Below are 53,894 nucleotides of genomic sequence, written 5' to 3'. Positions count from 1 at the left end.
ATGTGCAGGCGCGTGAGCTGGTCGAGCTCCCACTCGGGGCGGTGGTCGTGCCACGCCTTCTCGCGCTCGAGCTGCGCCTTCTCGGCGTCCCGCTGGCTGGACACGGAGACGTACTCGCCCACGCCCATCGACAGCGCGCCCGCGGCGATGCCGGCGAGAGCGGTGGTGAGGATGACCGTGGCGTCGTTCGTCGCGGCCACGACGCCGACCAGCAGGGCGGCGATCGAGACGATGCCGTCGTTGGCGCCGAGCACCCCCGCGCGCAGCGCGTTGAGCCGTCCGGAGACGGCTTCCTCGTCGGGGAACGATGCGGTGTGGTGGGGCGTCGCGGTCACCCGTCAAGGGTAGGAACCTCCTGGCATCGTCGCCAGGGAGTGAAACCTTGCCTAACTTTTCCGCGCATCGGTCGCGCAGCGCTCAGAGGCGGACCTCGCGCACCTCGACGGGCAGCCGGAGCACGCGGCTGAAGCGTTCGGCCCACACGATCGCGTCGCCCATGTTCGGCGCGTCGATGAGCCAGAAGCCGCCCGACTGCACCGGACCCGGGAGGTACGTGCCCTCCGAGGTCTCGCCGCCGTCGGGGCCGGAGACCACCACGCGAGCCTCCGTCGACGGAGAGAACCCGGCGGACGTCACCAGGATGCCCCGTTCGCGGAGCTCCTCCTCGAACCGCTCCATCTCGGCGATGATCTGGGGGAGGTCGTCGGGGAACTCGCCGGACTCCTGCTCGTAGTACATCGCCAGGTGGTAGCGGGGCATGGGGGCTCCTCTCTGCGCCATCCCCCTCGGCGGCACGGTGCCTGCTGCTCCCGCCAGTCTCACATCGCTCGCGCCGTGGCGCGAGCCGGGAGGGCCTACAGGGTGCCGCGCGGGCCCATCACCGCGGTCCCGACGCGCACCATGGTCGCGCCTTCAGCGATCGCCCACTCGAGGTCCTGGGACATCCCCATGGACAGCTCCCACGCCGTGCCCAGACCCATGCTGCCGCGCTCCGAGCGGATGAGCGCCTGGTCGCGGATCTCGCGCAGGCGCGCATAACCCTCGCGCACCGCGGCCTCGTCCGGGGAGTTCAGCCCGATGGTCATGAAGCCTGTCACCGTGAGCGCGGGGAGCGCCTGCACCGCGGAGGCGATCGCGAGGGCCTCGTCAGGATGGACGCCGGCCTTCGACTCCTCGCCCGACACGTTGACCTGGATCATCACCTCGAGCTCCCGCTCGGCCTCGACGCACAGCCGTGAGAGACGCTCGGCGAGGCGCGCGTGGTCGACGGTCTGGACGCAGTCGGCGTACCGGACCGCGACGGCGGCCTTGTTGCGCTGCAGCTGACCGATGACATGCACACGGGCGCCGGCGGCGCGCAGGGCGTCGCCCTTGGCCTCGAGGTCCTGCATGCGCGACTCGCCCACCAGGGTGCCGCCCGCCCGCACCACGGCCGTCGCGGCATCGGCGTCCCACGTCTTGGTGGCGACCAGGACGCGGACGCCGGATCCTGCGCGGCCCCACGTGGCCTCGGCGATGTGGACGCGCGCCTTGACCTCCTCGAGGGCGGCGGCGTGGTCCCAACCGTCGGGGGCGGGGGAGAGGTCCATCAGGAGTCCTTCGCGATCGGGGCCGCGACGGCATGCGTCACGGCGATGAGGTCGGCAGGTGCGAGCGCGATGTCGAGCCCGCGTCGCCCACCTGAGACGTACACGGTGTCCCACAGCTCGACGGTCTCGTCGACCGCGGTGGGAAGCGCCTTGCGCTGGCCGATGGGCGAGATGCCGCCCACGACGTAGCCCGTGGCGCGCTCGGCCTCTGCGGGCGGGGCCATCTCCGCCTTCTTGCCTCCGAGCGCGTGCGCGAGCGCCTTGAGGTCGAGCATCCCGCTCACCGGCACGATGCCCACGGACAGCCGCCCGTCGACGTACGCGCAGAGGGTCTTGAAGACCTGGTCCGCGTCGACGCCGAGCGCGGCGGCGGCCTCGAGGCCGTAGCTGAGGTCGGTCGCGGGATCGTGCTCGTACGCGTGGAGCGTGTGCGCCACGCCCGCCTCGAGCAAGGCATGGACGGCGGGCGTCGAGCCTCCGGCGGCGTGCTTGCGGGACATGGGTCCATTGTGGACGATGCGGTGGCTGGCGTCCGTGAGGCCGCCGCCCGGGTACCGTGTCCGGGTGAACGACACCCTGACCGAAGTGCACATGTGGACCGATGGCGCGTGCAAGGGCAACCCCGGTCTCGGGGGTTGGGGCGTGTGGATGAAGGCCGGCGGCCACGAGCGCGAGCTCTTCGGCGGTGAGAAGGTCACCACCAACAACCGCATGGAGCTCACCGCCGTCATCGAGGGTCTCAAGGCGCTCAACCGTCCGTGCAAGGTCACGCTCCACGTCGACTCGCAGTACGTGAAGAACGGCGCCCAGTCCTGGATGAAGGGCTGGAAGCGCAACGGCTGGAAGACCTCGGACAAGAAGCCCGTGAAGAACGTGGAGCTGTGGCAGGCGCTCGACGAGCAGCTGGGCCGGCACGAGATCACGTGGGTGTGGGTCAAGGGCCACGCCGGCGACCCTGGTAACGAGAAGGCGGACGAGCTCGCGAACAAGGGCGCCGCGGCCTCGCGCTGATCAGTCGTCGGTGCGCAGACGCACCTCGTGGAGCGTGGCGACCTTCGGATAGGCGGCCGCCTCGCGTCGGCCGTGCGGGAGCTCCCACAGATCGAGCATGAGCTGGAGCGGGTAGCCGAGCACCTGGTCCGTCCGGTAGACGGTCGCGCCGTCGAGCGTGATCTCGGTCCCCTCCGCGTCCCAGGCCGCGCCGTAGGTGTGCGGCTCGGTGGCGTCGACGGCGGCCTCCACGTCGCGCAGGTCCGTGATCAGGCGAGGATCATGATGCGCCTTGATCCCCATGCGCACGGTGGACGATGAGGGGGACACCCGGTCGCCGAAGACCTCCGCGATGCAGATCTCGCCCGAGTCCTCCGGGCCCGTGGACTCGTGGCCCACCAGCCAGATCCCGAGCATGCACGTGGGATCCGCGTTCGCGGACGCGACCACCTCGACCGCCCCGGCGCGCGGCGGGGCCCAGAGCCGCCGCATCGTCCGCTCCGTCACCACGCGAAGGTCGCGTCCGATGCGGTGCTGGCCGACCGCGGTGCCGAGCGGTCCGGCGAACTCGCCGGTCTGCAGGTGCGAGACGCGGAAGTCCCCGTCCTCGGGTCGCCAGGCGTGCTGATCATGCTCGATGAGGAGCTCGAGGCCGGCCGCGGTGAAGCGGTAGCGCGCTCCTGAGCGCTCAGGAGTGGTCCAGTGCGGAGGGCCCCGCGATCGATGAGGGCGCGCAGCGAGGCAGGCCCCGGCCCGGCTGCACCCCCCGTGGCCGGACCGGGGTCGACCGTGCCGCGGTGGACGTCAGGCGTCCGCCGCGGCACGCAGCCGCGCGATGGCGTCGACGATGCGCTCGCGGAGCGCCGCGCCGCGTTCCGAGAAGTCCCGCTGACGCTCGACGTACTCCCGCTTGCCCTCGGCGGTCTCGACCGCGATGGCAGGCAGCCCGTACGAGGACACGTCGTACGGCGAGGCCTGCATGTCGACCTGGCGAACCTCGAGGGCGAGCGCGAAGGCCTCGAGCTGGAGGCTCGACGGGATGGCGGGCGCGAGCTTGGCCGCCCACTTGTACAGGTCCATGGTCGCGTGGAGGCACCCGGGCTGCTCCAGGTCGACCTGCGTCTCGCGCGTGGGCTGCATCCGGTTGAGCGGCACCGCCGCCGGGGTGAAGAACCTGAACGCATCGAAGTGGCTGCACGCGATGGGGTGGGACTCGACCACCTCATCGGTCCCGTCCTGACCCAGGCGCAGGGGCAGGGGGTGCCGGATGCCCTCGCCCGCGCGGTAGGCCATCGCCCACTCGTGGAGGCCGAAGCAGCCGAGTCGCGCGGGCCGGGCCGCGGTGGCTCGCAGGAGGCGCTCGATGAGGTCGACCGCGGTGCCGCGTGCCTCCATGAAGGCCGCCGCGTCCAGCTCCGTGCGAGTGCCGTCGGTGCGGTAGAAGCGCCAGCCCGCGTGCTCGGGCGCGTCCTCGAGAGCGACGCCGGGGCCCGGATGCCAGCGGCGCAGGTGCGAGGGGCGGGTCGCGTAGTACTCGAACAGGAAGTCCTCGACGGCGTGCCGCTCGCCCCGGCCCTTGCGAGCGCGGTGGCCCGCGGTGAGGGCGTCGGCTGACGCGGCATGCGCGGTCGCCAGCGCCTCCCACCGTGCTCGTGGCAGCGCCGAGGCCGACGCGTGCGGGAGCACGGGGGAACTGAGGACGGCCATGGCCCCTATTGTCGCGCGGATCCGCGCTTGCCCGGCTGGCGCAGCTTCGCGTAGGTGCTGGAGCTCTTCCCGTCGCCGCCGGGGCGGGACTGGACCTGGTAGGACGGGTGGGCCTGCACCAGGTCCTTGAGCTTGCTGTAGCCCCACGTGCGCGAGTCGAAGTCCGAGGCGAGGCGCGAGAGGTTGCTGCCCACGGCGCCCAGGTTCGCCCAGCCGTCATCCCCGGCGGCCGCGTCGACGGCCTCGGCCAGCAGGCGGTCCAGGGTGTCGTCACGCTTGAGGGCGGGCTTCGACGATGCGGCGGCGGGCGCGGCCGGCGGCTCGAGGTTCTCGACGTAGATGAAGGTGTCGCAGGCGGCGACGAAGGGCTTCGGCGTCTTCCGCTCGCCGAAGCCGTACACCGTGAGCCCCTGCTCGCGGATCCGTGCCGCGAGCCGGGTGAAGTCGCTGTCGCTCGACACGAGGCAGAAGCCGTCGAGGTTGCCCGCGTGCAGCAGATCCATCGCGTCGATGATGAGAGCGCTGTCCGTGGCGTTCTTGCCGGACGTGTAGCTGAACTGCTGGATGGGCTGCACCGAGTGCTCGAGCAGCTCCTTCTTCCACGAGCCCAGCTGGGAGGAGGTCCAGTCGCCGTACGCACGGCGGACCCCCGCGGTGCCGTACTTCGCGATCTCCGCGAGCAGGCGCTCGAGGTGCTGAGCGCGCGCGTTGTCGGCATCGATGAGGACGGCCAGGCGCGCGCCATCTGTCGGTCGTGACACGGTTCCCCCTGGGGCGTTCGGATGGTGGTCGGCTCCCACGGTCTCGCATCGCCGGCCGGATCGGCGCGACCGCGCGCGGCGGGTCGCACGGCACGACACGTCCGGAGGTCGGCGTCGGGCTGACCGGAAGGCGCGGCCACGGCCGCCATGATGGGCGCATGGCCATCCCGACGCTGCAGACGACCGACCATCGGGGAGTCCCGGTGCTGTGGTCGGACATCCGCTCCACGTTCACCGGCACGCTCGCCTTCGCGGTCGGGCGCCGCGATGAGGCGCCCCGCACGGCAGGCGTCACGCACCTGGTCGAGCACCTCGTGATGAGCAGGGTCGGACGCGTGGGCGTGACGCACAACGCCTCGACCGAGGAGGACCGCGTCACGTTCTACGCGGAGGGTGCCGAGGCGGCCGTGGCGGACTTCCTCGCGCGTGTCGCGGCCGCCATCAGGGATCTCGACGCCATCGACGACGAGGTGGTCGCGGAGCAGCGTCGCATCATCGCCGCGGAGCTCGGCGAGGGCGACGAGATGACGGGCACCGGCCCGCTCCTCGACCGCTTCGGCGCCTCGACCCTGGGTCTGCTCGACCTGGGGATGCCGGCGCATCGCTCCCTCGACCGCGCGCAGGCGCTCGAGTGGGCGGCCACGTGGCTGCACGCCGGCAACGCGGTGCTGACGTTCACGGGACCCGTCCCGGACGGGCTCGACGTCGAGCTGCCGCCCGCGCGCCCCTTGCCTGAGCGCCTCGCGATCCAGCCGCTCGAGCATCGGCGCCAGGGGTGGCTCGGCGGAGGCGCCGCGCCGCTCGCGCTCTCCTTCACCCTCGACGCCTCCGAGCGGGGCGCGGTCTACGTGGCGGGGGCCGCGATCCAGCGTGCGCTGCTCGACCGGCTGCGCACCGACCGGCACCTCGTGTACAGCGTCGACGCGTTCGTGGCGCGGACCGATGCGACGGCACGCTGGGCCGTGGTCGTGCTCGATCCGCGTCGCGAGGACATCCTCACCACCGCCGACGCCGCCGTGGAGATCCTGCGCGCGCTCGCGGTCGAGGGCCCCTCGGCCGAGCTCATGGCCGCGATCCTCGAGGAGGACGCGAACATCACCGCGCACAGCGGCGCGCAGAGCGCCCACCTCGACGACGCAGCCATGAACCTCCTGCGTCACGGCGTCGAGCCGTTCGCGATCGACGCCGTCGACATGACCGCCGTCCCGCTCGACCGGGTGCGCGAGGTGATCGCCGGCGCGGTCGAGACCCTGCTGGTGTCGCTCGGCGAGATCGACGACGAGATCACGCCCGAGCAGCTCTCGGAGCGGCTAGGGCTGCCGTGGGCGCGCGAGCCCGAGGGCCACTACGAGGCGATGACCACGGTGGCGCGAGCGAAGGCGTTCATGCCGGACAGCGTCGAGATCCTCTCGCCCCGCTGGTTCTCGGGCATGCGCGGCATGCAGCTGGTCCTCGATCCGGAGCGCATCCTCATGCTCGCGCCGGAGCTCGGCATCATCGAGCTGCGCTGGGACTCGATCGCGCTCGCCGGGGTGTGCATCGACTGCGGGCACTGGGACCTCACGGGGGCGACGGGTGCCGGATTCGTGATCGAGCCCGGCCGGTGGCGCGGCGGCGCCAAGGCGGTCGACGCGCTCCGGGAGCGCGTGCCCGCGGGAGCGGTCTACGAGGTCAGGGACGTGCATCCGGGCGGCACGTCGGCGTCCTGACGGATCACGCCTGCTCCTCCCACCACCGCAGCACGCGCATCGCGCGCAGCGTGTTCCACCGGCTCGGGCGCCCATCGCCGTCCTCCATCACGAACGGCACCGCGCCGCGATGCGTGTTCTCGAGCGGCCACTGGCCGGCCGCCGACTGGCGCGACCGCACCAGCGCGATCGCGTCCGCGAGCCGCGGGTCGCGAGGGGCGTCCGCGGTGCGCAGATGGTCGAGCGCGCGCAGCACGTCGTAGTGCCAGTACGGGGGGAAGGAGAAGCGCTGGTAGGCGGCGTCGACGACGGTGCCGGAGCGGCGCCCGCGCATGAGCGACCGCACCAGCAGGTACTCGCGGGCGTCGTCCACCGCCTCGAGCGCGGCGGGGTCGAGGCCGTGGGCACGATGCTGCGCCTCCAGGGCCTCGAGCGCGAGGAGGGTCGAATGGAAGCTCGAGCGCGTCGACAGCGACGGCGGATCGCAGTTCCAGCCGCCGTCCGCGCGATGGTCGGCGACCAGACGTGCGGACGCGCCCGACATGTCATGCCCGAAGTAGGCGCCGACCAGGATGGTCGTGGCGAGCGTGCAGGCCTCGTCCTCGCCGTCGAGGAACGCGGCGTCGTTGTCCTCCCACCTGACCGCGGCGAAGGCACGCTCGGCCGCCTCGCGGAGAGCGTGGGCGTCGGGGTCCGCGCCGAGGAGCGTGAGGAGCACCAGGACATGCGCGGTCGAGGTCCACGGCTGACCGTCGTCGGGATCGCGATCGCCGGCGGGGAACCACGCTCCACCGGCCCATGAGCCGTCGGTCTCCTGCAGCGCGAGGAGGCGTGCTCCCCAACCCTCGTACGCCACCCGCGCGCGCTCGGCCGCGACCTCCTCGGGATCCGCACCCAGGAGGTCGCGCATCGTCTGCCAGCGGATGGCCGGGTCTCCCGCCATGAGCCAGTCGAGGACGCTCACCGTGATCCTGCCTGCGCAGGGAGGTCGCGGGTGGCGGCGTCGCCTGCGGCGTTCGAGACGCGCGTGAGCCCGCGCTCGAGCGGACCCTGGCCCTGCCAGCGTCGCCAGGCCCACGCCGCCGCGAGCAGCACGGCCTCGAGGACGATGAGCGCGACGTTCGAGGGCTCGTAGACCATCTCGCTGCCGACGGCCGCGATGATGAGCAGGTGCAGCACGTAGCCGGAGAGCGCCATCGAGCCGAGCGCCTCGACCGGGCTGAGCACGGCCCGCATGCGCGGCGCGAGCCAGCAGGCCCCTCCGATCACGGCGAGCGCGATCGCGGAGTTGGCGGTCATCTCGAGCGGCGTGTAGGTGTGCGCGCCGAGGCCCGTCACCGGACCGTCGCCCACGACGATGCGGATCGCGACGGCCGCGCCGACGCCGGCCGCGCCGGCACCGATGAGCAGCGCCTGCACCCGGGCCTCGCGCAGCGCCAGGCGCCCCACCGCGAGCCCCAGCAACGCGTAGCCGATCCACGACAGGGCGGGGTAGTGGTAGCTCCACAGGCGGCCCACCACCGGGGCGTCGTACCACCAGCCTTCGGGTTGGACCGCGGCGACCAGCACCCGTCCCACCGCGAAGGCCGTCGCGGCCCCGGCGAGCAGCACCCACGAGGGTGCACGCAGCAGCGGGACGGCCATGAGCATGATGAGGCCCAGGTTCACCAGGACGATGTCGACGCCGGTGCTCATCTGCGACACCAGCAGGCCGAGCGCCACGAGGACGCCGGCGCGTGCCGCGATCCGGGCGCGGGTGCGCCGGACGGCCCGTGCATCGGCCGTGCCGCCGGCGCCGGCGAGCATGAGGGACATCGTCACGCCGGCGAGCACCGCGAACAGCGCGGAGGGCCGTCCATGCGCGATCACCAGCCACGCCCAGCCGTCGGTGTCGGCGCCGCGCGTGCCGTCGTCGCCCACATGCGCCGCCACCATGCCGAGCACGGCGATGCCGCGCGCGACGTCGAGCCCGACGATGCGCCCCACGGCCTGTCCCATGCGGCCCATCGTAGGCAAGGGCGGGGCCGGCACCCCCGCAGGCGCGACATCCGTGAACGACTACGCTGGAGCCCATGCGTATCGCCCGTTTCACCACCGGATCAGAGCCCCAGTACGCGATCGTCGACGGGGAGGCGGGCAACGAGGAGCTCGTGGTCCTCACCGGCGACCCGATGTACACCCCCGGCTCCGTCACCGGCGAGCGGATCAAGCTCACCGACGACGTCCGCCTGCTCGCCCCCGTCATCCCGCGCTCGAAGATCGTGTGCCTGGGCCGCAACTATGCGGACCACGCGAAGGAGCTGGGCAACGAGGTCGACGACCTCCCGCTGCTGTTCCTCAAGCCCAACACGGCGGTGGTGGGTCCCGACGACCCGATCGTGCTGCCGCACTACGCGGAGGACGTCCAGCTCGAGGCCGAGCTCGCGATAGTGATCTCGCGCGTGTGCAAGGACGTGAGCCCCGAGAACGCCGAGCAGTACATCTACGGCTTCACATGCGCCAACGACGTGACGGCGCGCGACGTGCAGCGCCAGGAGAAGCAGTGGTTCCGCGGCAAGGCCTTCGACACGTCGCTGCCGCTCGGCCCGTGGATCGAGACCGAGCTCGCGCACGACGACGTCCACGTGTACGGCCGCATCAACGGCGAGACCGTGCAGGAGGGCCACTCGGCCGACATGATCACGGACGTCGCGACCGTGGTGTCGCTCGTGTCCGAGGTCACCACGCTGCTGCCCGGCGACGTGATCCTCACCGGCACCCCCGCGGGCGTGACCACCCTCCACCACGGCGACGTGGTCGAGGTCGAGGTCGAGGACCTCGGCGTCCTGCGCAACCCCGTCATCCGGCGCGGCTGAGCCCCGGCTCGCCCGCGCCCCCCACCCGTCGTCCGTTCGACGCCCCCGCCCCAGCATCGTCCCGTTCCAAGGAAGTACTCATGAGCAAGGTCCGCGTCCGCTTCTCCCCGTCGCCCACCGGGCTGCCCCATGTGGGCATGGTCCGCACGGCGCTGTTCAACTGGGCCTACGCCCGCCACACCGGCGGCGACATGGTCTTCCGCATCGAGGACACCGATGCCGAGCGCGACTCGCAGGAGAGCTACGAGATGCTCCTCGACGCGATGAGCTGGATGGGCATCGACTACGACGAGGGCCCGGACAAGCCCGGCCCCTACGGCCCGTACCGCCAGTCCGAGCGCCACGACCTGCACGCGCAGGTGGTGGAGAAGCTGGTCGAGGGCGGCTACGCCTACGAGTCCTTCTCGACCCCCGCCGAGATCGAGGAGCGTCACAAGGCCGCGGGCCGCTCGCCGCAGCTCGGCTACGACGGGTTCGACCGTGACCTCACCGAGGAGCAGAAGGCCGCCTACCGGGCCGAGGGCCGCGAGCCCGTGCTGCGCATGCGCATGCCCGACGAGGACATCGTGGTCGAGGACCTCATCCGCGGCACGGTGACCTTCCCGGCGGGCACCGTGCCGGACTACGTCATCGTGCGCGCGAACGGCATCCCGCTCTACACGCTGGTCAACCCGGTCGACGACGCGCTCATGAAGATCACGCACGTGCTGCGCGGCGAGGACCTGCTGTCCTCGACGCCGCGGCAGATCGTGCTGTGGCGCGCCATGGTGGACCTCGGCATCGCGGATGCGGTGCCGGCGTACGCGCACATGCCGATGGTGCTCGGCGAGGGCACCAAGAAGCTGTCCAAGCGCGACCCCGAGTCGAACCTCTTCCACCACCGCGACCGCGGCTTCCTGCCCGAGGGCCTGCTCAACTACCTCGCGCTGCTGGGCTGGAGCATCGGCCCCGACCGCGACGTGTTCACGGTCAAGGAGATGGTCGAGGCGTTCGACATCGCGGACGTCAACCCCAACCCGGCCCGCTTCGACCTCAAGAAGGCCGAGGCGATCAACGCCGAGCACATGCGCATGCTGCCCACCGGGGAGTTCGCGGTGCGCGTGCTGCCGTACCTCCACGCGGCCGGCTGCATCTCGTCGCCCGAGGTCTCGGGGCTGTCGCCGAACGAGGAGCAGATCCTCGCCGAGGCGATCCCCCTGGTCCAGACCCGCATGACCCTGCTGGGCGAGGCGCCTGGGATGCTCGGCTTCCTCTTCATCGACGATGCCGCGGTGGTGGTCGAGGACGCGGCGCGCGCGAAGCTTCCCGAGAACGCCGCCGAGATCCTCGACGCGTCCATCGAGGTGCTCGAGGGGCTCGAGGACTTCTCGCCCGAGGCGCAGCAGGAGGCGCTCAAGGAGAAGCTGGTCGAGGAGATGGGGATCAAGCCCCGCTTCGCGTTCGGCCCGCTGCGCGTCGCCGTGACCGGTCGCATGGTGTCGCCGCCGCTGTTCGAGTCGATGGAGATCCTGGGCAAGGACCACGCGCTCACGCGCCTGCGCAACCTGCGTTCGACGCTCTAGCCGCATCGTCCCGGCCCGCACCCGCGGGCCGGGACGCTCACCATGCCTGCGGCGTCGGTTCCGTCGCGCGCGGGACCACCACCTGTCATGTGAGGGAGGCACGTGTGATCCGCGGAGTCCTGTTCGACGTCGACGACACCTTGGTCGACACGCGCGGGGCGTTCCGTCACGCCCTCGCGTCAGTCGCGGCCGAGTACCTGGGCGACGTCGACCACGCGGAGCTCCTCCGCGTCTGGCGTGAGGACGCCGGCGGCTGGTACCGCGCCCACACCCGCGGCGAGGTGAGCTACCGCGAGCAGCGGCATCGTCGGGCGAACGCGCTCCATGAGATCTTCGGCGGGCCGATGCTCGACGAGGCGGGGTACGACGCCTGGAACGACGGGTTCGAACGCGCCTTCCGGGCAGGCTGGCTCGCGCACGGCGATGCCGCGGGCGCGCTGGACGCCCTGGACGAGGCCGGGATCCCGTTCGGCGCGCTCTCCAACGCCGCGCACGCCTATCAGACCGAGAAGTTGGCGGCGGCGGGGCTCGCGCGGGTGCCGATGCTGGTCGGCGTCGACACGCTCGGCTTCGGCAAGCCGGACCCGCGGGTCTACGCGCTCGCGTGCGAGCGCCTGGGGCTCGCGCCCGCGGAGATCGCCTATGTGGGCGACGAGTTCGATGTGGACGCCCAGGCGGCGGTCGCCGCGGGGCTCGCCGTGGGGGTGTGGATCGAGCGCCCGGGCGCGCATTCGCGCGACGTCGACGGACTGTGCGGCGAGGGCACGCCGCGTGACGGCCTGGTGCGCATCCGCACGCTCGCCGAGCTCGCAGGCGTGCTCGGCCTCTGACGCACGCGTGCCCCGACGAGGGGCTCGTCGGGGCACGCGGGATGCGGCGAGGAGGGCTTCAGCCGCGGGGAGCGATCGCCCCGGTCCAGGCGAGCTTCTCCTGCACGGCGAGCACCAGCTGCGTGAAGCCGATCGCCTCGAGCTCGCGGGCGCGCTTGAGGCCGCCCACCGCGAGGCCTCGCAGGCCCGCGGCCTCGACCAGCGCGATCAGGGAGTCGCGTGCGGACTCGTCGTCGCCCGCCACGAGCACCGTGGTGGGGGCGCCGTCGACGGTGCCGGCGGCGAGGGTCGCGGCGAAGTTGGTGTTGAAGGCCTTGAGCACGCGCGCGCCGGGCGCGGCCGCCGCGAGCTCGGCGGTCGCGGAGGAGTCCGCCGGGACCACGAGCGCGTCGAACGTCGCGAAGTCGAGGGGGTTGGTGGTCTCGACCACGATGCGGCCGTCGAGCTGGGGGCCGTACGTCGCGGCGAGCTCGGCGAGAGCGGGGTAGGGGACGGCGAGCACGACGATCTCGCCGGTGATCGCGTCGCCGACGGCGCCCGCGGTCGCGCCGACCTGCGCGGCCACGGCTGCGGCCTTGTCCTGGTCGCGGCCCAGCAGCTGCACGGCCGCGCCGGCCTTGGTCGCGAGGTGCGCGACGGCCGAGCCGATGCTCCCGGTGCCGATGACGGTGACGGTGGTGGTCATGGTGTGCTCCTTCCCGCCGATGCGGCGGATCGTTTGGTTGCCTCGTTAACCAACATAGCGGTACTTGGTTGCCGTGGCAAGTAACGCTAGGATGGCGGCATGACCACGCGCGTGCCCCGCATGAACGAAGCCGAGTCCCGAGCGTGGCTCGCGCTTGTCGGAACCTCGCAGCTGCTGCCCGCCGCGCTCGACGCGCAGCTCCAGGCGGACTCCGGCATCACGCACTTCGAGTTCATGGCGCTGAGCGCGCTCAACACCGCGCCGGAGCTGACGCTGCGGACCAGCGACCTCGCGGTGCGCACCTACGCCACGCTCCCCAGGCTGTCGAAGGTGGTGTCGCGCATGGAGGCGCGTGGGCTGGTCGAGCGCGTCCCGTGCCCCGGCGACGCGCGCGCCTCGAACATCCGCCTCACGCGCGACGGCCGCAAGGAGCTCCTGCTGGCGCTGCCCGGGCACCTCTCGCTGGTCCGGGCGGAGGTCCTCGGACGCCTGAGCGAGGGCCAGCTCGAGGCGCTCGCCGAGGCGCTCGAGCCGGTGCTCGAGGCTCTCGCGGACGACCCCCGCTTCCCTTGGGCTCGTGGCGCTTCGCGCCGGGCCGAGAGCGGCGCCGCCACGGCCTAGCGCGGCGGCGACGCATCACGATCCGGCGGCCTACCTGCCCGATCGCGTCGCGCAGGGCGTACCGTGAGCCCATGATGAGGCTCGTCGGGGTGGTGGTGCTCGATGAGATCGAGCGCGCTGACCCGTAGCGCCGCCGCCGCGTGCGTCGCCGCGGCGCTCGCGGGCTGCGGCGGCGACGCGGTCGACACGAACCCGCTGGGCTACCTCGCTCGCCAGGACGAGCCGGGCTACATCCCCGGCGCGCGGCTCGAGGTCAGCGGCACCATCGTCGCGCTCGAGAACGGCTGCCTCATGCTCGACCGCGATCGCGACGGCGCGGGCGTGCCGTGGATCGTGTGGCCGCCCGGGACCGTGCCGGGTGACGAGGGCGCGGATGTCCACGGCGTCGCATTCGGTCCGGGGGACGTGGTGACGGGGGCGGGGACCGTCGCCGTGCTCGCGGATCTCCCGGGCGGGAACGACGACGACACGTACTTCGGCGCGCAGGGCCACTACTGTGGTGCGGACTCGGCCGGGGTGATGGTCCTCGACTCGCTGCGACACGCGGCGGGATGAGGCGATTTGGGTTCTGCGCCGGAGTCGGGTAAAGTTGTTCTCCGTTCCGCTGGAACGCATTGGGCTATGGTGTAACTGGCAGCACGACGGTTTCTGGTTCCGTTAGTTGAGGTTCGAATCCTTGTAGCCCAGCCGGAGACAAGAAGGACCCCGCCATCAGGCGGGGTCCTTCTCTTTTGTCCCGGTCCCTTCGTCGGGGCGCCCGGGAGCGTAGGGTGAGGGCGTCCCGATCGATCCGAGAGGACCTGCCATGGGCGCGATCAACCGCGAGTGGCACGATGCGCACCGGATGCCCGAGCGCGCGACAGAGGCGCAGCGGGGAGCGTGGCATGCGGCCCACCAGCAGGCGTGCGGCTGCCGGCGGCCGAGCGAGAAGGAGCAGGCGCTCATCGACCGCTGGCGCGCCGATCACGAGGCCTGAGGCTCCGCATCGTCCACGCGTGGGTCAGCTCACGGTGAGCGTCACCGCCTGTCCGTCCCACCCCGCGATCACCTGATCGCCCTCGCGGACGCGTCCGTCCACGATCTCCTTCGCGAGCGCGTTGAGCAGCCGCGTCTGGATGAGCCGCTTGAGGGGGCGCGCCCCGAAGGCGGGGTCGAAGCCGTCCCGCGCGAGCGAGGTGCGCAGCGCATCGTCCACCGTGAGGGCGACGTCCTTCGCCTCGGCCAGGCGCGCGACGTTCCTCGCCAGCTCCGTCCCCACGATCCCGTCCATCGCGGTGGGGTCGATGCGGTCGAAGACCACCACGTCGTCGAGCCGGTTGAGGAACTCCGGCCGGAACGCGCGACGGAGCACGGTCTGGAGCGACGCCTCGAGCTCGGCGCGGTCCTCGCCGTCCCAGGCGAGCACCAGATCCGAGCCCAGGTTCGACGTCATCACGATGATCGTGTTGGTGAAGTTGACGGTGCGGCCGCGCCCGTCGGTGAGGCGGCCGTCGTCGAGCACCTGGAGCAGGACGTTCCACACGTCGGGGTGCGCCTTCTCGACCTCGTCGAACAGGACGATGCTGTACGGCCTCCGGCGCACCGCCTCCGTGAGCTGGCCTCCCTGGTCGTAGCCCACGTAGCCCGGGGGAGATCCGATGAGGCGGCTCACCGCGTGGGACTCCATGTACTCCGACATGTCGATGCGGATCATGGCGCGCTCGTCGTCGAACAGCTGCTCCGCGAGGGCGCGTGCGAGCTCGGTCTTGCCCACGCCCGTGGGGCCGAGGAACAGGAACGAGCCGATGGGACGGTTCGCGTCGGAGATGCCCGCCCGGGCGCGACGGATGGCATCCGCGACGCTCGCGATGGCGCGGTGCTGGCCCACCACACGCTCGTGGAGCCGGTCCTCGAGATGGCCGAGCTTGCTCGACTCGTCGGTGAGCAGCTTCTCCACCGGCACGCCGGTCCACTTCGCGACCACGCCCGCGATGTCCTCGCCGGTGACCTCCTCGCGCAGCATGCGCTCCTCCGCCGGGATGGCATCGAGCTCGGCGCGGGCCGTCGCGATCTCCCGCTCCGCGGTCGGCATCTCGCCGTAGCGGATGCGGCCGGCGCGCTCGAGCTCGCCGTAGCGTTCGGCTCGATCGAGGTCGCCGCGAAGCGACTCCAGGCGCTCGGTCGCCTGCGACACGCGCACGATGAGGTCCTTCTCGCGCGCCCAGCGCATGTTGAGGCGGTCCGAGTCCTCGCGCAGGCGCGCGATCTCGGCGTCGATCTCCTCGCGCCGCTGCCTGGCGGCCTCGTGCTTGTCCTTGGCCACCTGCGTGCGCTCGATCTCGAGCTGCATGATCCGCCGCCGCGCGCGGTCGAGCTCGATGGGCATCGAGTCGAGCTGCATCTTCAGCGCGGACGTGGCCTCGTCGATGAGGTCGACGGCCTTGTCCGGCAGGAAGCGCTCCGTGATGTAGCGGTCGGAGAGCTTGGCGGACTGCACGATCGCCTCGTCGGTGATCTTCACGCCGTGGTGGACCTCGTACTTCTCCTGGAGCCCGCGGAGGATCGCGACGGTGTCCTCGATGCTCGGCTCGCCCACGTACACGGGCTGGAAGCGCCGCTCGAGCGCGCTGTCGGTCTCGACGTGCTCGCGGTACTCGTTGAGGGTGGTGGCGCCGATCATGCGCAGCCTGCCACGCGCGAGCATCGGCTTGAGGATGTTCCCGGCGTCCACCGAGCCCTCGGCGCGGCCCGCTCCCACGATGGTGTGGAGCTCGTCGACGAACAGGATGATCCTGCCCTCGGACTCCTCGACCTCCTTGAGGATGCCCTTGAGGCGCTCCTCGAACTGGCCGCGGAAGGCCGCGCCCGCGATGAGCGAGCTCATGGCGATCTCGACGACCCGGCGATCCTTGAGGGAGGAGGGGACGTCGCCGGCGACGATGCGCTGGGCGAGGCCCTCGACGATCGCGGTCTTGCCTACGCCGGGCTCGCCGATGAGGACGGCGTTGTTCTTGGTGCGGCGGGTGAGCACCTGCATGACGCGTCGGATCTCCTCGTCGCGGCCGATGACGGGGTCGAGCGCGCCCTGCTCCGCCAGGGCCGTGAAGTCCTGGCCGAACTGCGCGAGCGCGCTCTGCTGCTCCTGCGCGTCGGGGGCGTAGGGCTGTGCGGACATGTGAACCTCCTGCTGATGCGAGCCGTAGGGAAATAGTTGAGTCGCTTCCACTCAACTTTACATAACGACTGACGGGCGGGCAAGGGTGTGGGCGCCGGGGGAGGGCCCGGTGCCGGGATGCCGCGCCGGATCAGGCCTTGGCGAGGAGCTCCGCGCAGGCGAGGAGGTCGGCTTGCGTCCCGTCCTCCGTGAGGCCCCACGCGAGCGCGTGGACGATGCCCCAGCCGCGCGCGCGCTCGCGATCCACGCCGAGGTGGTCGACATAGAGATCGAGCCGTCGTGCGACCACGGCAAGCGGGTCCGCCGCCTCCAGGAGCGTCGGGCGCCGATCGCGCAGCGAGGAGGCGAGGTCGAACGCCCGCTCGCCGACGAGCGGCTTGGGGTCGATCGCGACCCAGCGCTCGCCGTCCAGGAGCATGTTGCCGCCGTGCGCGTCCTGGTGGCAGAGGACCTGCTCGGGCTGCGATCGCCCCAAGGTGGTGGCGAGCTCCACGGCATGGTCGACCAGCCGCCGCGGGCACGGTCGGCCGTGCCGTTCCCACCGCTCCGGGAGCACGCGAGCCCAACGTTCCGCCTGGTCGGCCACCGTGCGGAAGGGCACGCCCTCCGGCGCGGGCCGCCACAGCTCGCGGAGCACGCCGGCGGCGATGCCGAAGGCCTGGTCCTCGTCCTCGATGCTCCAGAGCTGCGTGCCGGGCTCGCATCGTTCGATGAGCAGGGCCCCGCGCTCGCGATCGTGGGCGAGCAGCGCCACGGCTCCCGCTCCGGCCCAGTGCGCCAGGGCGTCGGCCTCGAGATCGCTCTCGCCGTCGGGCCGGCCGACCTTGAGCACGGCGCGGCGCCCGTCCGGGAGCGTGGCGGGCGCGACCCATGCGACGCTGCCCGGCTCGAAGGGCCTGTCGAGTGCCAGCCCCCACTCTCGCGCGCACGCGGCGATCAGGCCCGGGAGCGAGCGCAGCCAGTCGGGGCCGCCGGGCGTCGCGGCCCACCACGACAGGCCATCGGGCACGTGGACGGTGCCGGTGGGGAGGTCGCCGGTGCTCATGGCCCCAGGCTACGGCGACGCGGACCCGGGTCGGCGCCTGAGCGTACCTCGGGGCGGTAGCATCGTCCCTGGTGCGAGGTCGACTTCGGAGACATCGCCGGACGGATTTGGAATCCGCGCCGGGTGTGCTGTAAAGTTTTATCTCGCGCCAGCCGCCCGGTAAGGGTGACTGAAGCAGCTAGGGGCCCCGTTGTGTAGCGGCCTAGCACGCCGCCCTCTCAAGGCGGTAGCGCGGGTTCGAATCCCGTCGGGGCTACCACCGGAACCCCCTCGTCCAACGTGACGAGGGGGTTCTTCTGCATCCAGGGGCGCCTGGCGCCTGGGTCTACGACGTTGGAAATGTCGGGTCTGCCCAAGTTCGTATCCCCGTGTTAGCGTCGGGAACCATGCCGTGTCCTCCCGTCGCAGAGGCCGCGGGAGCCCGCGCATGACGCTCGGCCCCGCGTTCACGGCCGTGCTCGCGGCGGCGCAGTCCGGAGAGGACTGGGCGTGGACCGCGCTGTACTCGGACCTCTCCGGCCCTGTCCGGGGCTATCTCGCGGGTCGGGGATCGCCGGAGCCGGAGGACGAGGCGTCGGAGACGTTCCTGCACGTCGCGCGAGGCATCGGAGGCTTCGCGGGGGACGAGCGGGACTTCCGCGCATGGGTGTTCTCGATCGCGCATCGCCGCATGGTCGACGCGTACCGGCGGGCGAGCGTGCGACCGGTGTCGGCCGCCGGGAGCTCGGATGAGGTCGCCGCATCCGAGCTCAGCGCGAGCGCCGAGCAGCAGGCGCTGCTGCGCGACGGGCTCACCGATGCGCGCGAGCTGCTTGCCGACCTGTCCGAGGACCAGCGGCAGATCCTCCTGCTGCGGGTCGTGGGCCAGCTCTCCGTGCGTGAGACCGCGCGGGTGGTGGGGAAGTCCGAATCGGCGGTCAAGGTCGCTCAGCATCGCGCGCTCGGCGCGCTGCGACGCGCGCGCGACCACCAGCGCTGATCTCCGCCCGATGTAACGGATCCAGCGCGGCATCCGATGGCAGGGCCGTGACGAGCACCACCGACGAGGACCGGGCGATCGACCGGCTGCTGCGAGGCGACACGCCCGCGGAGCTCGCCGACCTCGGCCCGGCGGTCGCTGCCCTGAGGGGGCTGGCGATCGCAGCGGAGCCGGCTCATGCCGCGCGCGTCGGTGCTGCCCTCGCCAGCGTCGCCGCGGGCTCGCGCACCCCCCTCAGCCGCGAGCCCGCGGCGGCTTCCTCGCCATGGCGTTCACGCGTGGCCTCGATGAGCGCGCTCGCGCTGCTCATCGGAGGCACCGCGGCCGGCGCGGCAGCAGCCGACCCCGCCGCGCCGGGCGATCCCCTCTACTCGATCGATCGGGCGTTCGAGCGGATCGGCCTGCGTGACGGCGGCAACCGTGAGCGTGTCGCGGAGGCGCTGCGGCTCGACGGCAAGGGGGACTACGGCGACGCGATCGAGCACGTCGCGGAGGCCGCGGACATCGACACCGATTCCTCCGAGGCCCTGCTCGAGACGGCGCGGGCGCTGCGGGCGGAGAGCGCGGAGGCATCGGACGAGGTCCGCCGAAGCGTCACGGACCTGCTCGAATGGATGGAGACCGCCGACTTCGCCGACCCCGGCTTCGGCGCTCACGTCACCGCGCGCGTGCGCAGCATCCCGACCCCCGCCGCCCCGCCGCAGGAGCCCGTGATCGACGCACGGGACGCGGACGGCCAGCCCGACGCGGGGGAGGCCGCCGGCAAGGCTGCCGCGGCGGACGGCCAGCCCGACGCGGGGGAGGCCGCCGGCAAGGCTGCCGCGGCGGACGCGCCTCCCGCTGCCGCGGACGGCACCGGAGCGGAGACGAGCGACGGCGGCTCGTGGTCCGGCGGGTGGCGCGGGGCGGCGGAACCGGCCTCGTGGTCCGGAGAGCGATGGTCGGACGGGGAGCAGACGACCCGGGACTGGTCGGGCAGGACGACGGCGGGGGCGCAGGACTCCTGGCAGATGGAATCAGCCGGCGAGGGCGCGTGCGGCGCCGACTCCGGCACCGAAGATGTCGGCGCATCCCCCATGCCCGACAAGCAGAGCGGCTCCGAGCAGGCGTTTTCCCCAAAGCGGCCGTAGGAGCTCCCGCTCCGGCGCCCCGGGGCCCTCGCGGGCCCCGGGGCGCTGTCATGGCGCGCGCAGCCCTTGCCCAGCCGCGCCGCGCCGTGGGGACGGGCTTGTCGCATTTGCGCCGCTCCGCATGAGTGGTGTTAGCGTCTCCGCCCATGTCACCTCAGTCCCCGTTCGAGGACGTCCGCCGGCGGTCGAGCCGATGACCCTCGGTCCCGCGTTCGACTCGACGCTCGCGGCCGCCCGGCTAGGCGAGCCCTGGGCGTGGGCCGCGCTCCACCGCGAGCTCGCGGGTCCCGTGCGCGGCTACCTCGCTGCCCGTCGTTCGCCCTCCCCGGAGGATGAGGCGGCCGACACCTTCCTCGACGTCGTGCGGGGGCTCCCGCGCTTCGAGGGCGACGCCTCGGACTTCCGCGCGTGGGTCTTCGCGATCGCCCATCGACGCATGGTGGACGCGGTGCGGCGCGCCGGAAGGAAGCCCGAGACGCCAGTCGGCGACGAGGCTCTCGCGCAGGTGCTCCGGGATGTCATGCCGAGCGCCGAGCAGCAGGCGCTGCTGCAGGCCGAGGCCTCAGGGGTCGAGCATCTCCTCGGGCGGCTCTCGGAGCGTCAGCGCGACGTGCTGCTGCTGCGCGTGGTCGCGGGTCTGAGCGGACGCGAGACCGCGGCGGCGCTCGACATGACCGAGGCCGCCGTCCGCGTGGCGCAGCATCGTGCGCTCGCGGCCCTGCGCAAGGACCTGGCCCACGCCGACGCGGAGGTGTAACACCGGGGCCGCCTGTGTCGATTCGGGGGTATGACGCACGACGAGAACGCTGACCGCACCGCCCGTGACCTCGACCGGTTCCTCGCCGGCAGGGGCGACGCGGACATGGGAGAGCTGACAGGCACCCTCGACCGGCTGCGCGCGCTCAACGCCGCGCCGAGCGCGGAGGACTCCGACCGCGCGGGTGCGGCGCTTGCGAGCCTCGCGTCGCAGCAGCCGGCGACGCCTGCCGCCGCCCGGCCGGCCGCGCGTCGTTCGCGCCGCCTGCGCGTAGCGATCGCAGGAGGAGCCGCGCTCGTGGCCGCCGCCCTGGTCGGCGGCACCGCGGCGGCGGACGAGTCGGCGCCTGGTGATGCTCTGTACGGGCTGGACCGCGCCCTCGAGCGCGTGGGCCTGGGCGACGGCGGCGCGTACGAGCGGATCGCGGAGGCGCGCAAGGCCGAGGAGTCCGGCGACACCGAGACCGCCATCGAGCTTGTCGACGAGGCCGTCGCCGAGGTCCTGGGCGACGAGCAGGGCGAGGACGAGGCTGCGGAGGGCGCCGAGGACGTCGAGGGCGACGAGGACGGCGCCGAGCAGTCCGATGAGGCGTCCGACGAGGATTCCGATGAGGCGTCCGACGAGGACTCCGACGCGGACTCGCGCACCGGTTCCGAGGTCTCCCAGAAGGTCCACGAGTGCCTGCGCGAGATCTTCGACTGGATGGAGACCACCGACGCCACCGGCCGTGACTTCGGCCAGGGTGTCGCCGAGCGCCATCGCGACCTCCACGTCGCGTGGCAGGGCGAGAGCGAGAAGTGGCAGGAGCGTCACGGCGGCGACACCGACGAGGACGGTGCGGTCCTCGCGGATGACGGTGCCGCCGAGGACGACGTCGCCGTCGACGACGACGCTGCCGATGCGGACACCCCGACGCAGGCCGAGGCGACCGCTCCTCGCTCGGCGACCAAGCCGGGTGAGGCCGCGACCAAGCCGGGTGCGGCCGCGACCAAGGCGGGCGACGCCGAGGACGCCGGCAAGCGCGGGAACGCCGGCGGTCAGCGCGAGAAGGCCGAGAGCTCGGTCGCGAAGGCTCGCGGTGCGGAGCAGGGCGAGCCCACGCGTGGCGCGGGCGGCTCGAACGGTACCGGCAACGGCGGCTCGAACGGCGTCGGGAAGGCCGTGGGCAAGAGCGCCCGCTAACCCGTCGACACGTCGGCGGCACCCTCGCCCGAGCGCCGGGGGTGCCGCCGTCCCGCGTCTCGGCGCGGGCTCTCCGCCGCAGCGTGAGTCGAGGCGAGCGCGGCCACGTCCTCCTCGGTCGCGAGCCGTGAGCGCCACAGCGTGACCAGGTCCGCCGGCGGGGTGCCGCACGCTGGGTCCTCCGCGGTGCGGCGCGGCCGCCGCCGGGCGACCGCATCGTAGGCGGCATCCCGCACCGCCCGAGGCACGATGCGCAGGGCTCCGGCCGCGCGCCACGGCCACGGCAGGTCCCTGGCGATGCTCGCCAACGCGTCCGTGCGGGCCTCGCCGATGCCGCCGCGCCAGACGACGATGCTCGACGCAGCGATCCCGTGGCCCAGCCCGGAGGCCTCGAGCACCGCACGGCCGACGGTGCCGCCGGACCCCGCGATGAGGAGCCGGCCATCGCGATCATGGCGCAGCAGCCATGCGACGAAGCCGTTGCAGAGACCGCAGTCCCCGTCGAAGACCACGATCGCGCGTCCCATATGCATACGCAGCACCCTAGCCCGCGGGCTAATTGACACCTGTGTTATTTACGTGTTTTCCCTGGAAATCCATCATGATGCGCCCGGGTGTGAGGAATTTCACGCACGGGGCCTACGCCTTGCCGAGAGCGGGGCGGACGTGCCTACAGTGCCCTCGCGGCGCGCCTGCTGAAGGCCGCTCCGCTGGCTCGACGGCTCGCTCCGTCGCCGTCCGTCCCCCCGCGCAAAGGCTGCTCCCCGCTGAGGCGGCCCCTGCGTCGTCCCCAAGAAAGGCGCCATCATGGCCACTCCCACCGATTCCGTCCACGCCGCCGTCGCCATCGACGGGGCCCTCGCCGCCGCCCTCGTCGACTACGACTCGGGCATGACCCTCGCGACCGCGGGAGGCGGGATCGACCTCGACCTCGCCGGAGCCGGCAACACCGAGGTCGTGCGCGCCAAGCTGCGCGTCATGGGCTCGCTCGGGCTCGACGACACCATCGAGGATGTCCTCATCACGCTCGGCAAGCAGTTCCACCTCATCCGGCTGGTGAGCTCCCGCTCCGGGCAGGGACTCTTCCTGTACCTGGTCCTGGACAAGTCGCGCGCGAACCTCGCGATGGCGCGCCGCCAGCTCCAGTCCATCGAGCAGGCGCTCGAGATCTAGGACGTGCGCGACGGCGGCGCCCGCATCGCGGGCGCCGCCCGACCGTGCCTCACCATGGAGAGCATCGTCAAGATCGTGGTCGCCGGCCCCTTCGGCTCCGGCAAGACCACCTTCGTCACCGCCGCGGTCGACGGCAAGGCGCTCGGCAGCGAGCATGCCGTCTCCGACTCGACCCGCGCGCTCAAGGAGGGCACCACCACCGCGATGGACCACGGCAGCCTCGACGTCGCGGGCACGCGCGTCACGCTGTTCGGGACGCCGGGCCAGGAGCGCTTCAGCTTCATGTGGCCCGTGCTCGCCCAGGGGATGCATGCCTATGTGCTGGTGCTGGACGCCGGCCGTCTTCAGGCGCGCGCGCAGATGCGCAGCATCGTGCGCGCGTTCGCGGGGTTCGCACCGGGGGTGCCGTTCGTCGTCGCCGCCAACCGCTGGGATGAGACGGCCCTGCCGGCCGCGGAGCTGGCGGCCTTCATCGAGGTGCCGGAGGATGCGGTGGTCGCCTGCGACCCGCGTGAGCGCGACTCGTGCCTCGCGCTCCTCGAGCACGTCGTGAGGCTCGCGGGGGTGCGGGCATGATCATCCCCAAGCATGGGCTCATGGCCTCCGCGCAGATCCGACGGGCCGTGCCGGGCGTCGCCCGGGTGCTGCTCGCCCGCACCGACGGCATCGCGGTGTACGACGACGCGACGCTCGCCGAGCGCGAGACCGGCGCGGCCGTCGCCGCCACGCTCGTGGGGCTCGCCGGCTCCGTGACCGCGGCTTTCCACCTGGGCGCCCTCGACTCGGTCGCGATCCGGACCGATGGCGGCGTCCTTGTGGTCCAGCCGATCGACGCCGCCCATGTGCTCGCCGTCGTCGCCTCGCACGACGTCGACCTTGCGGCGCTCCGCGTTGCCGCCGAGACCGCCGTCCGTCCGCTCCTGGGCGGCTGGCGCGTCGCGGAGGGGGCGTGAGCCTCCGCGAGGCCGCTGCCGAGGTCGCCGAGGCGCTGCATCGCGTGGCCGAGGTCTCACGCGTGATCGTCGCGGGGCGCGACGGGCTGCCGCTGTTCGACGAGCTGGCGTTGGCCGAGCGTGATCATGCGGCTGCGGCGACCGCGGCGGCGCTCGGCGTCGCGGCGCTGGTCTCCGAGGCGCTCCGGCTCGGGGCCCCTCACGGTGCGATCGTCGAGGGTGAGGACGCCGTCGTGGTGGTGCGCCCGCTCGACTGCGGGTTCGCTCTCGCGGCGGTCGCGGACGCGGGTGTCGATGTCGGCGACCTTCACCGTCGGGTGCGGCGGCATGCGCGCGAGCTCGACGAGGTCCACGCCGCCGGGATGTGAGGACGCCGCCGTGTCTACGCGGCGGCGTCGGCGCAGGCTCGCAGGTGCTGTCCCCATCCGCGCGCGAGGTCCAGCTGGCCCTCGGTCAGCAGCGCGGCCGGTGTCGACGCCGTGGTGTGGAGGTGCACCGTGAAGCCGCGGGGCTCGTCGAGCAGCGTGAGGCCGGCGGCCTCGAGCGCGCGCGCGATGGCCGTCGCGCCGCCGTGGCCGAGCGGGCCTCGGATGCGGGTGTCGAAGGCCGCGGCGAGGCGCGGACCGCGCTCCATCGCGGCGAGCCACGAGCGCATCGACGGGTGGTCGAGATCCGCGGCGAGGTGGCCCTCGCCTTGGGGCTTGACGGCCGCGGACGCGCGCGAACGCTCCGACGGGAGGCTCATGCCGTGGACTGGCGCGCCGGCGACGACGATGCGTGCCTGGTCGACGAGCTCGGGGGTCGCCTCGCCGGTGCTGAGCGCGCGCGTGTCCCCGCCCATGCCCTCGGCGATGGCGCGGGCGACCGCGGCGGTGTTCCCGTAGAGCGATTCGTAGACCACGACGTCCATGCGGACAGCGTGGGCGTACGCGCCTCGGCGTGCAAGGGACCTACGTCACCTCGCGGGTGGCGTCAGGCGATGACCGTGCGCTGGAGCACCTCGGTGAGCTGACGTGCGGCATCGACCACCGCAGCGGCGTGGAGCGTGCCGGGGGAGGCGGTGAGGCGCTCGACCGGCCCGGAGATCGAGACCGCCGCGATCACCGTGCCCGCGGCGCCCCACACCGGCGCCGAGACCGAGGCGACGCCGGGCTCGCGCTCGCCGGCGCTCTCGGCGTAGCCGTTCTGGCGCACGCGATCGAGCTCCGCGGCGGTGAACCGCGCGACCGCGAGCCCGCGGTGCATGCGCTCCGCATCGGCCCACGCCAGCAGGACCTTGGCGGCGGAGCCGGCCGTCATCGTCATGGTGGTGCCCACGGGGATCGAGTCGCGCAGGCCGACCGGACGGTCGGCGGCCGCGATGCAGATGCGCTCGTCGCCGTGCGGGCGGTACAGCTGCGACGACTCGCCCGTGCGGTCGCGCAGCACCGTGAGCACGGGCTGCGCCGCGGACACGAGCCGGTCCTCGTTGACGGAGGCGGCGAGCTGCGCGAACCGCCGTCCCAGGACGAACGCCCCCGAGGCGTCGCGGCCGACCAGGTGATGATGCTCGAGCGCAAGCGCGAGCCGATGCACGGTCGGTCGCGCGAGGTGCGTGCTCGCGACCAGCTCGGCGAGGGTGGCGGGTCCCTGCTCGAGGGCGCCGAGGATCGCCGCCGCCTTGTCAATGACTCCGACTCCGCTATGATTGTCCACGGATCGATACTACCGTCTCAAAACATGAGATGTCGACGCAGGTGAAGGAGAGCGCGATGGGAACCACCCTTGCCGAGAAGCTGTGGGACAACCACCTGGTGAGGAAGGGGCAGGACGGCGCACCCGACCTCATCTACATCGACCTTCACATGTGCCACGAGGTGACGTCTCCTCAGGCCTTCGAAGGCCTCCGCCTCGCGGGCCGTCAGGTCCGTCGCCCGGACCTCACCATCGCGACCGAGGACCACAACACGCCCACGCTCGACATCGACCTCCCCATCGCGGACGAGACGAGCCGCAAGCAGGTCAACAAGCTGCGCGAGAACGCAGCCGAGTTCGGGATCCGCATCCACTCGCTCGGCGACGCCGACCAGGGCATCGTCCACGTGGTCGGCCCGCAGCTGGGCCTCACGATGCCGGGCATGACGGTGGTGTGCGGCGACTCGCACACCTCGACCCACGGCGCGTTCGGCTCGCTCGCGTTCGGCATCGGCACGTCGGAGGTCGAGCACGTGCTCGCGACCCAGACGCTGCCGCTCAAGCCGTTCAAGACCATGGCGATCAACGTGAACGGCACGCTTCCCAAGGGCTCGACCGCGAAGGACATCATCCTCGCGATCATCGCGAAGATCGGCACCGGTGGCGGCCAGGGCTACGTGCTCGAGTACCGCGGCGACGCGATCCGTGCGCTCTCCATGGAGGCGCGCATGACGATCTGCAACATGTCGATCGAGGCCGGCGCCCGCGCGGGCATCATCGCTCCCGACGACACGACGTTCGAGTACGTCAAGGGTCGTCCTCACGCCCCCGAGGGCGAGGACTGGGACCAGGCGGTCGACTTCTGGCGCACGCTCGTCACGGATGACGATGCGGTGTTCGACGCGGAGGTCGACCTCGACGCGAACGACCTCGAGCCCTTCATCACCTGGGGCACCAACCCCGGCCAGGGCCTGCCGCTCAGCGCCTCCGTGCCCAACCCTGAGGACTTCGCCGACGAGGCCGAGCGCGAGGCCGCGGCCAACGCCCTCGAGTACATGGGGCTCACGCCGGGCACGCCGTTCCGCGAGATCCCGGTCGACACCGTCTTCCTGGGCTCCTGCACCAACGGCCGCATCGAGGACCTGCGCGCCGCCGCGGCGATCCTCGAGGGCCGCACCAAGGCCGAGGGCGTCCGCCTGCTGGTGGTCCCGGGCTCGGCGCGCGTGCGCCTCCAGGCCGAGGCCGAGGGGCTCGACAAGATCTTCAAGGACTTCGGCGCGGAGTGGCGCAACGCGGGCTGCTCGATGTGCCTGGGCATGAACCCGGACCAGCTGCGTCCGCAGGAGCGCTCGGCGTCCACCTCGAACCGCAACTTCGAGGGCCGCCAGGGCAAGGGCGGTCGCACCCACCTCGTGTCCCCGCTGGTCGCCGCGGCGACCGCGGTGCGCGGCACGCTGTCCAGCCCCGACGACCTGGTCGACGCCCCCGCGGCGCTCGTCTGAGACAAGGAGAACCGACATGGAGAAGTTCACCACGCACACGGGCGTCGGCGTCCCGCTGCGCCGCTCGAACGTCGACACCGACCAGATCATCCCCGCGGTCTACCTCAAGCGCATCACGCGTACCGGATTCGAGGACGCGCTGTTCGCGGCGTGGCGCGGCGACGCCGACTTCATCCTCAACAAGGACGAGTACAAGAACGGGTCCGTCCTGGTCGCGGGCCCCGACTTCGGCACGGGCTCGTCGCGCGAGCACGCCGTGTGGGCGCTCAAGGACTACGGCTTCAAGGTCGTCATCGCGTCGCGCTTCGCGGACATCTTCCGCGGCAACTCGGGCAAGCAGGGCCTGCTCGCCGCCGTGGTGTCGCAGGAGAACATCGAGCTGCTGTGGAAGCTGCTCGACGCCGAGCCGGGCAAGGAGATCACCGTCTCGCTCGAGGACCGCACCGTCACGTGCGGCGAGCTCACGGTGCCGTTCGAGATCGACGACTATGTCCGCTGGCGCCTCATGGAGGGCCTCGACGACATCGGCCTGACCCTCCAGCACGAGGAGGACATCACGGCGTTCGAGGCGACCCGTGCGGGCTGGCGTCCCACGACGCTCCCGGCCAAGCACCTGCCGAGCGTCGAGATCGAGGCGGCCCGTCCCGTCGCCTGACCCGCGCATCGTCCACGAGGGCCGCATCCCACCCGGGGTGCGGCCCTCGTCGCGTCTCGGCAGGGCTCCGCACGCATCTGGCACAGTGGCGGCATGACCGCGACCGTGTCCGAGGCGCCGGCGCTGCGGGCCGACGCGCGGACCGTCGCGCGCGTCGCCGCCGCCGCGCTCGTGTGCGGCGCGGCCGTGCTGATGTTCGCCGTGCATGTGCGGCCGCTCGCGTACCTCCCGCTCGTGGCAGGGGTGGTGCTCGGGCTCGGGGTGGACCGCAGGCTGGGCCGCGACCTCGGCCTCATCGCTCTCGGGCAGGTCATCATCTCGGCCATCTCGCTCGAGGCGGACCTGTCCGATGCGGGGATGCTGCGCTTCACCGTCGCGCTGTCGCTCGCGGTGCTGGTGCCCACGCTGATCTCCAGGCTCGCGTTCCGCGACCCGACCATCGTGTTCCCCATCGGGACGGGGCAGCGGTGGAGCCGGACCATGGGGATCTACCTCGCGGTGGTGATCGCGGTCGCGTACCTGCTGCTGCCGTACTACTTCATCTCCTCCGGTGCGTACCTCAACTGGCCGACCCTCGACGGCGGGGGAGACATCGCCCGGCTCTTCGTCGGCGTCAACGCGGTCGGGCTGTGGGACGAGCTGTTCTTCATCTGCGTCGTCTTCGCGCTGCTGCGGCGGCACTTCCCGATGCCGCTCGCGAACGGGCTGCAGGCGATGGTGTTCGTCAGCTTCCTGTGGGAGCTCGGCTATCGCGAGTGGGGGCCGGCGCTCACCATCCCGTTCGCGCTGGTGCAGGGGTGGATCTTCGCGCGCACCAAGTCGCTGCCGTACGTGGTCGCGGTGCATCTGCTTTTCGACGCGATCGTGTTCGCGGTGCTCGTGCACGCGCATCATCCGGAGCTGCTCGACGTGTTCGTGACGGCGCCGTGACCGGGCTCGAGGCGCTGGCGGCACGCGCGGCGGCGCTCGCGGCGGACGGCCGGGCCATCATCGGGATCGCGGGCCCGCCCGGCGCGGGCAAGTCGACGCTCGCACGCGCGCTGGTGCGCGCGCTCGAGGCCGGCGGCGTGCCCGCGGCGTACCTCCCCATGGACGGCTTCCATCTGCCTGCCGCGGAGCTCGACCTCCGTGGTCTCGCCGCGCGCAAGGGGGCGCCCGACACCTTCGATGTCGTCGGATACGTGGCGTTCCTGGCACAGGTGCGGGAGGCGCGCGAAGACGTGCTCGCGCCGGACTACGACCGCGCGATCCACGACGTGGTGCCGGGCGCGCTCCCGATCCACGAGTCAGCCCGCATCGTGGTCACCGAGGGCAACTACCTGGGGCTCGGCACAGGCGGCTGGGACCGCGTCCGACCGCGTCTCGACGAGCTGTGGTTCGTGGACGTGCCCTGGGAGGTCACGCGCGCGCGGCTCGTCGAGCGCCGCGTCGCGACCGGTCGCGAGCCCGAGGCCGCCGTCGCGTGGGTCGACTCGGTGGACGCGGCCAACACGCGGCTGGTGGAGGGCTCGCGAGGGAGCGCCGATCTGGTCCTCGGTGGAGCGGTCGGACGCTAGCCACCGTGCCTGCGTCGGACAGGCGGTCTCGGGTCTACCGGCAGCGGACCCCGTGGCTCGCGTCCGCGAACCCGCCGCTAGGCGAGCCAGGCCCGGGTCCCGAAGGACCCCAACGACTCGGCGACCACGGAGGCGGCGATGCGGAGGTCCTCGGGCAGGCGTGCCGCATCCCAGCCGTGCGCGGCGAGGCGCCATGCGAGCGCCCCGTGGAAGAAGTCGCCCGCGCCGAGCGTGTCGACCACGGGCGAGACGGCGACCGCGGGGACCTCGCCCTCGCCGGCCGCGGTCCGATACAGCATCGACGCGGGACCACGGGTGATGACCGCCGCGCTCACCCCGAGCCCGCACAGGTGGTCGAGGACACGGTCGGGCGCGCCGTCGGTGCCCGGCGGGGCGTAGTCGTCGGAGACGACCGCGATGTCGCACGCCGCGACCATGGCGTCGGTGTGCGGCTTGTGGGACCCGGCATCGAGGATCACGGGGATGCCGGCCGCGCGTGCGCGTGCGGCGAGCGGCAGGGAGATCTCCGGGAAGTAGCCGTCGATCAGCACCGCGCCGATGCCCTCGATCGGTGCCTCCAGGGTCACGTCGAGCGCGCCTCCGGTCGCGACGCCGGAAGGCGACACCACGGCGCGGTCGCCGGTGGCACGCGTCACCATGATCGACGCCGTCACGGGCGGTCCGTCGTAGGCGGCCGCCTCGAGCACCGTGACGCCGCAGCGGTCGAGGTCGGCGCGCATCACATCGGTGAGCACATGCCGGGGGAGCGCCGTCACCACCGTGGGGGCGCCTCCGCACCGTGCGAACGCGACGGCGGCGTTCGTGGCGGGCCCGCCCGCGCACACGGAGAACTCCAGCGCGGCGACCTTCTCGTTGGGCGCGGGGAGCCGCTCGACCAGCTGGACGATGTCGAGCGTCGAGAGCCCGGCGAAGAGTGCGGCGGCGGTCACGCCGACAGCGTAGCGAGACCCGTCGATGCAGACCTCGGGGCGGGCATGGGGGAAGATAGGCGCCATGACCGACTCCATCCGGGTGACCGGCGGGCGCCCCCTCACGGGCGAGATCACCGTCCGCGGCGCGAAGAACTTCGTCTCCAAGGCCATGGTGGCCGCTCTGCTGGGCTCGACCCCGTCGACCCTGCGCAACGTGCCTGATATCCGCGACGTCGCCGTCGTCTCCTCGCTGCTGCGCCTCCATGGCGCCGGCGTCGACTACGACGTCGAGTCCGGCGTCCTCTCCATGGATACAACGGAGCTGGTGCGCGCGGATGCGGCGCAGATCGCCGCCCACGCGGGCTCGTCCCGCATCCCGATCCTCCTGTGCGGGCCGCTGCTGCACCGCCTGGGCGAGGCGGTGATCCCCGACCTGGGCGGCTGCCGCATCGGCGACCGCCCCATCGACTTCCACCTGGAGATCCTCCAGAAGTTCGGCGCGACCGTCACCCAGATGGAGGACGGCCTGCACCTCACGGCTCCCCAGGGCCTCAAGGGCATCAAGCACAAGCTCGAGTACCCGTCCGTGGGCGCGACCGAGCAGCTGCTCCTCACGGCCGTGATGGCCGAGGGCATCACCCACCTCGAGGGCGCCGCCGTGGAGCCCGAGATCAAGGACCTCATCGACACGCTCCAGAAGATGGGCGCGATCATCTCGGTGTCCACGGATCGCTCGATCACCATCGAGGGCGTCGAGCGCCTTCGCGGCTACGACCACATGGCCCTCACCGACCGCATCGAGGTCGGCTCGTGGGCCGCCGCCGCGCTCGCGACCAAGGGCGACATCTTCGTGCACGGTGCGCAGCAGCGGACCATGGGCATGTTCCTCAACGTGTTCCGCAAGGTCGGCGGCGAGTTCGAGGTGGTGCGGGACGGGATCCGCTTCTACCACCCGGGCGGCGACCTCAGCTCGATCGCGCTCCAGACCGACGTGCACCCCGGCTTCATGACGGACTGGCAGCAGCCGCTCGTGGTCGCGCTCACGCAGGCGAAGGGCCTCAGCATCGTGCACGAGACCGTCTACGAGAACCGCTTCGGCTTCACGGATGCCCTCAACCAGATGGGCGCGCACGTGCAGCTGTTCCGCGAGTGCCTCGGCGACGTCGCCTGCCGCTTCGGCGCGCGCAACTTCCAGCACTCGGCGGTCATCTCGGGCCCGACGCCGCTCACCGCTGCCGACATCGAGGTTCCGGACCTGCGCGGCGGCTTCTCGCACCTCATCGCGGCGCTCACGGCCGAGGGCACGTCGACCGTGCGCGGCATCGGGATCATCGACCGGGGCTACGAGAACTTCCGGGGCAAGCTCGGAGCGCTCGGGGCGGAGGTCGAGTAGTCCGTGCCCACGCCTCCGTCACGCTTCTACCGCAACGCCGCGCGTCCGCTCCAGGCGCTGCTCACCTCGGCGACCCGCAAGGACTGGCACGGTGCCGAGCACCTGCCCATGGACAGCGGCTTCATCGCGGTGTCCAACCACGTGTCCTACGCGGATCCCCTCACCCTTGCGCACTTCCTGTACAACAACGGCCACCCGCCGCGCATCCTCGCGAAGGAGAGCCTGTTCCGTGCGCCGTTCATCGGCTGGCTGCTGCGCGGCTTCGATCAGATCCCGGTGCACCGCGGCACGTCCCGCGCCGCCGAGGCGGTGGATGCCGCGGTCGATGTGCTCGAGCGCGGCGACATGATCGCGATGTTCCCCGAGGGCACGCTCACGCGCGATCCCGAGCTGTGGCCCATGGCGGCGCGCACCGGCGTCGCACGCATGGCGCTGTCCACGGGTGTCCCGGTGGTGCCGATCGCCCAGTGGGGCGCGCATCGGCTGCTGCCCCGCTACGGCAAGATGATCCACCCCGTCCCGCGCAAGACCATCACGGTGGTCGCGGGGCCTCCCGTGGACCTCGACGACCTGCGCGGCGGCGACCTCGACACCGCGACCCTGCGCGAGGCCACGGACCGCATCATGGCTACGCTGACAGGCATGGTCGCGGAGATTCGAGGCGAGACGCCGCCGGACAAGCCCTTCGACATGCGTGCCAAGGGCGACGGGAGGCCCGCCCGATGACCCGTGCGGCGGTGCTGGGCGCCGGCGCGTGGGGCACCACCTTCGCCGCGGTGCTCGCCGATGCGGGCACCGAGGTGACGCTCTGGGGCCGCGATCCCGAGGTGATCCGCTCCGTGCGCGACGACCGACGTCACGAGGGCTCGATCCCGGGCGTCGACCTGCCGGAGGGGATCCACGCGACCACCGACGTCGAGGAGGCGCTCGCGGGCGCGGACATCGTGGCCGTCGCGGTGCCGGCGCAGCACGTGCGCGGGATCGTCGCGCCGTTCCGCGACCTGGTCCCGGACGGGGCCGTCGCGGTGTCGCTCATGAAGGGCATCGAGCAGGGCACGCATGCGCGCATGTCCGAGGTCCTCTCCGAGGTGTGGGCGCTCTCGCCCGAGCGCGTCGCGGTGGTCTCCGGGCCCAACCTCGCGCGCGAGATCGCGCAGCGCCAGCCGACCGCGACCGTGGTCGCCGCCTCCGACGCGGAGGCGGCGGAGCTGGTGGCGGCGTCGACCGCATCGTCCTACTTCCGGCCCTACACGAACGACGACCTCGTGGGCGTCGAGCTGTGCGGTGCGTACAAGAACGTCATCGCGGTGGGCGTGGGCATCACCGACGGGCTCGGCTTCGGCCACAACACCACGGCCACCGTCATCACGCGGGGCCTCGCGGAGATCACGCGTCTGGGGCTCGCGATCGGTGCGCGCCCCGAGACGTTCTCCGGGCTCGCGGGCCTGGGCGACCTCATCGCCACGTGCGCCTCGCCGCTGTCCCGCAACCACACGCTGGGCGCGCACCTGGGACGGGGGAGCACGCTCGACGACGCGATCTCGCTGACCCGCGGCACCGCCGAGGGCGTCAAGACCGCCGCCGCCGTCCAGCAGCTCGCCGTCGAGGCGGGCGTGGACGTCCCCATCTGCGACGGGGTGGTGACGATGCTCGCGGGCGAGGCCCCCGTGCAGGCGGTCATCGAGGCGCTCATCACGCGGCCGCGCAAGGCGGAGGTCGACTGATGGGCAACCCGACCGTCGCCGTCGTCTTCGGCGGCCGCTCGACGGAGCACGGCGTGTCCTGCGTGACCGCGGGCGGCGTGCTCGGCGCGATCGACCGCGACCGCTGGGACGTCATCGCGATCGGCATCACGCGCGAGGGCCGCTGGACGCTCGTGTCGGACGATGCCGCGGACTGGCGGATCGTCGACGGCGCGATGCCCGAGGTGCCCGCGTCCGACGCCGTGGTGATCCCGCCGTTCGAGGCGGGATCGGGCGAGTGGCGCGTGGTCGAGGACGGCGCGTTGCGCTCGCTCGGCGAGATCGACGTCGTGTTCCCCCTGCTGCACGGTCCGTGGGGTGAGGACGGGACGGTCCAGGGCGCGCTCGAGCTGGTCGACGTCCGCTACGTCGGATCGGGCGTGCTCGCGTCCGCGGCCGGCATGGACAAGCAGTTCATGAAGACGATCTTCGCGGACGCGGGCCTGCCCGTGACGCCCGACGTGGTGGTCACCCCCGAGCGCGGCATCGAGCCGCAGCGCGAGGCGATCGAGGCGCTGGGGCTGCCCGTGTTCGTCAAGCCGGCGCGTGCCGGATCGTCGATGGGCATCTCGAAGGTGTCGACCTGGGATGCGCTCGACGCGGCCGTCGCGGCTGCGCAGAAGCACGATCCCAAGGTGCTCGTCGAGGCCGCCGTGGTGGGTCGCGAGATCGAGACCGCGGTCCTCGCGACCCCGTCGGGTCTGCTCACGTCGCCCCCGGGGGAGATCATCACCGGCGGCGACCACGACTTCTACGACTTCGACGCGAAGTACCTCGACGAGGCCGCGGTGACGTTGCTCTGCCCGACGGCCCTGGAGCCGGCGGTCGCGGCGACGGTGGCGGACTGCGCCAAGCGCGCCTTCCGCGCGATCGGGGCCGAGTCGCTGGCACGCGTGGACGTGTTCGTGACGGACGCCGGCGGCGTGGTGGTCAACGAGATCAACACGATGCCCGGCTTCACCACCACGTCGATGTACCCCCGCATGGCCGCGGCCGCGGGCATCCCCTACCGCGAGCTCATCGAGACGCTGCTGACCGTGGCGCTCGCGAGGCCGGTGGGTCTGCGCTAGCCAGGGGGGCCTGCGGCTCCGCGAGGCGCGTCAGCGGCACTCGAGGCCGTTCGAGGGCGCCCGCGAGGCCGCGGGCGACACCTCGGCGAGCACGTCGCCGATGGCGTCCTGCGCCCTCTCCTTGGGCACCAGCAGCTCGACGGCGGGGGAGCGGCCGAAGGTGACGGTCCGCCACCGCGTGTCCTCGTCGATGACGAGCCAGTCGACGGTGCCGCTCGACGTCTCGACCGCGATGCACTGCTCCGTGGTGGGGCCGGGCGGCTCGACGCCGCACCGCATCACGAGCGGGAACTCGTCGCCCCACGAGGCGGTGGCCTGCGAGGTGGTCTCGCGGTACTCGAGGCCGCCGACCACCTCGGGCACGGCGAGCATGACGCGCGCGCAGTCCGGGTCGGCGGCGTACGGGGCCGGCTCCACCGTGAGCGGGGCGGCGCACGCCGCGAGAGGGACGGTCAGCGCCGCGAGCGCGAGCAGCGGGAGACGACGGGCCATGGTGAGAGCCTAGGCGGCCTGGGACGATGCTCCCGTCGCCCCCGAGGGCGCCGCGACGACGATGCGGTCGCGCCCCTCGCGCTTCGCGCGGTACATCGCGGCGTCGGCACGGCGCAGGACGGCCTCGAGGTCCTCGTCCTCGCCGGCCGCCGCGACGCCGAAGCTGACCGTCGGCATCGTGGTGCCGTCGGCGGATCGGATGCCTGCGTACGCCTCGCGGATGGCGTCGAGCCGCGAGCGCACGGCGTCCGCGTCGTCGGTGGTGAGCACGAGCGCGAACTCCTCGCCTCCGAGCCGGCCCGCGACGTCGCGCGCGGCGATAGCGGATCGCACCGTCCGGCCGAAGGCGGCGAGGGCCCGATCGCCTGCCGCGTGGCCGTGCGTGTCGTTGAGGCACTTGAAGCGGTCGAGGTCGGCGACCACCACCGTCGCGCCCCCGTGGCGGCGCGCGAGGCGCGCACGTGCGCGGCGCTCGAACTCGTCGCGGTTCCACAGGCCCGTGAGCGAGTCGAGCGTGGCACGGATCTGCAGGTCGATGACGCGCTCCACCTGGCTCAGCTCGGTCATGGTGAAGGTCACCACGACGAGCAGGACCAGCAGCGCAAGGGCGTTCGCGCCCACGCCTGCGATCGCGTCGAAGACGGGGTGCTCGGGCCCGAGCGCCGCGTAGAGCACAGCGCGCAGGCCGTAGTAGGAGGCGAGCGCGGAGACCGCGACGGCGAGCCCGGTGACCGCGGTGGCGCCGCCCGAAGCGGTGTGGCGCCCGCCGATCCCGGAATGGTCGCGACGCAGCTGCCACAGATCGACCGCGGCGAGCCCGAAGAACCCGCTCATGGCGAGAAGGGTGACGAGGGTGCCCGCCCAGTACCCGAGCGACGGACCTTCGACGACGGTGGCGACGAGCGTGGCCGCGGAGCCGAGGAGCGCGAGCCGCCAGCCCGTGCGCAGGTGCCTCAGCGCCCTCGACGCGCCCCAGGCGCATGCCGCCGACAGCACGCCGCACAGGTTCGCCAAGGGGATGGTGTACGGCTCGTTCGCGTCGGTGACCATCGCCGTGAAGGCGTTGCTCACGGCGGCCATGAGGAGGACGCCGATCCACCATGCCGAGTAGCGTGTGCGGTCCTTGAGGTAGACGCTGAAGAAGGAGAGGACGAGCACCGTCATCGACACCATGGTCAATGCGACATTGAGTGTCATGACGTCCAGCATCACGTCAGGTTAACCCCCGCATGACAGCGTCACGCGCCGGATCGAGGGGTTCCCGATATGGGCTTGATCACACGCTGCGACGGCGGCGCGGCACGGTCAGACGCCCGCGGACACGACCACCCTGTCGCGCCCCTCGCGCTTGGCCTGGTACATCGCTTCGTCGGCGCGCTGGAGGGCCGCCGAGAGCGGCTCGTTCGCGCTCGCGAACGCGATCCCGCAGCTCACGGTCGGCGCGGCGTCCTCGCCGACGCCCGCGTCCGCGAACTCGACGCGCAGCGCCTCGACGCGGGCCCGCGCGGCCGCGGCATCGCTCGTGGCGATGAGCAGCGCGAACTCCTCGCCCCCCAGGCGCCCCGCGAGGTCGCGCGGACCGAGCGCATGCCGCACGGCGGAGCCGAAGGCGGCGAGCGCGCGGTCGCCCGCCGCGTGGCCGTGAGCGTCGTTGAGCGCCTTGAAGTGGTCGAGGTCGGCGACGACGATCGCGGTGGGGGCGGAGCGCTGGGCGATCCGGAGCGCCGCGCGACGCACGAACTCGGGCCGGTTCCAGAGGCGGGTGAGGCTGTCACGTGTCGCGCGCAGCTCGAGGTCGAACACGCGCTCCGCCTGGCTCAGCTCGGTCATGGTGAACGTCACGACCACGAGCGCGACGATGAGCGCGATCGTGATGGGCACGGTCCCCACGAGCGCATCGAAGACCGCGGACTCCGGCCCGACGGAGACGAACAGCACGGTGCGCACCGCGTAGATCGCGCTCAGGGCCCCGACCGTGACGCCGAGCACGGTCGTCGCGCGGTCGGCGCTCGCGGACGAGTATCGGCCGTTCGACTCCCGATGCTGAAGGCGGACCTCGCGCATCGCATGCGCGGCGAGCCCGAAGAACGCCGCCATCGCGGCGAGGAAGGTCGCGCCTCCCGCCCAGGTGTCGGTCGCGGGGTGATCGAGCAGCGTCACGAGCATCGTGGCGGCCGGGCCGATGAGCGCGCGTCCCCATCCCGTGCGCCGTCCGCTCAGGGAGCGTGCGGCAGCCCAGGTGCACACCGCCCCGAGCACCCCGAGCGCGTTCGCGAGCGGGACGCTGAAGGACTGCGCCTCGCTGCCGTTGAGCAGGTACAGCGTGGTGCTGGTCGCGACCGCGACAAGGGAGGCGGACCACCACGCAGCGAAGCGCGACCTGTCACGCAGGTACACGCCCGTGTAGGACAGCACAAGCAGCGTCGCCGCGACCGCGGTCATGGCGACGCGCAGGGTCAGCGGATCGAGCACCGGGGCAGGCTACCGCTCGAAACGTGACGAAGTACAGGGGTTTTGGCCGGGATTTGACCTGCGGGAGAGGTGGTCGCGGCCGCGGTGTACCGTCGCCTGGTGATCGAGCTCCGCCCGTTGCCGCACCGGCGTGCCTTCGCGCTCGCGTGGCCGGCGATCGTCGGCAACGTCACGGTGCCGCTCGTCGGGCTGGTCGACACCGCCATGCTGGGGCACTTCTCCGACGCCACCCACATCGGTGCCGTGGCGCTCGGCTCGACCGTGCTCAGCGCGGTCATGTGGCTCGTGGGCTTCCTGCGCACCGGCACCACGTCGCTCGTGGGCCGCGCGCTCGGCGCCGGCCAGGACGATGCGGCGGTCACCCACGCCCAGCGCGCCGCGATCCTCGCGGTCACGCTCGGCGGCGCTGCCGTGCTCGCGCAGTGGGTCGCGATCCCCGCGGTCATGGCCGTGCTTGCGCCGGCGGGGGACATCCGCGACCTCGCCGTCCAGTACGCGTGGATCCGCATGGCCTCGGTGCCTGCGGCGCTGCTCACGCTGGTGATCTCGGGGTGGTTCGTCGGCTCGGGGGACACGCGCCGCCCGCTCGCCATCGTCGCGACCGTGAACGTGGTCAACCTCGGCCTCGACATCGCCTTCGTCGGCGGGCTCGGGTGGGACTCCGCAGGCGCGGCGGCCGCGACGGTGATCGCGGAATGGCTGGGTCTCGCGCTCGCGCTCGTGCTGTGGTGGCGGGCGGCATCGTCCCCCGTGCGCGCGGCCGTGCGCCGCTGGCGCGGGCGCGGGCTGCGGACGGGCTGGAGGCGGCTCGCGGCGATGAACGGCGACCTGTTCGTCCGCACGGCGATCCTCTACTCGGTGCTCACGTTCGTGACCGCGTACGGCGCGCGGCTGGGGCCCGACATCCTCGCCGCGAACGCGATCCTCATGCAGCTCATGCTGCTGTCGAGCTACGGCCAGGACGGCTACGCGCATGCGGCGGAGGCGATGGTCTCGCGGGAGATCGGTCGGCGCGACGTGCCGTCCTTCCACCGCGCGGTCGTCGCGTCGGCCCTGCCCGCCGTCGCGATCGGCGCGGTCTTCACGGTGCTGTACCTGGTCGCCTCGGGGCCGTTCATCGCGGTGCTCACGTCGATCCCGTCGGTGACCGAGGCTGCCGACCAGTACATCGGCTGGGTGGTCTGGCTGCCGCTCGCGTCCTCGCTCGCCTACCTGTTCGACGGCGTGTTCCTCGGCTCGGGGAGGACGCGATCGATGGTCACCACCATGGCCGCGTCCGCCGTGCTGGTGTTCGTCCCGGCGCTCCTCGCGGGCATCGCATGGGTCGGCGACCCCCGCAACGACGACCTGTGGCGCGCGTTCCTGCTCTTCAACGTCGCGCGCGGAGTCTTCCTCGGGATCTCCTACGTGCGCGTGACGCGACAAGGCGCGTGGCTCGCCACGGCGCACACCTGACCCCTGCGGCCCGCGTGCGGATCCCGTAGTGATGTCAAGAACTCTTGACATCGTGTCAAGCCGGGCTTACCTTCGAGATGTCAAGAAACCTTGACATCCGGGGGGATGCCATGACCATGACCGAACGCACCGTCTGGGCCTCGCTCGTCGCGTTCCCGCTCGTCGGCCTCGTCTACTTCACGGTCATCCTGACGCAGGCCGCGGACCGTCCTCTCGAGGAGGTCTCCTGGGTCACGCCGATGCTGTGGGCCTGGGGCTCGCTCATCGTGCTCATCATCGTGGGGGTGATCGCCTCGGCGATCGCCACCGGCATCAAGGCGGAGGCCGCGGGCGAGAAGCCGGACCTCGAGGACGGCGACGAGCGCGACAAGCTGATCGAGCGCTTCGGGAACGCGCGGGCGTACACCATGTCCTCGTTCGGGGGCCTCGTCGCCACGGTCCTGCTCATGCTCGACGTGGACAGGTTCTGGCCGGCCAACGCCCTGTTCCTCGCCGGGCTCCTCGCCGGCATCGTCGCGGCGGGCAGCCGCATCCGCGCCTACCGGACCGGGCTCTGATGGGGCGGTCCACCAAGGTCACCAACGCGATCCGCGCGCTGCGGTTCGCGCACGGGGAGATGACCCAGGCCGAGCTGGCGGGGCGCATCGGCGTCACCCGTCAGACGGTCATCGCCATCGAGCAGGGCCGCTACTCGCCCTCGCTCGAGATGGCCTTCCAGATCGCGAGGGCGTTCGGCGTCCCGCTCGACGACGTGTTCCAGTACCCCGAGGCGGAGCAGGCCTAGCCGCCCGTCGCCGCTCGCCCTCGCCGACGTCACCGCGCGGCCGGGGCGAGTCGCGCCCTCGCGACGGCCGGCGACGGCCCACAGATGAAAGGTGGTCGGGCCATGAAGGCGATGACCTACTCCGCATACGCGGGACCCGAGACGCACGAGCTCCGTGAGCTCCCCACCCCCGAGCCGGGCGAGGGTCAGGTGAGGATCCGCGTGAGCGCGGCCGGGCTCAACCCCTGGGACTGGCACATCTACCGGGGTGACCCGTGGCTCGCGCGGTTCAGCTTCGGGCTGCGCTCGCCCGGAACCCGGGTGGTGGGCGCCGATGCGGCGGGCGAGGTCGACGCGCTCGGTCCGGGAGTCGACGGCCTCGCGGTCGGCGACCGGGTGTTCGGCTTCCTCGGCTTCGGCGCCTGCGCCGACTACGCGATCGCGGACGCAGCGAGGATCGCGCGCACGCCGGACGGCGCCACCGACGAGGAGGCGGCCGCCGTGCCGATCGCCGCGATCACCGCGCTCGGCGGGTTCGAGGACGGCGGCGGGTGCGAGGGCAGGCGCGTCCTGGTGATCGGCGCCTCCGGCGGGGTGGGCCACATGGCGGTGCAGATCGCCCGCATCCTCGGCGCGAGCCGGGTGGTCGCGGTGTGCTCGGGCGCCAACGCCCCGATGGTGTCCCTGCTCGGCGCGGATCGCGTCATCGACTACACGCGCGAGGCGGTGCGCGACTGCGGCGAGGTGTTCGACGTCGTATACGACACGGTGGGCACCACATCGGTGCCCCGCCTGCGCCGCGTCCTCGCACGGGACGGCGTGTACCTCGCGGCAGGCGGGCTGGGCGGAGGGCCGCTGCTGGGCCCCGCGTGGGCCATCTTCCGCGCGAAGCTGTCCGGGCCGCTCGCCCGCCGTCGCGTGGTGGTGGTCGGCACCGAGCCGTCGACCGGCAACCTCAGCCGGGTCGCGGCCTGGATCGAGACAGGGCAGCTACGTCCCGTCATCGCGGCGACGTATCCGTTGGAGCGCACCGCGGAGGCGTTCGCGCGGCTCGAGGCGCAGCACGTGGCGGGCAAGCTCGTGGTGAAGGTGGGGTGAGACGGCGACGGCCGGCCTCAGGGAGGCCGGCCGTCGTCGTGCGCGTGCGTCAGCGTGCGTGGCGGCGGTACTTCGCGACCGTGAGCGGTGCGAAGACCGCGACGACCGTCACGGCGCCGAGCAGCGCGAGCCAGCCGTCCGTGCCGAACGTGCCGGCGTTGCACAGGTCGCGCACGGCCGTGATGACGTGGGAGACGGGGTTGACGTCGACGAAGCCCTGGAGCCAGCCCGGCATCGTGTCCACGGGCACGAACGCGTTCGACAGGAAGGTCAGCGGGAACAGGATGAGGAAGCTGATGCCCTGGACGCCACGCGCGGACTTCGCCGTCACGCCGACGAGCGCGAAGATCCAGGAGAGCGCCCACGCAACCGCGATGACGAGCACGGCTGCCGCGGTGACGCCGACCACGCCGCCCTCGGGACGCCAGCCCATGAGGAAGCCCATGGCGAACGTGATGGTGGTCGCGATCAGGTAGCGCACGATGTCGCCCAGGAGCGCGCCGGCGAGCGGCGCGATGCGTGCGATGGGCAGCGAGGCGAAGCGGTCGAACACGCCCTTGTCCATGTCCTCACGGAGCGTGGTGCCGGCGGCCGACGCTCCGGTCAGCACTGTCTGCGCGAGGATGCCCGGGATGAACGCCGGCAGGTAGCTCGCGACGTCGCCGGCGATCGCGCCGCCGAAGATGTAGGTGAACATCACCGTGAAGATCACGGGCTGCACCGTGACGTCGATGAGCTGCTCCGGCGTACGGCGCATCTTCACCAGCGCACGGCGCGCCATGACCAGCGAGTCGGAGACGGTCTGCCGCAAGGGCACATGGCGGGGCAGCGCCCGAGCGAAACCTGGGGTGATGGCGGTGGCGGTCATGCGGCACGCTCCTCGGCGTCGTCGGGGGTCTCGGCGGCGGACGAGCCGCGGCCGGTGAGGGTCAGGAACACCTCGTCGAGGCTGGGCTTGGTGACGGACATCTCGGTGACGCGGATGCCGGCCTCTCGCAGCCGCACGAGCGTGTCCGTCACGTGGTCCGCGTCTGCGAGGGGTGAGGTCAGCCGCCGTGCCTCGGGGGTCACGGTGACCTCGCTGCCCACGCTCGAGGCGACGATGCGGCCTGCCTCCTCCGTGCGTGCGGCATCGTCGAGGGTGAGATGGAGGGACGATGCGCCGACCTGTGCCTTGAGCTCGTCCGAGGTGCCCTCGGCGACCACGCGGCCGGTGTCGATCACCGCGATGCGGCTCGCGAGCTGATCGGCCTCGTCGAGGTACTGGGTGGTGAGCAGCACCGTCGAGCCGTCATGGACCAGCTCGCGGATGGTGTCCCACATCTGGCCGCGGGTGCGCGGGTCGAGCCCGGTGGTCGGCTCGTCGAGGAAGATCAGCGGCGGACGTGAGATGAGGCTCGCCGCGAGGTCGAGGCGGCGGCGCATGCCGCCGGAGAAGTTCTGCAGGGGCTTGCTCGCGGCATCCGAGAGCCCGAAGGACTCCAGCAGCTGGTCCGACTTGGTGCGGATCGCCTTGCCGCGAAGGCCGTGGAGGCGGCAGAAGATGTCGAGGTTCTCGCGGGCGGTGAGCGTCTCGTCGACCGAGGCGTACTGGCCCGTGACGCCGATGAGCTGGCGGACGCGGTGCGCATCCGTCGCGACGTCATGGCCGAAGACGCTGGCGGTACCGCCGTCGAGGGGCAGCAGCGTCGCGAGCATGCGGATGGTGGTGGTCTTGCCGGCGCCGTTCGGGCCGAGCACGCCGTAGACGGTGCCCACGGGCACCTGGAGGTCGAGACGGTCGACTGCGCGCTGCGCGCCGAACGTCTTGACCAGGCCCTGGGCCTCGATGGCCCAACGCGGTTCGGTCATGGGTTCTCTCCTGGGGTCGGGGGCATCGCGGGATGGCGGTGCCGACGCCCCGACTGTAAACGAACATGTTCGTTAAGAACAAGTTCGGAACGAACATGTTCGCATTTGGTTCACGTTCGACCTAGACTGTGCGCATGACCGACGAGCACGACAGCGAGTGGACCAAGGAGGACACCCAGCGCCTCAAGCGCGAGATGCGTGACGAGGCCATCCGGCTGCGGAACGAGTTCGCCGCCGAATGGAAGCGGGCGATGGCCGAGCAGGCGGAGCAGCGCCGAGCCGGGGCGACGCGTGGTCCGGGAGGTCCCCGCGGCGGCGGGCCGCGCGTGCGTCGCGGCGGACGCGCGGCGCTCAGCCGTGAGGCGATCGTCGAGTCGGCGGCGAAGATCATGGAGAAGGACGGGCTCGACGCGGTCACCATGCGCAAGGTCGCCTGGGACCTCGACACGGGCCCGGCGTCGCTCTACGTCCACGTCCGCAACATGGCGGAGCTCCACGGGCTGCTCCTCGACCGGCAGCTGGGCGAGCTCGATCTCGAGGGGGGAGAGGGAGGCTGGCAGGAGCGCGTCATCGCGGTTGTCGAGGGCTTCGTCGCGCTGCTCTTCGCGCACCCGGACCTCGCCCGCTCGGCGCTGACGGCACGTCCCCAGGGGCCGCATACGCTCGCGCTCGTCGAGCGGCTGCTCGGGCTCCTCGCCGAGGGCGGCGTCCCGACCGGTCAGCGCGCGTGGGGCGTGGACATCCTGCTCCTGTGGGCCACCGCGACGGCGGCCGAGCACGCCGATCACGAGGCCGAGGCCGCACCGGACTCCGCCACCTCGCAGGCGCTCATCGCCGCGATGACGGGGCCCGGCTATCCGCACATCAGGGAGGTGGGTCTCGACCTCATCGCCGGCACCGTGGAGGAGCGGTCGTCCTGGGCGCTGCGCGTGCTCGTCAACGGCATCGCGGCGACGGCGCGCGACTGAGCCGAGCCGTCACCTGGGCGGCAGCGTCGCGACGTAGGCGAGAGCCCGCTCGGCGAGGCCGGCGAGGCCGGGAGCGGCGAGCGGAAGCGCGACGTACTCGCGCATCGTCCTTCCCGCAGGGGCGAACGGCTGCGCGTCCGTGCGCTCGCGGGCGACGGCCAGATCGGGTGCGGCGAGCTTGAAGGTCACCAGGCCGCCGTAGAGCGCCATGAACATGCTGCCGTTCACGAACGCGGCGAGCTGCCCGAACATCGGCCGCACCTCCACGGCCGCCGTCGACGGGACGAGCGCGCGGAACGCGTCGCGGTGCGCGTCCGTCGGGCGTGGCATCTCCATGCCACCGATGCTCGCGCATCGTCCGCCCGCCCGCACGGGGGCGGGTGCCGTCGCCCGTAGCCTTGACCCATGACGACGATCGGCGAGATGGGGGAGGACGCGCTCATCGCGGCCTTCGCTCCGAGGCTTCCCGTGTCCGACTCCGAGATCCTCGGCCCGGGCGACGATGCGGCGGTGGTCGCGGTCGACGGCGACCTGGTGGTCTCCTCGGACATCCTGGTGGAGGGGCGCCACTTCCGCATGGACTGGTCGACCCCCGAGGACGTGGGCTGGCGTGCGGCGATGCAGAACCTCGCGGACATCGACGCGATGGGCGCGGTGCCCACCGCGCTGCAGATCACGCTCGCCGCACCAGCGACGCTCGACGCCGACTGGGTGATGCGCTTCGCCGACGGCGTGCGCGAGGCGTGCGAGCCCCATGGCGTCGGCGTGGTGGGGGGCGACCTCTCGGGCGCGAACGAGGTCTCGGTGTGCGTCACCGTCCTGGGGGAGACGCACGGCACCGAGCCGATCACCAGGGCCGATGCGCTTCCCGGCCAGGTGGTCGCGGTGTCCGCACCCCTCGGCGCCGCCGCTGCGGGCTACATCCAGCTGACCGAGGGTCGTCGGATCGACGAGGAGTCGATCGGGCTGTTCCTGAGGCCGAGCCCGCGCATCGGCGCCGGGCTCGAGGCCGCGCTCCACGGAGCGACCGCCCTCATGGACATCTCCGACGGCCTGCTGCGCGACGCGTCCCGCATCGCGCGCCGCTCCGAGGTGGGGATCGACATCCGGGCCGAGGACGTGCCCCTCCACGAGGGCGCGCGCTTCGCCGCGATAGAGCTCCAGGTGGATCCGCGACCGTGGGCGCTCACCGGGGGCGAGGACCATCACATGCTCGCGGTCTTCCCGCGGGAGTCCGCGGTGCCGGCGGGCTGGACCGTGGTGGGGGAGACCACCGACGCGTTCTCAGGGGTGCGGCTCGACGGAGCGGTGCCGGACTCGCTCGGCTGGGACCACTTCGGGGGCTGACGTCTCGCACGGCACGCTGCCCGCGTCCCCGCCTCCCCGCGTGCAAGCGTCTACCCCGACGATCGGTGCCCGTTCCGCGTGCGAAGCGGGCACGGAACGTCGGGATAGATGCTCGCGCGGATGAACGATGCGCCGGCGGGCGAGCGGCGCCGTCCGGGCATACGAAAACGGACGTCCTCGGAGGAGAGGACGTCCGTCTCGGGATGAGGTCGGCTGTCAGCCGCGCCGAACCGCGCCGAGGCGCGGATCCATCAGATGGCGCGCTGGACCTTGCCGGCCTTGAGGCACGAGGTGCACACGTTGAGTCGCTTGGGGGTACCCGCGACCACGGCACGCACGCGCTGGATGTTCGGGTTCCAGCGACGCTTGGTGCGGCGGTGCGAGTGCGAGATGCTGTGACCGAAGGACGGTCCCTTGGCGCAGACGTCGCAGGTAGCAGCCACGATAGTTCTCCTAGTTTCTGGCGCGGAAGGGTGATCCGATCCGCAAAGCTTGGGGGCCCGGGTGCTCGGGCAACCGCAATAGGTTAACCGAAGATGGGGCATTGCGGCAAACCGTGCGCCGGGTACGGCGTGTACCGGGAGGGATGTCCGGGGCGTCGGTGGGCCGTGCCACGATAGTACGCGAGCGCCGACCCCACGCCGCTCGAGAGTCGGAGGTGACCCGTGAGCGAAGCGCATGCCCTGCGCCGCTGGCTCGGGTCCGGCTTGGACGCCGTGCGCCGCTCACGCGGCCACCTCGACGCGATCAACGTCTTCCCGGTCGCCGATGCCGACACCGGCACCAACGTGTACCTCACCCTCCAGGAGGGCAACCGGGCCATCGCGCGCCTCCCTGCGGACGCCTCGCACCGTGACGTGGCCGCGGCCTTCGCGCGGGGCGTGCTGCTGGGCGCCCGCGGGAACTCCGGCGTGATCGTGAGCCAGTACCTGTCGGCCCTGCTCCGGGTGGTCGATGCGAAGGGCGGGCTCGAGTCCATCGACGCCGCCGGGATCGCCGATGCGCTCTCACGCGCATCGGAGGCCGCGTACGCGGCGGTGGGCACGCCGGTGGAGGGGACCATCCTCACCGTCGCGCGCGCCGCGGCGCGCGCGTCGACCCAGGTCGCCGCGAGCGCGGGGACCCGGGAGGAGGCCATCGTGGCGGCCGTCGACGGTGCGCGCGAGGGGCTGCGCCTCACCACCGAGCAGCTGCCGAGCGCCCGCGACGCGGGCGTGGTCGACGCCGGCGCCGCGGCGCTGGTGCTGCAGCTGGAGATGCTCGCGGAGACCATCGCGGGAGCCGATGCGCTTGCGCACCACCCCGAGGTCGCATGGGGCATCCCCGGTCACCGGCACCGGGTGGTGCAGCCGGGACACCCCGGTCACGGCGAGGAGCACGGCGGCGCCTACGAGGTCATGTTCGTGGCCGATCGCGATGAGGACTCGCGTGCCGGACTCGTGACGAGGCTGGGGGAGGTAGGCGACTCCGCCACGGTGACCGCCGGCATGGGCCTGCTGCACGCCCATGTCCACACCGACCACCCCGCGGACGCGGTCGCGATCGCGGAGAGCGTCGAGGCGCACCAGATCGTGGTGAGGTCCATCGCGATGAGCGTGGTGCAGGACCGTGCCGCGACCGGCGTGGTCGCGCTCACCACCTGCCCCGGGCTGGCGGAGCCGTTGGCCGACGCCGGCGCCGTGGTGCTCGTGGTCCCCGATCCGGGCGCGCTCCGCAAGCGCGACCTCAAGCGCGCGGTGCGCGATGCGTCGGGGGCGGAGGCCATCGTCATCGCAGGCGACGGCACGCTGCTCGGCGCTGCCCACGAGCTCGCCGACAAGCGCGGCAAGCCCGACCTGGTGATCGTCGACGCGAGCCACGAGGCGCACGTGATCGCGGGCGTCGCGGCCTCGGCGCTCGCGACGCCGGGCGAGGACGTCGAACGGCTGATGCGCGCGGCCGTCGCGTCGACGACGGTGGGGGAGAGCACCGGCGATGCTCTCGACGAGGACCTGGACGGCCTCATCGGGCCCGACACGGAGGTGGTGACGCTCGTGCTCGCACGCGGGGTCGACCCCGCGGTGGGCGACGAGGCCCGTGCGTCGGTCGATGCGCGCTCGCCCGGTGCCGAGGTCGCGGTGTACCGCGGCGGGCAGGAGTGGCCGCCCATCCTGATCGGCGTCGAGCGGGCGCCCGAATGACAGGGCGCGAGCCCGGACGGCTGGCCGAGCCGCTCGCGAAGGTCCTCGGCGCGCGCACCGCGGGCTCGCTCGAGAAGCTCGGGCTGGTCACCACGGGCGACCTGCTGCGCCACTACCCGCGCCGCTACGGCGCGCCGGGCGAGCTGACGCCTCTCGCAGAGCTGAGCGTGGGCGAGCACGTCACGGTGATGGCCCAGGTGCGGACCGCGACCGTGCGCCAGATGCGCTCGCGCGGCGGGGCGATGCTCGAGGCGATCGTCACGGACGGCCGGGACAGCCTCCAGCTCACGTTCTTCGCCAAGCGCGCCGGGGTGCTGCGCATGCACGAGGACAAGCTCCGCGCCGGACGGCGCGGCCTGTTCACCGGCACGGTCGGCGACTACCGCGGACGACGTCAGCTCACCCATCCCGACTACGTCCTGGTCGGGATCGACGCCGCCGACGAGGACGCTGCCCTTGCCGAGGCCTCCCGCCCCATCCCGATCTATCCGGCCGTCGCGAGCGTGCCCACCTGGCGCATCGGCCGCGCGGTGCGCGCCGTGCTCGACCCGCTCACCGAGGCGGACGTGCCGGACCCGCTGCCGGTCGAGCTGCGGGAGCGCCGCGGTTTGCCGACGCTCCTCGAGGCATTGCGGCTCGTCCACGTCCCCGATACCGAGGCGGACTTCCAGCGTGGACGGGAGAGGCTGCGCTTCGAGGAGGCGCTGGTCCTGCAGACCGCGCTCGCGAGGCGCCGCGCGGACCATGAGTCGTTGTCGGCTACGCCGCGCCCGGCACGCGACGGAGGCCTGGTGGCCGCGCTCGACGCCCGGCTGCCCTACGCCCTCACCGCGGGTCAGGTCGCGGTCGGGCAGGCGGTCGCGTCCGACCTGGCACGCGACACGCCGATGCTCCGCCTGCTCCAGGGCGATGTGGGCGCCGGCAAGACGGTGGTCGCGCTGCGCGCGATGCTCCAGGTGGTCGAAGCGGGAGGGCAGGCGGCGCTGCTCGCCCCCACGGAGGTGCTCGCGGCTCAGCACGCGCGCTCGCTGCGCGCGCTCATGGGCCCGCTCGCCGACGGCGGGATGCTCACCGCGGCCGACGACGCGACGCGTGTGGTCCTGCTGACCGGCTCGCAAGGATCCAAGGAGCGCCGCGCGGCGCTCGCGGAGGCGGCCTCGGGTGCCGCGGGCATCGTGGTCGGGACCCATGCGCTGCTGAGCGAGACGGTCCAGTTCGCGGACCTGGGCCTTGTGGTGGTCGACGAGCAGCACCGCTTCGGGGTCGAGCAGCGCGATGCGCTGCGCTCGCGCGGCGAGCGAGTACCGCACACGCTCGTGATGACGGCGACCCCGATCCCGCGCACCGTCGCGATGACCGTGTTCGGGGATCTCGAGACCTCGGTCCTCAGCGACCGCCCGGCTGGCCGGCACGAGACCGTGACGCATCTGGTCCCGGCGGGCAACGCCGCGTGGATCGACCGCGTCTGGGCGCGTGTGCGCGAGGAGGTCGACCGTGGCGGGCGCGCGTACATCGTGTGCCCGCGCATCGACGGCGACTCCGAGGAGGAGGTCGACGACGTGCCTCTGGACGCCCTCGAGGCCGACGTTGCCGGCGAGGGCCCCGGCGCCGAGCGCCCGCCGCTCGCGGCTGTGATGGAGGTCGCGGAGCAGCTGCGTGCCACGGGTGCGCTCGCGGGAGTCGGCGTCTCGGTCATGCACGGGCGGCTCTCCTCGGAGGAGAAGGACGCCGCGATGGCGCGCTTCGCCTCGGGCGAGGCACCGGTGCTCGTGGCGACCACAGTGATCGAGGTCGGCGTCGACGTCCCCGAGGCCACGGCGATGGTGATCCTCGACGCGCAGCACTTCGGCATCTCGCAGCTGCACCAGCTGCGCGGGCGCGTGGGCCGCGGCGACAAGGCGAGCATCTGCCTGCTGGTCTCGCACTCCGAGCAGGGAACCCTCGCGCACGAGCGGCTGTCCGCGCTCGCAGCCACCACCGACGGCTTCGAGCTCGCCGAGAAGGACCTCGAGCTACGCCGCGAGGGCGATGTGCTGGGCGCGGCGCAGTCGGGCGGGCGCAACTCCCTCCGGCTGCTGCGGGTGGTGCGCGACGCGAAGGTCATCGAGGACGCGCGCGAGGAGGCGACGGCCTTGGTCGAGGCGGACCCGGCGCTGTCGGGACACCCAGAGCTCGCCGTCGCGATCGCGGACCTGCTCGACCCGGAGCGCGAGGACTTCCTCACCCGCTCGTGACCGCCTAGCGTGGCTGGCATGTGGAGGCCTCACCGGGTCGGGCGGCGCGACATGGCACCCGGGCTGCGCCTCATCAGCGGCGGGCAGAGCGGCGTCGATCGCGCCGCGCTCGAGGTCGCCGTCGAGCTCGGGATCCCCTCCAACGGCTGGTGCGCCGCGGGAGTCCGAGGCGCTGGAGCTACAGGCTGCCGCCGTTCGCGTAGAAGTCCGTCACGGTGATGCCGCCCTGGAGCGGGACCTTGTGGTCGAGCGACACGAACCGCCCGTCGTCGTCCTGCCACAGCGCCGGCTCGAGCAGCGCGTACTTCTCCTCGTCCCACGTCGCCCAGTCGTCGAGCAGCAACCCGCCGGTGTCGCCGGAGTTGGGGTTGACGCACCAGAACGTATGCGCGAGGCGACGTTCGACGATGAGGTCGCGCACCGCCTCCATCCAGCGGTCCTGGCGCGCATCCTGGCCTAGGCGCCCGCCCCACTCGCCGATGAGCAGCGGCGCGATGCCGTCGGAGTCGATGTAGAGCCAGTTCGGCTCCCAGACGTCGCGCTCGAGGCTCGCCTTGGAGAAGGAGGACGTGAACCACGGCTGCTCGTAGACGAGCGGCCCGTACTCGTGAGGGGAGTACACGAGCCGGTCCTGGAAGGAGCCGAGGTCGACCGGCGCATCGGCGACGCCCCGGAGGTTGCCGCCCCACCACGTGATGTCGTAGTCCGCGGCGCTCGTCGAGGACCAGGACCGCCCCGCCTTCGGATAGGCCTCGATGCCCTCCACCATGACGAGCACATCCGGGTGGATCGCGAGGATCCGCAGCGCGAGGTCCTGGGAGACCGCCTGCCAGTCGGTCGCGCCGTCACCCCCGCCCCAGGTGGCGCGAGGGCTCTCGCTCGGCAGCCCGTGAGGCTCGTTCTCGAGGTCGAAGGCGAGGATCGTGTCGTCGTCGCGGTAGCGCTTCGCGATCCACTCCCAGCCCTCGACGAAGTCGTCGGCGGTGACGGCTCCTGCGAACCACACGGGGGCGACGTGGCCCGAGTTGTCGGCGAGCGCGGAGTGCACGTCGAGGATCACCTTGACCCCGCGTTCCTTGCATCCTGCGAGGAACGCGTCGAAGACCTCGAGCGTGTCGAGGCCCGCCTGCGGCCCCGCCTGGTTCACGCTCCCGGAGACCTCCGCCTGGCCGGCCTTCCACTCGAGGAGCAGCTCGGTCGAGATCGGCACGCGCAGCACATTGATGCCGCGCTGTGCGACCTGGTCGAGCACCGCCTCCATGTCCGCGGTCCACAGGCCGTGCAGCACACGCTCGGCGGTGTTGAAGCCGAACCAGTTCGCGCCGGTGAGCCACACCGGGTTGCCGTCGAGGTCCACGATGCGCGCGCCGTCCGCACGCAGCCAGTCGTCGCCGTCGCCGCCCGTCGCGGCCGGGACGTCGCCAGCCGGGGCATCGTCCGGGGTGGACGATGCGGAGGGTGCGGGCGCCGCCGAGCCCACGGCGTGGCACGTCGCCGCGAGGGTCGCGGGTGCATCCCCGTCGGCGGTGAAGCCGAAGGTCGTGCTCGCGCCCTCGCCGAGCACGGTGTTGTAGTCGGCCGGACCGATGTCGACGCTGCCGGTCGACCCGACCGCGAGCGTGGAGCTCCAGGCCCCGGTGACGGTCGCGTCGGCCAGCTCGAGCGTGACGGTCCAGCCGGTGACCGCCGCATCGGCGACCACCGAGACATCGGCCTGGAAGCCGCCCTCCCACGTGCCCGTGACGGTCGCCGAGGCCCGGCACACGGAGGCCGAGGCGGGCTCGCCCACGGCGGCGGAGGACCTGGTGGAGGGCGACGAGGTGGGCGAGGCTGTCGACGTGGGCGATGCCGCCGTGACGGGCCGATCCTCACCGCCGTCCGCGGCGTCCGCCGCCAGCGCCGCGACGAGCAGGGCGATCAGCACCCCCGCCGCGATCCACCCCCAGCGCGGCACGCGTGCCAGCTGCTCCCTCACATCCACGCACGAACCTCCTGGTTCTCGACTGGCGTCAGCCTAGCGGCGCCATCCGACGGCCCCGCGGAAGGGGATGAGGCCCTTGTCACACAGCGTCCGGGGTCCCAGGTGAGAGCGCTTACAGTTCTGCGTATGACGGAAGCCATCAGCGCCGATCGTCAGCTGTCCGCCCTGCGCGACCTCGCGTCGCGAGAGCTGTCGCAAGGGATCCTGCCGTTCTGGGAGGCGCACGCCTTCGCCGAGGACGGCTCCCTGCGCGGTGGGGTGAGCGACGATCTCGACTACCTCGACGACCTGCCGCGCCACGCCGTGCTCGCGGCGCGGATCCTCTGGACGTTCTCCGCGGCCGCCGAGGCGATCCCTGCCGAGCGCGAGCGCTACCTCGGGACGGCCCGGCGCGCGCTCGGGCAGCTCACCGGACCGATGTGGGACTCGCAGGCAGGAGGGGTCTTCTGGTCGATCGACGCGCACGGCGCGGTGATCGACGACCGGAAGCAGATCTACGCGCAGGCCTTCACCGTCTACGCGCTCGCCTGCTGGGCACGCGTGACCGGCGACGAGGATGCGCTCGACCGCGCGCTGTGGCTCGCCGGAACCTTGGACTCCGAGGCGCGCGACCGCGAGTACGGCGGGTACGTCGAGGCGCGTGCGCGGGACTGGGCGCCCACGGACCGCACCGCGCTGTCCGAGCTGGACCCGGACGTGCCCAAGTCCATGAACACCAACCTGCACGTGCTCGAGGCGCTCACGGAGCTGCTGCGGGCCTCCGCGGATCTCGCTGCGCGCGAGGCGCTCGAGACGCTCCTGCGCACCACCCTCGACTGCATCGTGGTCGAGGCCCCCTTCACCCACTGCGCGCTGTACTTCGACGAGTCGTGGGACCGTTCCTCCGACGGCGTCTCCTACGGCCACGACATCGAGACCTCGTGGCTGCTGTGGGACGCATGGGAGGCCCTGTCGGCGCACGGAGTGGAGGATGCGGACCTCGAGTGGCGCACGCGGGAGGCCACCCTCGCGCTCGCCGAGGCGGTGCGCCTCCACGGCGTGGACGGCGACGGTGCGGTGCTCTACGCCGGCACACCGGACGGCCCCACCGACAGGGACCGCCATTGGTGGCCGCAGGCGGAGGGCGTGGTCGGTTGGCTCAACGCCTTCCAGGTGGGCGGGCGTACCGAGGACCGTCGTGCGGCGATCCGGGCGTGGGACTTCATCGAGCAGCATGTGGTCGACCGTGTCCACGGCGAGTGGCACGCGCGGCTCGACCCGAGCAACCGGCCGCTCGCGGGCGGCACAGGCGATCTCAAGATGGGGCCGTGGAAGTGCCCGTATCACAACGCCCGCGCGTGCCTCGAGGTGCTCCGCCGCATCGCGCCGTGACGTCGGACCGGCCCCGTAGGCTGGTGCGGTGACCAGGATCATCGCCGGCCGTTGGGGCGGTCGCAGGCTCGCGGTGCCGCCGCGCGGCACACGCCCGACCACCGATCGCGTGCGCGAGGCGGTGTTCAGCCGGCTCGACCACCAGGACTATCTGCGAGGGGCGCGCGTGCTCGACCTGTTCGCAGGCTCCGGCGCGCTCGGGCTCGAGGCGGTGAGCCGAGGCGCCGCGTCGGCCACGCTCGTCGAGGCCGATGCGAAGGCGGTCTCCGTGCTGCGCGGCAACGTGCGCGACCTCGGGGCCGGCGGTGCCGCCACGGTGGTGAAGGAGCGTGTGAGGCCCTTCCTGTCGCGCGCGGGCGAGGCTTTCGACGTGATCCTGCTCGACCCTCCCTACGACATCGCGCGCGAGGAGCTCGCCGCGGTCCTCGACGGCGTGGGGGAGCGGCTCGCGGACGGTGGCGTCGTGGTGCTCGAGTGGGCCTCCAGGGCGGGTGATCCGCCCTGGCCGGAGGGCCTCGCGGGGGTGCGGTCGAAGGCGTACGGCGAGACCGCGATCCACTACGCGGAACGGTTGGAGGCGGTCCGCGAGGGCGGTAGCGTCGAGCCATGACCACCGCAGTCTTCCCCGGCACGTTCGACCCGGTGACGTGGGGCCACGTCGACATCGCGACCCGAGCGCGATCGATGTTCTCCAGGGTCGTGATCGCCGTCGCCCACAACTCGACCAAGACGCCGCTGCTCGACCTCGACACCCGGGTCGAGCTGGCCCGCCGCGCGGTGCAGCCGATCGACGGCGTCGAGGTGACCCCGGTCGACGGGCTGCTGGTCGACTTCTGCAAGGAGATCGGCGCGGGGGTCATCGTCAAGGGCCTGCGCGGCGGCGCGGACTACGACTACGAGCGCCCCATGGCGCTCATGAACCGCTCGCTCACGGGCATCGAGACCGTGTTCATCACGGGAGACAACGCGCTGAGCCACGTCGCCTCGTCGCTGGTGAGGGACGTCGCGCGCCATGGCGGCGCGATCGGGCGCTACGTGCCCGAAGGGGTCGTCGACGCGGTCGCCGAGGCGCTCTCGCGCCAGTAGCCGGGCCATGCGGGACCGCCCACGGTCGGCCCGGGGCGCGAACCCATGGGAGGATGGTTCCTCGGCCGCCCACCCGGGTTGGCCGAATCCGCCCGCATCGCGTACAGTTGTGGGCTGGCCCTGCCGACAGGTGCGGGCCGAGGTCCCCGCGGACCGGAACGACCAGGAGGCGCGTGTGGCTCACACTTCACGCCCTGCCGCCTCGCCGTACACCTTCTCTGTTCGAGACATCGTGCGGCGCCCAGGCGCGCAGCGCATCGTCTCCGAAGGCTTCCCGGCCCCCGCGGTCCTCGGCACCGATCTGATCGGGGTGCCCGAAGGTGCGGAGGTGAGGCTCGAGCTGAGCCTCGAATCCGTGCAGGAGGGCATCTGGGTCTCCGGAACCGTCCACGGGACGGCGATCGGGGAGTG

Annotated in this window: 61 protein-coding genes and 2 tRNA genes (2 of these 63 cut by a window edge); 39 read left to right on the top strand and 24 right to left on the bottom strand. The window is 72.4% G+C overall.

Annotated features, from left to right (window positions below):
- The 4 genes from AOM00_RS08695 to ybaK form a co-directional block, all read right to left on the bottom strand.
- Positions 1-335: the start of a VIT1/CCC1 transporter family protein gene (locus tag AOM00_RS08695; protein WP_062517419.1), read on the bottom strand. Its footprint begins 382 nt before the window's first position; only the first 335 of its 717 coding nucleotides appear in the window; the start codon lies at positions 333-335; its stop codon lies beyond the left edge, outside the window.
- An 82-nt stretch (positions 336-417) separates the two neighbouring features.
- Positions 418-759, bottom strand: coding sequence for a YciI family protein (locus AOM00_RS08690; RefSeq protein ID WP_062517418.1), 342 nt, complete (start codon positions 757-759; stop codon positions 418-420).
- A 95-nt stretch (positions 760-854) separates the two neighbouring features.
- A complete protein-coding gene (locus tag AOM00_RS08685) occupies positions 855-1,589 on the bottom strand; it encodes a YggS family pyridoxal phosphate-dependent enzyme (RefSeq protein ID WP_062517417.1) in 735 nt (244 codons plus the stop codon).
- On the bottom strand, positions 1,589-2,089 hold the full coding sequence (gene ybaK / locus AOM00_RS08680; protein ID WP_062517416.1) for a Cys-tRNA(Pro) deacylase: 501 nt from the start codon (positions 2,087-2,089) through the stop codon (positions 1,589-1,591). Before ybaK ends, AOM00_RS08685 begins: the two co-directional genes overlap by 1 nt.
- A 64-nt stretch (positions 2,090-2,153) precedes the next feature.
- On the opposite strand from ybaK, the gene rnhA reads away from it, so the two are divergent.
- Complete coding sequence (rnhA, locus tag AOM00_RS08675; protein WP_439644922.1) at positions 2,154-2,600, top strand: ribonuclease HI; 447 nt, start codon at positions 2,154-2,156, stop codon at positions 2,598-2,600.
- Here the strand turns inward: rnhA and AOM00_RS08670 are convergent, their stop codons facing one another.
- From AOM00_RS08670 to AOM00_RS08660, 3 genes are all read right to left on the bottom strand, one after another.
- A complete protein-coding gene (locus AOM00_RS08670) occupies positions 2,601-3,071 on the bottom strand; it encodes a LamG domain-containing protein (RefSeq protein WP_062517415.1) in 471 nt (156 codons plus the stop codon).
- A gap of 312 nt (positions 3,072-3,383) precedes the next feature.
- Complete coding sequence (locus AOM00_RS08665; protein WP_062517414.1) at positions 3,384-4,286, bottom strand: hypothetical protein; 903 nt, start codon at positions 4,284-4,286, stop codon at positions 3,384-3,386.
- Positions 4,287-4,291: 5 nt separating this feature from the next.
- On the bottom strand, positions 4,292-5,047 hold the full coding sequence (locus tag AOM00_RS08660) for an NYN domain-containing protein (RefSeq protein ID WP_062517413.1): 756 nt from the start codon (positions 5,045-5,047) through the stop codon (positions 4,292-4,294).
- 158 nt (positions 5,048-5,205) lie between these two features.
- Between AOM00_RS08660 and AOM00_RS08655 the strand changes: the two genes are divergently transcribed.
- Positions 5,206-6,756 carry an insulinase family protein gene (locus tag AOM00_RS08655; RefSeq protein ID WP_062517412.1) on the top strand — a complete coding sequence of 517 codons (1,551 nt, stop codon included), beginning with the start codon at positions 5,206-5,208 and terminating at the stop codon, positions 6,754-6,756.
- Positions 6,757-6,760: 4 nt separating this feature from the next.
- Here the strand turns inward: AOM00_RS08655 and AOM00_RS08650 are convergent, their stop codons facing one another.
- Positions 6,761-7,699, bottom strand: a complete 939-nt coding sequence (locus AOM00_RS08650; protein ID WP_062517411.1) for a prenyltransferase/squalene oxidase repeat-containing protein — start codon at positions 7,697-7,699, stop codon at positions 6,761-6,763.
- A complete protein-coding gene (locus AOM00_RS08645; RefSeq protein WP_062517410.1) occupies positions 7,696-8,733 on the bottom strand; it encodes a heparan-alpha-glucosaminide N-acetyltransferase domain-containing protein in 1,038 nt (345 codons plus the stop codon). The genes AOM00_RS08650 and AOM00_RS08645 overlap by 4 nt, the downstream gene beginning before the upstream one ends.
- A gap of 74 nt (positions 8,734-8,807) precedes the next feature.
- On the opposite strand from AOM00_RS08645, the gene AOM00_RS08640 reads away from it, so the two are divergent.
- The 3 genes from AOM00_RS08640 to AOM00_RS08630 all read left to right on the top strand — a co-directional run bounded on the left by AOM00_RS08640 (position 8,808) and on the right by AOM00_RS08630 (position 11,982).
- Positions 8,808-9,590, top strand: a complete 783-nt coding sequence (locus AOM00_RS08640) for a fumarylacetoacetate hydrolase family protein (RefSeq protein WP_062517409.1) — start codon at positions 8,808-8,810, stop codon at positions 9,588-9,590.
- Positions 9,591-9,670: 80 nt separating this feature from the next.
- Positions 9,671-11,152: a glutamate--tRNA ligase gene (gene gltX, locus AOM00_RS08635; protein WP_062517408.1), complete on the top strand. Its 1,482-nt coding sequence runs from the start codon at positions 9,671-9,673 to the stop codon at positions 11,150-11,152.
- Between the two features lie 104 nt (positions 11,153-11,256).
- The gene (locus AOM00_RS08630) at positions 11,257-11,982 is read left to right on the top strand and encodes an HAD family hydrolase (RefSeq protein ID WP_228373453.1); all 726 of its coding nucleotides are present in this window, start codon (positions 11,257-11,259) and stop codon (positions 11,980-11,982) included.
- 58 nt (positions 11,983-12,040) lie between these two features.
- Here the strand turns inward: AOM00_RS08630 and AOM00_RS08625 are convergent, their stop codons facing one another.
- Positions 12,041-12,667, bottom strand: coding sequence for an NADPH-dependent F420 reductase (locus AOM00_RS08625; RefSeq protein ID WP_062517406.1), 627 nt, complete (start codon positions 12,665-12,667; stop codon positions 12,041-12,043).
- A gap of 99 nt (positions 12,668-12,766) precedes the next feature.
- On the opposite strand from AOM00_RS08625, the gene AOM00_RS08620 reads away from it, so the two are divergent.
- The 4 genes from AOM00_RS08620 (at position 12,767) to AOM00_RS15615 (ending at position 14,264) form a co-directional block, all read left to right on the top strand.
- Positions 12,767-13,288 (top strand): MarR family winged helix-turn-helix transcriptional regulator, encoded by a 522-nt coding sequence (locus tag AOM00_RS08620; RefSeq protein WP_062517405.1) that lies wholly within the window; start codon positions 12,767-12,769, stop codon positions 13,286-13,288.
- A gap of 102 nt (positions 13,289-13,390) precedes the next feature.
- Positions 13,391-13,843, top strand: a complete 453-nt coding sequence (locus AOM00_RS08615; RefSeq protein WP_062517404.1) for a hypothetical protein — start codon at positions 13,391-13,393, stop codon at positions 13,841-13,843.
- 60 nt (positions 13,844-13,903) lie between these two features.
- Positions 13,904-13,975: transfer RNA gene (locus tag AOM00_RS08610), tRNA-Gln, on the top strand.
- Positions 13,976-14,093: 118 nt separating this feature from the next.
- The gene (locus AOM00_RS15615) at positions 14,094-14,264 is read left to right on the top strand and encodes a hypothetical protein (protein WP_169746832.1); all 171 of its coding nucleotides are present in this window, start codon (positions 14,094-14,096) and stop codon (positions 14,262-14,264) included.
- 24 nt (positions 14,265-14,288) lie between these two features.
- Here AOM00_RS15615 and AOM00_RS08605 read toward each other — a convergent pair whose 3' ends face one another.
- Together AOM00_RS08605 and AOM00_RS08600 are read right to left on the bottom strand one after the other, a co-directional pair.
- A complete protein-coding gene (locus tag AOM00_RS08605; protein ID WP_062517403.1) occupies positions 14,289-16,442 on the bottom strand; it encodes an ATP-dependent Clp protease ATP-binding subunit in 2,154 nt (717 codons plus the stop codon).
- Positions 16,443-16,572: 130 nt separating this feature from the next.
- Positions 16,573-17,487 carry an aminoglycoside phosphotransferase family protein gene (locus tag AOM00_RS08600; protein WP_062517402.1) on the bottom strand — a complete coding sequence of 305 codons (915 nt, stop codon included), beginning with the start codon at positions 17,485-17,487 and terminating at the stop codon, positions 16,573-16,575.
- A gap of 183 nt (positions 17,488-17,670) precedes the next feature.
- Between AOM00_RS08600 and AOM00_RS08595 the strand changes: the two genes are divergently transcribed.
- From AOM00_RS08595 to AOM00_RS08575, 5 genes are all read left to right on the top strand, one after another.
- Positions 17,671-17,746, top strand: a tRNA-Glu gene (locus AOM00_RS08595).
- Between the two features lie 168 nt (positions 17,747-17,914).
- Positions 17,915-18,466 carry an RNA polymerase sigma factor gene (locus AOM00_RS08590; RefSeq protein ID WP_062517401.1) on the top strand — a complete coding sequence of 184 codons (552 nt, stop codon included), beginning with the start codon at positions 17,915-17,917 and terminating at the stop codon, positions 18,464-18,466.
- Between the two features lie 47 nt (positions 18,467-18,513).
- Positions 18,514-19,596: a hypothetical protein gene (locus AOM00_RS08585; protein ID WP_062517400.1), complete on the top strand. Its 1,083-nt coding sequence runs from the start codon at positions 18,514-18,516 to the stop codon at positions 19,594-19,596.
- 193 nt (positions 19,597-19,789) lie between these two features.
- Positions 19,790-20,353, top strand: a complete 564-nt coding sequence (locus tag AOM00_RS08580) for an RNA polymerase sigma factor (protein WP_062517399.1) — start codon at positions 19,790-19,792, stop codon at positions 20,351-20,353.
- Between the two features lie 30 nt (positions 20,354-20,383).
- Positions 20,384-21,535, top strand: a complete 1,152-nt coding sequence (locus AOM00_RS08575; RefSeq protein WP_062517398.1) for a putative sodium/potassium/calcium exchanger — start codon at positions 20,384-20,386, stop codon at positions 21,533-21,535.
- Here the strand turns inward: AOM00_RS08575 and AOM00_RS08570 are convergent.
- On the bottom strand, positions 21,532-22,068 hold the full coding sequence (locus AOM00_RS08570; RefSeq protein ID WP_082096805.1) for a thiol-disulfide oxidoreductase DCC family protein: 537 nt from the start codon (positions 22,066-22,068) through the stop codon (positions 21,532-21,534). The two genes, AOM00_RS08575 and AOM00_RS08570, sit on opposite strands and share 4 nt — an antisense overlap.
- A gap of 274 nt (positions 22,069-22,342) precedes the next feature.
- On the opposite strand from AOM00_RS08570, the gene AOM00_RS08565 reads away from it, so the two are divergent.
- From AOM00_RS08565 to AOM00_RS08550, 4 genes are read left to right on the top strand one after another with little or no spacing between them, the layout of a single operon-like run.
- Positions 22,343-22,708 (top strand): hypothetical protein, encoded by a 366-nt coding sequence (locus AOM00_RS08565; protein WP_062517396.1) that lies wholly within the window; start codon positions 22,343-22,345, stop codon positions 22,706-22,708.
- A 3-nt stretch (positions 22,709-22,711) separates the two neighbouring features.
- Positions 22,712-23,284, top strand: a complete 573-nt coding sequence (locus tag AOM00_RS08560; protein WP_228373452.1) for a GTP-binding protein — start codon at positions 22,712-22,714, stop codon at positions 23,282-23,284.
- A complete protein-coding gene (locus AOM00_RS08555) occupies positions 23,281-23,661 on the top strand; it encodes a roadblock/LC7 domain-containing protein (RefSeq protein ID WP_062517395.1) in 381 nt (126 codons plus the stop codon). The genes AOM00_RS08560 and AOM00_RS08555 overlap by 4 nt, the downstream gene beginning before the upstream one ends.
- Complete coding sequence (locus tag AOM00_RS08550; RefSeq protein WP_062517394.1) at positions 23,658-24,029, top strand: roadblock/LC7 domain-containing protein; 372 nt, start codon at positions 23,658-23,660, stop codon at positions 24,027-24,029. The genes AOM00_RS08555 and AOM00_RS08550 overlap by 4 nt, the downstream gene beginning before the upstream one ends.
- Before the next feature lie 14 nt (positions 24,030-24,043).
- Here AOM00_RS08550 and AOM00_RS08545 read toward each other — a convergent pair whose 3' ends face one another.
- Together AOM00_RS08545 and AOM00_RS08540 are read right to left on the bottom strand one after the other, a co-directional pair.
- Complete coding sequence (locus tag AOM00_RS08545; protein WP_062517393.1) at positions 24,044-24,571, bottom strand: NADPH-dependent FMN reductase family protein; 528 nt, start codon at positions 24,569-24,571, stop codon at positions 24,044-24,046.
- 62 nt (positions 24,572-24,633) lie between these two features.
- A complete protein-coding gene (locus tag AOM00_RS08540) occupies positions 24,634-25,356 on the bottom strand; it encodes an IclR family transcriptional regulator (RefSeq protein WP_062517392.1) in 723 nt (240 codons plus the stop codon).
- Positions 25,357-25,412: 56 nt separating this feature from the next.
- Here AOM00_RS08540 and leuC point away from each other — a divergent pair, with 56 nt between their 5' ends.
- The 4 genes from leuC to AOM00_RS08520 all read left to right on the top strand — a co-directional run bounded on the left by leuC (position 25,413) and on the right by AOM00_RS08520 (position 29,048).
- Entirely contained in the window at positions 25,413-26,837 is a 1,425-nt protein-coding gene (leuC, locus tag AOM00_RS08535) for a 3-isopropylmalate dehydratase large subunit (protein WP_062517435.1), read from the top strand.
- 16 nt (positions 26,838-26,853) lie between these two features.
- Entirely contained in the window at positions 26,854-27,492 is a 639-nt protein-coding gene (leuD, locus tag AOM00_RS08530) for a 3-isopropylmalate dehydratase small subunit (protein ID WP_062517391.1), read from the top strand.
- 93 nt (positions 27,493-27,585) lie between these two features.
- Complete coding sequence (locus tag AOM00_RS08525; RefSeq protein ID WP_062517390.1) at positions 27,586-28,422, top strand: CPBP family intramembrane glutamic endopeptidase; 837 nt, start codon at positions 27,586-27,588, stop codon at positions 28,420-28,422.
- Complete coding sequence (locus AOM00_RS08520; protein WP_062517389.1) at positions 28,419-29,048, top strand: nucleoside/nucleotide kinase family protein; 630 nt, start codon at positions 28,419-28,421, stop codon at positions 29,046-29,048. The genes AOM00_RS08525 and AOM00_RS08520 overlap by 4 nt, the downstream gene beginning before the upstream one ends.
- Positions 29,049-29,125: 77 nt before the next feature.
- Here AOM00_RS08520 and AOM00_RS08515 read toward each other — a convergent pair whose 3' ends face one another.
- Positions 29,126-29,998, bottom strand: a complete 873-nt coding sequence (locus AOM00_RS08515) for a PfkB family carbohydrate kinase (protein ID WP_228373451.1) — start codon at positions 29,996-29,998, stop codon at positions 29,126-29,128.
- A 64-nt stretch (positions 29,999-30,062) separates the two neighbouring features.
- Between AOM00_RS08515 and murA the strand changes: the two genes are divergently transcribed.
- From murA to AOM00_RS08495, 4 genes are read left to right on the top strand one after another with little or no spacing between them, the layout of a single operon-like run.
- The gene (murA, locus tag AOM00_RS08510; RefSeq protein ID WP_062517387.1) at positions 30,063-31,373 is read left to right on the top strand and encodes a UDP-N-acetylglucosamine 1-carboxyvinyltransferase; all 1,311 of its coding nucleotides are present in this window, start codon (positions 30,063-30,065) and stop codon (positions 31,371-31,373) included.
- Positions 31,374-31,376: 3 nt separating this feature from the next.
- Entirely contained in the window at positions 31,377-32,099 is a 723-nt protein-coding gene (locus AOM00_RS08505; RefSeq protein WP_062517386.1) for a lysophospholipid acyltransferase family protein, read from the top strand.
- Positions 32,096-33,097: an NAD(P)H-dependent glycerol-3-phosphate dehydrogenase gene (locus AOM00_RS08500; protein ID WP_062517385.1), complete on the top strand. Its 1,002-nt coding sequence runs from the start codon at positions 32,096-32,098 to the stop codon at positions 33,095-33,097. The genes AOM00_RS08505 and AOM00_RS08500 overlap by 4 nt, the downstream gene beginning before the upstream one ends.
- Positions 33,097-34,185, top strand: a complete 1,089-nt coding sequence (locus AOM00_RS08495; protein ID WP_062517384.1) for a D-alanine--D-alanine ligase family protein — start codon at positions 33,097-33,099, stop codon at positions 34,183-34,185. Before AOM00_RS08500 ends, AOM00_RS08495 begins: the two co-directional genes overlap by 1 nt.
- A gap of 30 nt (positions 34,186-34,215) precedes the next feature.
- Here the strand turns inward: AOM00_RS08495 and AOM00_RS08490 are convergent, their stop codons facing one another.
- The 3 genes from AOM00_RS08490 to AOM00_RS08480 all read right to left on the bottom strand — a co-directional run bounded on the left by AOM00_RS08490 (position 34,216) and on the right by AOM00_RS08480 (position 37,149).
- A complete protein-coding gene (locus AOM00_RS08490; RefSeq protein WP_062517383.1) occupies positions 34,216-34,677 on the bottom strand; it encodes a DUF3515 family protein in 462 nt (153 codons plus the stop codon).
- A gap of 9 nt (positions 34,678-34,686) precedes the next feature.
- A complete protein-coding gene (locus AOM00_RS08485; protein WP_156159098.1) occupies positions 34,687-35,874 on the bottom strand; it encodes a GGDEF domain-containing protein in 1,188 nt (395 codons plus the stop codon).
- Between the two features lie 108 nt (positions 35,875-35,982).
- Complete coding sequence (locus tag AOM00_RS08480) at positions 35,983-37,149, bottom strand: GGDEF domain-containing protein (protein WP_062517381.1); 1,167 nt, start codon at positions 37,147-37,149, stop codon at positions 35,983-35,985.
- Positions 37,150-37,248: 99 nt separating this feature from the next.
- On the opposite strand from AOM00_RS08480, the gene AOM00_RS08475 reads away from it, so the two are divergent.
- From AOM00_RS08475 to AOM00_RS08460, 4 genes are all read left to right on the top strand, one after another.
- Positions 37,249-38,604, top strand: coding sequence for an MATE family efflux transporter (locus AOM00_RS08475; RefSeq protein ID WP_169746831.1), 1,356 nt, complete (start codon positions 37,249-37,251; stop codon positions 38,602-38,604).
- A 110-nt stretch (positions 38,605-38,714) separates the two neighbouring features.
- The gene (locus AOM00_RS08470) at positions 38,715-39,161 is read left to right on the top strand and encodes a hypothetical protein (protein WP_062517379.1); all 447 of its coding nucleotides are present in this window, start codon (positions 38,715-38,717) and stop codon (positions 39,159-39,161) included.
- The gene (locus tag AOM00_RS08465) at positions 39,161-39,388 is read left to right on the top strand and encodes a helix-turn-helix transcriptional regulator (protein WP_062517378.1); all 228 of its coding nucleotides are present in this window, start codon (positions 39,161-39,163) and stop codon (positions 39,386-39,388) included. The genes AOM00_RS08470 and AOM00_RS08465 overlap by 1 nt, the downstream gene beginning before the upstream one ends.
- 102 nt (positions 39,389-39,490) lie before the next feature.
- Entirely contained in the window at positions 39,491-40,465 is a 975-nt protein-coding gene (locus AOM00_RS08460) for an NAD(P)-dependent alcohol dehydrogenase (protein ID WP_062517377.1), read from the top strand.
- A 49-nt stretch (positions 40,466-40,514) separates the two neighbouring features.
- Here AOM00_RS08460 and AOM00_RS08455 read toward each other — a convergent pair whose 3' ends face one another.
- The gene (locus tag AOM00_RS08455) at positions 40,515-41,333 is read right to left on the bottom strand and encodes an ABC transporter permease (RefSeq protein WP_062517376.1); all 819 of its coding nucleotides are present in this window, start codon (positions 41,331-41,333) and stop codon (positions 40,515-40,517) included.
- On the bottom strand, positions 41,330-42,316 hold the full coding sequence (locus tag AOM00_RS08450) for an ATP-binding cassette domain-containing protein (RefSeq protein ID WP_062517375.1): 987 nt from the start codon (positions 42,314-42,316) through the stop codon (positions 41,330-41,332). Before AOM00_RS08450 ends, AOM00_RS08455 begins: the two co-directional genes overlap by 4 nt.
- 134 nt (positions 42,317-42,450) lie before the next feature.
- On the opposite strand from AOM00_RS08450, the gene AOM00_RS08445 reads away from it, so the two are divergent.
- Positions 42,451-43,284: a TetR/AcrR family transcriptional regulator gene (locus tag AOM00_RS08445; RefSeq protein WP_228373450.1), complete on the top strand. Its 834-nt coding sequence runs from the start codon at positions 42,451-42,453 to the stop codon at positions 43,282-43,284.
- A gap of 9 nt (positions 43,285-43,293) precedes the next feature.
- Here the strand turns inward: AOM00_RS08445 and AOM00_RS08440 are convergent, their stop codons facing one another.
- Positions 43,294-43,620 carry a hypothetical protein gene (locus AOM00_RS08440; RefSeq protein ID WP_062517374.1) on the bottom strand — a complete coding sequence of 109 codons (327 nt, stop codon included), beginning with the start codon at positions 43,618-43,620 and terminating at the stop codon, positions 43,294-43,296.
- A gap of 69 nt (positions 43,621-43,689) precedes the next feature.
- Here AOM00_RS08440 and AOM00_RS08435 point away from each other — a divergent pair, with 69 nt between their 5' ends.
- The gene (locus tag AOM00_RS08435; RefSeq protein ID WP_062517373.1) at positions 43,690-44,631 is read left to right on the top strand and encodes a thiamine-phosphate kinase; all 942 of its coding nucleotides are present in this window, start codon (positions 43,690-43,692) and stop codon (positions 44,629-44,631) included.
- A gap of 251 nt (positions 44,632-44,882) precedes the next feature.
- Here AOM00_RS08435 and rpmB read toward each other — a convergent pair whose 3' ends face one another.
- The gene (gene rpmB, locus AOM00_RS08430; RefSeq protein ID WP_042216526.1) at positions 44,883-45,074 is read right to left on the bottom strand and encodes a 50S ribosomal protein L28; all 192 of its coding nucleotides are present in this window, start codon (positions 45,072-45,074) and stop codon (positions 44,883-44,885) included.
- A 222-nt stretch (positions 45,075-45,296) separates the two neighbouring features.
- Between rpmB and AOM00_RS08425 the strand changes: the two genes are divergently transcribed.
- The 3 genes from AOM00_RS08425 to AOM00_RS15935 are packed head-to-tail and all read left to right on the top strand — an operon-like array spanning position 45,297 to position 49,264.
- Positions 45,297-46,811: a DAK2 domain-containing protein gene (locus AOM00_RS08425; protein ID WP_062517372.1), complete on the top strand. Its 1,515-nt coding sequence runs from the start codon at positions 45,297-45,299 to the stop codon at positions 46,809-46,811.
- The gene (locus AOM00_RS08420) at positions 46,808-49,045 is read left to right on the top strand and encodes an ATP-dependent DNA helicase RecG (RefSeq protein WP_062517371.1); all 2,238 of its coding nucleotides are present in this window, start codon (positions 46,808-46,810) and stop codon (positions 49,043-49,045) included. The genes AOM00_RS08425 and AOM00_RS08420 overlap by 4 nt, the downstream gene beginning before the upstream one ends.
- Before the next feature lie 18 nt (positions 49,046-49,063).
- The gene (locus AOM00_RS15935) at positions 49,064-49,264 is read left to right on the top strand and encodes a YpsA SLOG family protein (RefSeq protein WP_369345430.1); all 201 of its coding nucleotides are present in this window, start codon (positions 49,064-49,066) and stop codon (positions 49,262-49,264) included.
- Here the strand turns inward: AOM00_RS15935 and AOM00_RS08415 are convergent.
- Positions 49,224-51,026, bottom strand: a complete 1,803-nt coding sequence (locus tag AOM00_RS08415; RefSeq protein WP_156159096.1) for a cellulase family glycosylhydrolase — start codon at positions 51,024-51,026, stop codon at positions 49,224-49,226. The two genes, AOM00_RS15935 and AOM00_RS08415, sit on opposite strands and share 41 nt — an antisense overlap.
- 126 nt (positions 51,027-51,152) lie before the next feature.
- On the opposite strand from AOM00_RS08415, the gene AOM00_RS08410 reads away from it, so the two are divergent.
- The 4 genes from AOM00_RS08410 to AOM00_RS08395 all read left to right on the top strand — a co-directional run.
- Positions 51,153-52,397: an AGE family epimerase/isomerase gene (locus AOM00_RS08410; RefSeq protein ID WP_062517370.1), complete on the top strand. Its 1,245-nt coding sequence runs from the start codon at positions 51,153-51,155 to the stop codon at positions 52,395-52,397.
- Positions 52,398-52,425: 28 nt separating this feature from the next.
- Positions 52,426-53,007, top strand: coding sequence for a 16S rRNA (guanine(966)-N(2))-methyltransferase RsmD (rsmD, locus tag AOM00_RS08405; protein ID WP_062517369.1), 582 nt, complete (start codon positions 52,426-52,428; stop codon positions 53,005-53,007).
- A complete protein-coding gene (gene coaD / locus AOM00_RS08400) occupies positions 53,004-53,483 on the top strand; it encodes a pantetheine-phosphate adenylyltransferase (RefSeq protein ID WP_062517368.1) in 480 nt (159 codons plus the stop codon). The genes rsmD and coaD overlap by 4 nt, the downstream gene beginning before the upstream one ends.
- Positions 53,484-53,811: 328 nt before the next feature.
- Positions 53,812-53,894, top strand: the 5' end (the start) of a protein-coding gene (locus tag AOM00_RS08395) for a YceD family protein (RefSeq protein WP_369345429.1). It continues 322 nt past the right edge of the window; only the first 83 of its 405 coding nucleotides appear in the window; it begins with the start codon at positions 53,812-53,814; its stop codon lies beyond the right edge, outside the window.

The organism is Demequina gelatinilytica (assembly GCF_000971115.1).
Lineage (GTDB): Bacteria > Actinomycetota > Actinomycetes > Actinomycetales > Demequinaceae > Demequina > Demequina gelatinilytica.
This window is presented reverse-complemented; position numbering and strand designations above follow the sequence as displayed.

Bases quoted from the DNA above. Each gene is read 5' to 3' on its own strand.
- AOM00_RS08645 (WP_062517410.1), bottom strand. From the start codon at position 8,733: ATGGGACAGGCCGTGGGGCGCATCGTCGGGCTCGACGTCGCGCGCGGC.
- AOM00_RS08620 (WP_062517405.1), top strand. From the start codon at position 12,767: ATGACCACGCGCGTGCCCCGCATGAACGAAGCCGAGTCCCGAGCGTGG.
- AOM00_RS08575 (WP_062517398.1), top strand. From the start codon at position 20,384: ATGACGCACGACGAGAACGCTGACCGCACCGCCCGTGACCTCGACCGG.
- AOM00_RS08565 (WP_062517396.1), top strand. From the start codon at position 22,343: ATGGCCACTCCCACCGATTCCGTCCACGCCGCCGTCGCCATCGACGGG.
- AOM00_RS08625 (WP_062517406.1), bottom strand. From the start codon at position 12,667: ATGACCACCACCGTCACCGTCATCGGCACCGGGAGCATCGGCTCGGCC.
- AOM00_RS08495 (WP_062517384.1), top strand. From the start codon at position 33,097: ATGGGCAACCCGACCGTCGCCGTCGTCTTCGGCGGCCGCTCGACGGAG.
- AOM00_RS08655 (WP_062517412.1), top strand. From the start codon at position 5,206: ATGGCCATCCCGACGCTGCAGACGACCGACCATCGGGGAGTCCCGGTG.
- AOM00_RS08580 (WP_062517399.1), top strand. From the start codon at position 19,790: ATGACCCTCGGTCCCGCGTTCGACTCGACGCTCGCGGCCGCCCGGCTA.
- AOM00_RS08485 (WP_156159098.1), bottom strand. From the start codon at position 35,874: ATGACACTCAATGTCGCATTGACCATGGTGTCGATGACGGTGCTCGTC.
- AOM00_RS08465 (WP_062517378.1), top strand. From the start codon at position 39,161: ATGGGGCGGTCCACCAAGGTCACCAACGCGATCCGCGCGCTGCGGTTC.
- AOM00_RS08470 (WP_062517379.1), top strand. From the start codon at position 38,715: ATGACCATGACCGAACGCACCGTCTGGGCCTCGCTCGTCGCGTTCCCG.
- AOM00_RS08605 (WP_062517403.1), bottom strand. From the start codon at position 16,442: ATGTCCGCACAGCCCTACGCCCCCGACGCGCAGGAGCAGCAGAGCGCG.
- AOM00_RS08420 (WP_062517371.1), top strand. From the start codon at position 46,808: ATGACAGGGCGCGAGCCCGGACGGCTGGCCGAGCCGCTCGCGAAGGTC.
- AOM00_RS08435 (WP_062517373.1), top strand. From the start codon at position 43,690: ATGACGACGATCGGCGAGATGGGGGAGGACGCGCTCATCGCGGCCTTC.
- AOM00_RS08455 (WP_062517376.1), bottom strand. From the start codon at position 41,333: ATGACCGCCACCGCCATCACCCCAGGTTTCGCTCGGGCGCTGCCCCGC.
- leuD (WP_062517391.1), top strand. From the start codon at position 26,854: ATGGAGAAGTTCACCACGCACACGGGCGTCGGCGTCCCGCTGCGCCGC.
- AOM00_RS08460 (WP_062517377.1), top strand. From the start codon at position 39,491: ATGAAGGCGATGACCTACTCCGCATACGCGGGACCCGAGACGCACGAG.
- AOM00_RS08690 (WP_062517418.1), bottom strand. From the start codon at position 759: ATGCCCCGCTACCACCTGGCGATGTACTACGAGCAGGAGTCCGGCGAG.
- AOM00_RS08640 (WP_062517409.1), top strand. From the start codon at position 8,808: ATGCGTATCGCCCGTTTCACCACCGGATCAGAGCCCCAGTACGCGATC.
- AOM00_RS08410 (WP_062517370.1), top strand. From the start codon at position 51,153: ATGACGGAAGCCATCAGCGCCGATCGTCAGCTGTCCGCCCTGCGCGAC.
- murA (WP_062517387.1), top strand. From the start codon at position 30,063: ATGACCGACTCCATCCGGGTGACCGGCGGGCGCCCCCTCACGGGCGAG.
- gltX (WP_062517408.1), top strand. From the start codon at position 9,671: ATGAGCAAGGTCCGCGTCCGCTTCTCCCCGTCGCCCACCGGGCTGCCC.
- AOM00_RS08545 (WP_062517393.1), bottom strand. From the start codon at position 24,571: ATGGACGTCGTGGTCTACGAATCGCTCTACGGGAACACCGCCGCGGTC.
- AOM00_RS08525 (WP_062517390.1), top strand. From the start codon at position 27,586: ATGACCGCGACCGTGTCCGAGGCGCCGGCGCTGCGGGCCGACGCGCGG.
- AOM00_RS15935 (WP_369345430.1), top strand. From the start codon at position 49,064: ATGTGGAGGCCTCACCGGGTCGGGCGGCGCGACATGGCACCCGGGCTG.
- AOM00_RS08670 (WP_062517415.1), bottom strand. From the start codon at position 3,071: ATGCGGCGGCTCTGGGCCCCGCCGCGCGCCGGGGCGGTCGAGGTGGTC.
- AOM00_RS08500 (WP_062517385.1), top strand. From the start codon at position 32,096: ATGACCCGTGCGGCGGTGCTGGGCGCCGGCGCGTGGGGCACCACCTTC.
- AOM00_RS08445 (WP_228373450.1), top strand. From the start codon at position 42,451: ATGACCGACGAGCACGACAGCGAGTGGACCAAGGAGGACACCCAGCGC.
- coaD (WP_062517368.1), top strand. From the start codon at position 53,004: ATGACCACCGCAGTCTTCCCCGGCACGTTCGACCCGGTGACGTGGGGC.
- AOM00_RS08590 (WP_062517401.1), top strand. From the start codon at position 17,915: ATGACGCTCGGCCCCGCGTTCACGGCCGTGCTCGCGGCGGCGCAGTCC.
- AOM00_RS08685 (WP_062517417.1), bottom strand. From the start codon at position 1,589: ATGGACCTCTCCCCCGCCCCCGACGGTTGGGACCACGCCGCCGCCCTC.
- AOM00_RS08440 (WP_062517374.1), bottom strand. From the start codon at position 43,620: ATGGAGATGCCACGCCCGACGGACGCGCACCGCGACGCGTTCCGCGCG.
- AOM00_RS08615 (WP_062517404.1), top strand. From the start codon at position 13,391: ATGAGATCGAGCGCGCTGACCCGTAGCGCCGCCGCCGCGTGCGTCGCC.
- AOM00_RS08600 (WP_062517402.1), bottom strand. From the start codon at position 17,487: ATGAGCACCGGCGACCTCCCCACCGGCACCGTCCACGTGCCCGATGGC.
- leuC (WP_062517435.1), top strand. From the start codon at position 25,413: ATGGGAACCACCCTTGCCGAGAAGCTGTGGGACAACCACCTGGTGAGG.
- AOM00_RS08490 (WP_062517383.1), bottom strand. From the start codon at position 34,677: ATGGCCCGTCGTCTCCCGCTGCTCGCGCTCGCGGCGCTGACCGTCCCT.
- ybaK (WP_062517416.1), bottom strand. From the start codon at position 2,089: ATGTCCCGCAAGCACGCCGCCGGAGGCTCGACGCCCGCCGTCCATGCC.
- AOM00_RS08555 (WP_062517395.1), top strand. From the start codon at position 23,281: ATGATCATCCCCAAGCATGGGCTCATGGCCTCCGCGCAGATCCGACGG.
- AOM00_RS15615 (WP_169746832.1), top strand. From the start codon at position 14,094: ATGGGCGCGATCAACCGCGAGTGGCACGATGCGCACCGGATGCCCGAG.
- AOM00_RS08665 (WP_062517414.1), bottom strand. From the start codon at position 4,286: ATGGCCGTCCTCAGTTCCCCCGTGCTCCCGCACGCGTCGGCCTCGGCG.
- AOM00_RS08570 (WP_082096805.1), bottom strand. From the start codon at position 22,068: ATGCATATGGGACGCGCGATCGTGGTCTTCGACGGGGACTGCGGTCTC.
- AOM00_RS08450 (WP_062517375.1), bottom strand. From the start codon at position 42,316: ATGACCGAACCGCGTTGGGCCATCGAGGCCCAGGGCCTGGTCAAGACG.